A 42676-nucleotide genomic window follows, 5' to 3' on the forward strand; every position below is an offset into this window, starting at 1 on the left:
AAGACGTGAAAAAAGAAAATTTGTTCTAAACTTTTAACTTAACTGAACACTAGCATAAATTTAACTAATCAAAAACCCTTACATAAGACTTACGCCTGTAAGAGAAAAAGGTGTGCAACAAGTAAGAGCCTGTCTTCTTAAGAATATAAAAACTAAATATTAAACGCCTATCGTACTCAATAGTTTTTGATAATCATTAACCAGTATTTGCGCTAATGTCGTTGTATCAACTTGTGTAGTAACAAGCGCAAGTAAATTATCGGGTAATTGTCCCAAACATTTGATTAATTTCTCTGAATCAATAACTCCCATTCCCTCAATAAGCGATGTTTTAGCAAAATCTGTGGTTTGTTGAAAAAGTGATTCCTGAGAAAATTCTGTATAAAGGCTCGAATCCTGTTTAAGCATATCTGAAATAATGCTGCGCATTTTTTTATATTCCAAACCTTTAAGTCCATCTGTAATTTGAGTCGGGTCAAGATCGCCCATAACTTTAAGCAGTTGAACATGTGATTTATTTCCTTGAGGAACACCTGTTGTAGCTTCTGCAATTTGAGCCAGTTCTGTTTTGGAGAGTGATTGGAAAATTTTAAGCATATTTGATTTATCAATTTTTTTGCTTGATAAAAAGCGGTTTAATTCTTTAATTGAAAAATATTCCATAATATGATCAGGCGATATATACAACTTAGAAAGCATTTTTAACAGTTCTTCTTTTGAAAGATTGCTTACAAACTGAAGAAGTTTGTCTTTTGTGAAAAGTTTCAAACCACTGAGCAGCTGATCTTTATTAAGTAAAAATAAAAATTGAAGGAGTTCTGTTTGCGGAATTAATTTAAGAATTGCAAGCTTATTTTCAGGCAGTTGAAGTTTTAAGGTTTCTATAAGAGTTGAAGGGTCAGTTATATTACCGGCATTAGCAGTATTCGTCTTGTCTGTATTTTGGGTTGCAGTAGAGCCTTTAGCTGCTTGAGCATCGGAATATTGGTCTATGGCAGAGTAAGCTTTACTATTGCTGCTTTTTATCAAAGGCAAATAATAGTTTAAGCTCGGATATAATGTTAAATTTGTATCAAGTGTTATCATTATAAGATCAATCACCTTTAATTTTTTTATTTCAACTGCTGCACCCTGTCTTTTATTTATCGGAAAGATTTGGGAATATCTTAAGAAGTTATATGCTTTTATTAAGTTTTATTTACATTTGTCCATGTTAAATTATATTTATGAGTATTAATGAACAAAAAAATTGTTTTCTTATACAGTTGTCTGAAGAAGTCAGACAATTAAATGAACTGCTCCTTTCAGTAAGCTGGAAAGAGACGAATCTGGATGACTGTTCTTTTGAAAACGACATTGAAATAAACTGTCCAAAACTTTCCGATAGACAGAATGAATTAATAAAAAACATTATCAAATGTATTCCTGAATGGAAAAGATTAATAGGCTGCAAACAACATAAGATTCACGATTATTGTCTTGATTTCCACACGATAGCAGTATTAAAAAATGTGCAGAAACACGAGGATTTTGATAAATTACAAAAGTACGACAAACTTATTCTAATTTATTCAGCTCTATTACATGATATTGAAAAAAACGAAAATGAAGTAGATCCTGAACATCCCATAAAAGGCGCCAAAAAATCAAGTTCAATTTTGTACAATATCGGCTTTGATGAAAATTTCATAAATAATGTCTATCTGTTAATTAAATATCATCAAATTTTAGGGCTTATGGTGTCAGAAAAGATAAATTTATCAAATGATGAAATTATTGGAATGTTTAAAACTCCATTGATTGTTGATTTACAAATAATTCTTTCTATAGCTGACATTAAATCAGTGAAAAAAGACGGGTCTTTCTACGAAGACGGACTCAACGAAAAATTAAAAAAATTAAAGGAGAAAATTCAAAATTTAATAAAAAACTAAACTTTTTGGTACATGAAAATATTATATCAGTTATAGTAAGCTATAGTTGAAACAAATAACTTGAATTGCATAATATGTTGAGATTCTCTAGCTGGCTAACTCGAATCGCTAAATCGCCAAAATCGTCATTGCGAGCATAGCGAAGCAATCTATAATAAATAAAACAGATTGCCGCGTCGAGTCTAAAGCCTCTCCTCGCAATGATGCATATATTTAAATAACAATTCGAGTTAATTAATAATTTAATTTAAAAATAAAAAAGAAGGCTGATAAACAAATGAAAAATTTTAGAAAAATCTTTTCAATATTGATGATTGTTTTTCTATGTGTATTTTTAGTTAATACAGATGCTTCTTTTGCTAAAAAAAAGAAAAAAGGACCTGTTGAACTAGATATTCAGGTTAGGGACGGGTTTCATATAATCGGTCTGCTTGATAAACCAAAGAAAACAACTGTAAAAAACAAAGTGCCACTTGTGATCTTTCTTCACTCAATCGGTGAAGATTCTACAGAATGGGGAACATTTCCTTCAGAAGTCAAAGACAAACTAAAAGTTGCAACTCTTAATGTTGACCTGAGAGGTCATGGAAAAAGTATTTTAAATAAAAATTCCCGAAAAATACACTGGCAAAATTTTCAGGATAAGACCTTCGGAAAATTTCCTTATGACGTAGTAGATATTTTAAAATATATAAAAGACCAGCATCCGGAAATTGATTCTTCGCGAGTAGCGATTGTGGGTGCCAGTTTGGGAGCAAATACAGCTTTAATGGCAGGAAGCTATGGTGTAAACATTAAAACAATTATTATGCTTTCGCCAATGCTTCAATATAAAGGGTTTGATTTGAGACTTCCGATAGTAAAATACGGAAATCATCCGTTGCTTTTTATGGTAAGCAAAAAGGACAGATATCCTTACCAGTCATGTATTGAATTAATAAAATTTGCGCAGGGGAAAAAATTATTAAAATCGTATCCTTTTGGAGGAAGCGGTGTTAACCTCGTAAAATTCCAACCTGATGCCAAGCCTCTTATAACAAATTGGATAAATGAAAGTTTTTTTCCTCAACCTAAGAAAGTTAAATAAACATTATGAGCAGAATAGTAGAAATCTTTACCGGTGCGTATGCAAGTGGAAAATCAGAAATCTCAATAAACAGGGCTTTGATGCTTAAAAGCGAAGATTCTCCGGTAACACTTGTTGACTTAGATACAGTAGAACCTGCATATACTTTAAGACCCCTAAAAAAAGAACTCGAAGCGAATGGAATACAAATAATAACTCAAGAAAGTTATTTCGGGTTGGGAGAAACAGGCAATGTAATTACCGCTCAACAGCAAAACTGCCTTAAGCTTAATAATGATAATATTGTTATTGATGTAGGCTATGGAGCAGGCGGTTTAGATATTCTTAATTTAGTTACGGGAATTGAAGAAGAAGAAAATCTTAATATTTATATAGTAATAAACGCTTCAAAACCAGAAACTTCTACAGTAGACCAAATAGTTGAATATATAAAATGGAGTATGGGTAGAGAAGAACGAAAGTGGAAAGTTTTTAGCGGAATAATCAGCAATACTCACTTCAGTGATGATACCGCACCTGAAGATATTTTGAAAGGTTTTGAAATAACCAGAAAAGCTTCCGAAATTCTGAATCTACCGATAAGAGCGATAACTGTTTCCGAAAAACTCTATCCCGAATTCGAATCTTTAATCTACAAGGGTATTCCTATCTGGACTTTAAAGAGATTTATGCCAAAAGCTTTGTGGTAATTAACTCCCTTTACGGAAATTTCTTTTGTTTATTCTAACCTCGGGTTTATGTTTTCTGAACGAATCAGTTGCTTCATGCCTTCTAGACATCCTTTTTGGTAACTTTTGTGCCTCTTCTATTATTTCATTTTTATTAAAAATATTTGCTAATTTGCCTGATTTGACCAATGCATATACACCTGCTGCAATTACTGCAATTACTCCGACAGTTTTTAAAAATTTATGGCTCTTTTTTTTAGGCGCTTCGTTTTCTGTAGGCTGAGCTGCTTGCTGAACTACCGGTTGAGCAGTTGATGGGGCAGTGGCTGTTTTATTTTCAGGCGCTAAATTAAGATTTTGATTTAATTCTGTACTTGTTACTCCAAATCTGACTTGATTTCTAGGGACAGCTCCAATTCCATATAACATATTGCTTCCTCCTTATTTTTCCATTTCTATCTTCTTTAATACAGGTGAATATTTTAAATTGCTATTTATATTAAAGAAAATTGTAGTTTTTTTTAATAAACAGTAAAAACCCTTTATTTATAATAAATTTTGGTATTAATATTTCTTAATATAGTCAGCTACAAAATTTCCGGAATATTTTCTAATTCATTTGCTTGTGTTTCCTGCAAAGAAACAGCTTTTCTCGAAAAATATCCCCACGCATAATAAACAGGGATACCGCTCAAGACTATTATTAGACCCGGCCAGGTATATGCAGGTTTAAATATTAAAAGGTTAAATGCAACAAAAGTTGCCATTAAACAGTATGCAATAGGTAAATAGGGATAAAACGGCACTTTGTAAGCAGTTTGAACTTCAGGATATTTTCTCCTGAAAACAAAAAGCCCTGAAACCGTAAGTACATAAAAAAGAAGTGCCGAGAAAATTATATAATCAAGAAGTTCTGAGTATGACCCGCTAAGCACTAGAATAGACGCCCAAACACCTTGAACAACAAGAGCATTTAGAGGTACATCTGTTTTTTCATCAATAACAGAAAGTTTTTTAAAGAAAACACCGTCCTTTGCCATTGCATATAAAACTCTTGCTCCGGCAAGAACATTACCGTTTATACAACCAAAAGCCGACACTAAAATTATTAAAGAAATTACTACTTTTCCCGCACCTCCAAAAATTGCTGCCATCATCGTTGCAGCAACAATACCTTCACCGGGTATTTTTATTTGATTCAGGTATAAAACAGATAAATATGCAATATTCGTTAATAAATAAAGTAAAATAACCAGTCCTGTTCCGTATATAAAAGCTAAAGGAAGATTTTTTTCAGGTTTTTTAATTTCTGATGCGATAAAAGTAAGATTATTCCAAGCATCAGCCGAAAACAGCGCCCCGACAAGAGCTATTGAAATAAGTGAGAATATGTTTATTCCTGTATGCGGTAAGCTCCAAAAGTGAGCAAAATTTACATGAAGGATTTCCGGTCTTAGCCCAATACATAATCCACATATAATAATGCCTACAAGCGAAATAATTTTTGCAACAGTAAATACATTTTGGATGATTACTCCGTATTTTACCCCTCTGGTGTTTATCATTGTGATAAATATAATTATAAAAATTGCCAAACACTGTTGTGTACTTAATTTTATTAATTCTGAATTAATAATAAGATTTGAAGAAGCAAAGAAAGGAATTATAATGGCTAAAAACTTTGCAAAAGCAACAGAAACTGCTGCAATAACTCCTGTTTGTATAACAAGGAAAAAAGTCCATCCATATAAAAATCCTACAAGTTTTCCCCATATTTTTCTTAAATAAATATATTGTCCGCCTGTTTCGGGTATTGCAACAGACAATTCACTATAACTAAGAGCAGCAAATATAGTCATAATACCTGCAAGCAGCCATACCAACAATAATAACATCGTGGAGTTAACTTGTTTTGCTATATCACTTGAGACTATAAAAATCCCTGATCCAATCATTGTTCCTGATACAATAGTTATTGCATCAAACAAACTAAGCGTTCTTTTTAATCCTGTTGTCATTTACAAAATTTCCTTTTTTATTTTAAATATCAATTTAAATAATTATAGTAAAAAATTTTGTAAATATATAGTTAAAAAAAAATTCCCGACCTATTAGATCGAGAACTTTAAGAAGAATAAAACTGTACCCGCCTCCCCATAGCTTAGTAGCCGGCATAGTTAGTTTGTATTCTCCTCCCGTCCCATAATTTGACCTTTACCCTACCTTTTGTATCCACTTCCCGATCTGGTAGCCACCTCAGTCCTTTTGATATTATTAGTATGCCATTTATTAAAATAATTCTCATTGATCCTTATGTCAATCTAAATTAATCCGGAGGTTAATTTGTTTAATTAATTTAATGACAATTTTTAAGATATTTTTAATGATTGATATCTTGAAAACTATTGCTTAAATTGTTTTTTTATAGTTTATATAAAAAACATTAAATTCAGGAGAAGAAAATGAAAAGTTTAGTAGTTGACGATGATTTCACATGTGCCTTTATGTATAAATTACAATTATCCAAATATGGACAATGCGATACTTTTTCTAACGGGCTTGACGCGATAAAAGCGTATGAAGCCTCTTTAAATTCAAGCAATCCTTATGACTTAATGCTTATTGACATAATGATGCCTGATATGAACGGATATGAAGTTCTTAAAATCATACGCGAAATAGAAGAAGAAAAACTAATCAGCTTTCCCTTTAATGCGAAAATAATTCTTACAACAGGGCTTGACGATACAGAAAACAGGCAGAATGAAAAAGAGCTTGATCACATCTCAGAAACTTACCTTGTAAAATCAAACGATCCAAATGCATTAATGAACAAATTAATTTTACTCGGTTTTGAGTATCTTGAATCGAATTAAGTAACATAGCTAATTTTGCTGTATTTTACTTCTCGAATTATGCAGAAAAAAATTACCTTAACAGAAGAACTTACTATAAAAATTCAATATAAAAATAAGATACCTGACTCTTTATATTAAAATAAATTTTGTAATAAATTATAATAAAGTATATAAAGGTAGTATTAATGAAAAAGTATTTAATAAGTTTATTTATAATAACACTTATTCTTGGAGTTAAAATTAATGTAACAGCAAAGGACTTTGATATGAACTTAAAAGAAGAAAGCTTTGATGTTACGGTAAACAGCAAATCAGGTCCATGGAATCCTATAATAAATAAATCAAAAAATTATATCTACAAATTAAGGGCAAAAAAAAATGGACTGGTTTCCCCGACAATTTTAAAAGTAAACGCAGGTAATAATTTAACAATTCAGTATGTTATGGGGTATGTATATGCTGATTTCAAGGGTCATCCCGAGAGAAAAGCTGATGCTGACGGATATTCAAAAAAAACTCCTACGTTTGCGGGGTTTCTTCCTTCGTTATATATTAATGACCACATCAATCATATGGCGCTTATCGGAACATTTGCAGACTCAAAAGGAGTTATAGTAGGCTCTCCATTTTTTATCGGGAATGGACCGATTTCTTTTATTGCACCGGAAGGAGCAGTGCAATTACAACTAGGAGTTAACGATAATTTATTTAAAGATAATTCAGGTTTATTTATAGTTAAAGTCAATATTAGTGATTAACTGAATTCCGGAAAATAATTCGGGAAATATAGATTTTTAGTGCCTTTTTGACAAAAAAGGAGAAAAAGTTATAATAAAATTATGGTGGCTAAAAAAATATTGATAATTTCACAATCTGAAGTAATCGGAGTTGTTGGCGGAGCAATCAAAAGCTTTTGCAGATTAGTAAATTCTCTGTCACAACTGGGATATGAAGTAACTGCGGTTTGTTATAATCCAAAACAAGGCACGCCATACATAAAGCTTGATGAAAAAGTAAACTTTATAAATTTATATTATCTTGACATTGAAGGTTATCAACCCAAAAATCACAAAATTGGTTTTGTTGAAAAACTATTTAGCAATATTTTTTCAAGACAGGTCATAAATTTCGATGCATCTGATTATTCAAAAAAAATAGAACATCTGATAAATCAAAACAGACCTGACATTATGATTTGTTTCTTTCCGCATGTTTTATTTCAGTCAACATTTATGAAAAATTTTGATATCCCTAAAGTTTTGCTTTACAGGTCAAGACCTGATGTTTATTATAAAACTTTTACTACATCAAAAAAAATTATACCTTTTATTAAATTAGCTTCAAAAAAGGCGGATTACGCTCAAGTACTATTTGACAGCCACAAAAAAATAGCCAAAAAGTATGTAAATTGCAATATTAATACAATTCCAAATTATGTCAAACTTCAAGAGAGTCAGGCTGATTTATCGATAAGCAAAAATACCATAATATATCTCTCCCGTATAGATAATTGCAAAGGACAGGATTTTTTAATCAAGTCTTTTGCTAAAATAGCGTCTAAGCATAAAGATTGGCAAATTCACATATATGGAGAATTTCAACCGCCTAAAATTGAACATCATTTGAATAATTTAATAAAAGAACATAATCTGGAAAATCAAATAAAATTATTTGGGAAAATAGACAATCCTGCTGAAAAATTTTTGCAGGCTGATTTTTGCGTTTTTCCGAGTTATTTTGAAGGTTTCCCAAACGGGTTGGCAGAAGCTATGAGTGCAGGTTTGCCCTGTATCGGATTAAAAGCATGTTCCGGAGTCAATGATTTAATCAAACATAACGAAAACGGCTTTCTTTGCGCAAAAAACGAAAATGAGTTTGCCAAAAAAATCTCTTTGCTCATTGAAAACCAAAAACTGAGAATTAAACTCGGCAACAAAGCCAGAGAATTAATAAAAGAATATTCTTTTGAAAACTATATAAATAAATGGCAAAGTTTTATCGAAAAAGTACTTGACGAAAACCAGAGATAAAAAGCCTTAAAAAACTAATTTGCTAAATTTCTGACGCAAATATAGATATAGCTAAAAAAAATGAACTGTCACAGTGACAGTTCATTTTTTTATTAATTATTATTTATACGCAGGTGATTTTTTTACTTAATTTATCGGCAACTTCTTCATAGCCGTTACGTCCCATAAGCGCATAGGTATAATTTTTTGCCTGTTCTACCCCCGGCTGGTTGAAAGTATCTATGTTATAAAGAGCGCCTGCAATAGCTGTCTGAACTTCCAGCATATATAAAAGCTGCCCGAGGTAATACTCGTTGATTACAGGAAGAGTAATTGTAACATTCGGACGGTTATAATCCGTTACAGCTACTCTTGTCGAATCAGCTTCCGCATTCATTAAGTCGTTTACTGTTCTGCCGCAAAGATATCCAAGCTCGGAATCTTCATAAACTTTAGGAATTTCAAGTGTTGTATCAAACTGAGCGACTCTTATAAAACTGATTAATTTATCATTAGGTCCTTCGTTATAAAGCTGAACCTGTGAATGCTGATCTGTTGCGCCAAGTGCTTTAAGTGGTGTAGGACCTGTGTGAACAATTTTTCCGTCAAGATCAGACTCTTTTCCTAGAGATTCTGCCCAGAGTTGTACGTACCAATCGGAAACGTATTTTAATCGACTTGAATACGGCATCATAACGGAAAGATTTTTGCCTTTTTTATCCATTAAGTAATGAATTAAAGCATTTTGCGCTGCAATATTATTTTCTATATTGGTATTTTTAAGTTCGGCATCCATTTCTCTTACGCCTCTTAAAAGCTCTGAGATGTTTATTCCAACGAGTGCAAAAGGTAAAAGTCCGACAGCAGCAAACACTGAGAATCTTCCGCCTACATCATCAGGCACTACAAAAGTTTTAAAGTTTTCTTCGGTAGCAATTTTTCTAAGGATACCCTTGCTTTGATCTGTTGTAGCAACTAAATTATCTTTGTAAGAAGCTCCCAATTCTTTTTCAAGTCTGGATTTTACAATCATAAAAGCTGACATGGTTTCTGCTGTGTTGCCTGATTTTGTGATTACATTTACCAGAGTTTTTTTAAGGTCCAACATCGCCAAAAGACCGTTTATTTGGTCAGGGTCAATGTTGTCTAAAAAGAATATTCTCGGCATATTATTTCTTGCTTCTTTATCAAGCAAATTCCAATAAGGTTTTAAGATGGCTTCTGTTATACAAATTCCGCCAAGAGAAGAGCCGCCTATACCTAGCACCAATAAATTTTCAAATTTGCCTTTTACTGATTGTGCATATTCATTAATTTCGCTGATTATTTCTTGATTATAGCCAAGATTCATCCATTTTAGCCAATTTCCCGGTGTATCTTTTTTAGCATATATATCAGAAACGATTTCAGAGATTTTTTCTCTGTAATTTTCAAACTCTTTTTGGACATTAAGACCGTGCTCTGAGCCTACAACTACTAAATCAGCATTTTTCCAACTATAATTAATCATAAAAACTACTCCTTTTTAATAACTCCTGTTAAATAAAATTTAACTACAAAAATTAGGCAGTTAAAAGAGTTTTAACATATTAAGAAATATTAAATTAAATTTTCAGCTTTTTACGACAATTATTGTCATGAAAAGCTGAAAAAATAGCTAAATCGCAATGATTTCCAGAATTTTAAGAACATTCACCTGATTTGCAACAGGGTTTATCTCTGTTGGTAGGGCAAGAGCGTTTCATTTCTTTCAATTCTTTCAGTTCCTTCTGGAATGGAGAAATCGAATTAAGCTTGTTAATAATTGCCGGAAGGTTTTCAAGAATGTAATCAACCTCAGCTTCAGTTGTATACCTGCTCAGACTAAACCTGATGCTGCCATGCACTGCTGTAAAAGGAACTCCCATTGCTCTTAAAACGTGGCTAGGCTCCAAATTTCCGCTGGTACATGCACTGCCTGAACTCGCACATATTCCGAGGTCACTTAAATGCAGGAGTATTAACTCGCCTTCTATGTATTCAAAGCTTATATTTGTGGTATTCGGAACTCTATTAATTCTTGATCCGTTGACCCTTGCGTTAAAAATTCGCTCCAGTATACCTTTTTCAAGCTTATCTCTGAGCTGTTTAACTCTTGTAGCTTCGTCTTCAAGATAATTTAACGCTTCTTCGGAAGCAATGCCCATCGCTATAATACCTGGGACATTTTCCGTACCGGCTCGTTTTCCTCTTTCCTGATGTCCGCCAAGCATAAACGGTGTAACCGGTGTACCTTTACGAATATACAAAGCTCCGATGCCTTTAGGTGCGTGGATTTTATGCCCTGAGATTCCGAGCATGTCAATTTTGGTATTTTTAACATTAATAGGTATTTTGCCTGCTGCTTGAACACCATCAACGAAAAATAAGGTTTCAGGATTTTTTTCTTTTGTAATTTCTGCCATTTTTTCTACCGGAAAAATAACTCCTGTTTCGTTATTAGCCCACATTATTGCTACAATTGCGGTGTCACTTCTGAGGCTGTTCTTAAATTCTTCAAGATCTATCTCTCCTTCTGAATTTACATTCAGATAAGTTGTTTCATAGCCTTTTTTTTCAAGATGTTTAGCCACATTAAGCACACATGGATGCTCTACTTTTGTTGTTATAATATGTTTTTTGTGAAAATCCGTAAGTCCTCTTAGCGCAGTGTTACTGCTTTCAGTACCGCAGCTGGTAAAAATTATTTCATCAGGGCTTGCACCAATCAAATCAGCGACCTGCTGTCTGGCTTCTTTGATATAACTGCCGACCTGTCCTCCAAATTCGTGCATGCTGGAAGGATTGCCGTATTTTTCGGTCAAAAAAGGCAGTATTGCTTCAACAGCTTCATCACAAACCCTTGTTGTTGCGTTATTATCAAAATATATTATTTTTTCGTTCATCTTTTATGCCTCAATCACATTGACTTCTTCACCCAAATGTTCTCTTAGAACATTTTCCACAAAGTTTTTAAGGGTTAGATTACTGCTCGGACAGTTTTTACAAGCGCCTTGAAGATTCACATAAATATTATTTCCGTCAATATCAATGAGTTCGATATCTCCGCCGTCTTTTCTCAATTCCTCTGCAATATAGTTTTCTAAAATATTATTAACTTTTACAATCATTTGAGTTTTAGTAAGAGGCTTCTTCGGAGAGAGTTCACCGAGTTTTTGCAACTCATCGTTAAGTATATTTTGAATATCGTCTGTACATTTTCCGCATGCGCCGCCTGCTTTTGTATAATTCGTTATTTCTTTTACTGTTTTAAGTTTGTTATGCTGAACCACTTCTCTTATCAAGTCTTCTGTCACACCAAAACATTGACAAACGACTCTGCTTTTTTTCTCTGTGGATTCTCCTCTGTAAGAAGAAAGAGCAGCTTCAAGAGCTTCTTTTCCCATTACACTGCAATGCATTTTTTGGGCAGGCAGCCCGCCTAGAGCATCAGCAATATTCTGATTTGTTATTTTTTCTACTTCGTCAATGTGCTTGCCAATAATTATTTCTGTAAGGGCGCTGGCACTTGCAACAGCTGAACCGCAACCAAAAGTCTGGAACTTTGCATCTGTAACTATTCCGTTTTCATCAATTTTAAGATATATTTTAAGCGCATCTCCGCAGCTAAGACTTCCGGCTTCCCCGATAGCGTCTGCGTCTTCTATAGCGCCGACATTTTTAGGGTTTTTATAATGTTCTTTTACTTTATCTGTATAATCCCACATTTTATATATTCCTATAATATTATTATCAACAATATTATATTACTTACAAAATTTTTCGTCAGAAAAATAATGAAATATTAATGTTTTTTACTTTATCAAAGACATTTTTTCATTATAGAAATCAACAAATCTGTCTTCTAAAATAGCCTGTCTTGCTTGTTTCATAAGAGCTACAAGATAATAAACATTATGAATTGTCATCAATATACTTGCTGTTGTTTCTTTAACTCTAAAAAGATGCCTTATGTAAGCTTTTGTATGATTCTGGCATGTGTAACAGCCGCATCCTTGGACAAGAGGAGAAAAATCTTCTTCAAATTCTTTGTTTTTAATAATGCCTCTGCCTCCAGGAGTGAAAAAACTTCCATGCCGGGCAATTCTTGTAGGCATTACACAATCAAACATGTCAACGCCTCTTAAAACACCGTCAAGCAAATCTTCAGGAGTACCTACACCCATTAAATATCTGGGTTTATTTTCAGGAAGAAAAGGTGTAGTAATCTCTACAATGTGATTTATAAGCTCAGTCGGCTCTCCAACGCTCACTCCGCCTATTGCGTAGCCATGAGCTTCAACATTCGCGATAAATTTTGCACTTTCTTCTCTTAAATCATCAAAAGTCGAACCCTGTACTATAGGGAATAAAGCCTGATCTTCTCTTTTGTGAGCATCAATGCATCTGTAAAGCCATCTATGCGTCCTGTCCATAGCTTCTTTGGCTTCTTTATAGTCACACGGGTAAGGTGCGCACTCATCAAAAGCCATAATAATATCAGCACCCAAGGCATTTTGGACTTCCATAGAAACTTCCGGACTCATAAAATAAGATGAGCCGTCTTTCGGGTCTTTAAAAGTTACGCCTTCATCTGTAAGATTTCTTAAATTCGACAGGCTGAAAACCTGAAATCCGCCTGAATCTGTCAGAATAGGTTTTTCCCAGTTCATCCATTTATGCAGCCCTCCTGCTTTTTCAATTAATTTATGACCCGGCCTTAAGAATAAGTGATATGAATTTGAAAGTATAATCTGCGCGCCTGTGTCGTAGAGATGGTCGAAAGTCATCATTTTTACGGCAGAGTTTGTTCCTACCGGCATAAAAACAGGGGTTTCTATAATACCATGGGGCGTTTTAAACACGCCGGCTCGTGCATTTGAATCAGGAGATTTTTTTAACAGGTTAAAATCAAAATAAGTCATTTTTATTCGAGAATCCATCCTCTTATATTACGACTCCATTTGCTAACCAGTTCAGAATCTTTAAAATGTATTTTGATTTCTCTTTCAGCGCTTTCTTTACTATCAGAGCCGTGAATAACATTTCTTTCCAGTATTTGAGCAAAGTCTGCTCTTATGGTTCCAACATCCGCCTTGCTTGGATCGGTTGCTCCCATCATTCTTCTTGAAACTTCAACGGCATTTTTCCCTTTTACAGCCATTACAACTATAGGTCCGCTGGTGATAAACCTTACAAGCTTTTCATAAAAAGGCTTGCCCACGTGTTCTGCGTAATGTTTTTCAGCCGTTTCTCTATCCAACTGTACAAATTTTAGCCCGATAATTTTAAAACCTTTTTTTTCAAATCTTTGAAGAATTTCTCCGATTAGCCCTCTTTGCACGGCATCAGGTTTTATTGCAATAAACGTTCTTTCCATCTTTCCTCCTGTACTCAACCAAAATTAGTTTCATGTATTAAAAACACTTTTTTATATCCGAAACTTACGATTTACTATACACCTTTCTAATTATAATTAAATTTCAATCAGTTTATTATAACCATTGACGGCAAAATTATCACATAGCCGTTTTTGCTCATTCAACTCAATTTCAAATTGAGAAACTTTAATTAAAGTAATTCTACTAGAAAATAAATTATTTATGAAATATTCCTAAAAATTAGCTCTATTGCTAAATATAAAAATCCAAAACCAATGGGAGACAGGGAGATTAGAGAAATGCCGGACAAAATAAGAATTTTAATGGTGGAAGACCATAAATTACTAAGAGTGGGTTTGAAAGCAATTTTTGAAGAATATCCAATGCTAGAAGTTATAGCAGAAGCAGAAGACGGACAATCAGCAGTTAAACTTGCCCGGGAATTAAAGCCTGATCTTATTCTCATGGATATAGGTTTGCCTATTATGAGCGGGATTGAAGCAACAAGAAGAATTAAAGAATCAAATCCGGAGATAAAAATCGTGATTTTAACTTCACATGCTCTCGAAAGTGAAGTATTAGAATCTTTAGCAGCAGGTGCAAACGCTTATGCAATGAAAGATATTAAAACAGAATATCTTATATCTGTTATTCAGACAGTAAGTGAAGGTGCTTTTTGGCTGGATCCAGGCATAGCAAAAGTTGTGATGCAAAAAAAGCCTTTAATCCTTAATGCACCAAGACCTCAATCTCGAGCGAGTTTCAAGGCAGACCATGCTAATCTTACAGAAAGGGAATATGAGGTTTTAAAACTTGTTGTTGACGGAAAATCTAATAACGATATCGCTGATGAATTAAAAATAAGCGAACATACCGCAAAAGCACATGTTTGTAATATTATACAAAAGCTTGTTGTTGATGATAGAACTCAAGCAGCAGTTAAAGCACTTAAAGAAGGTCTCGTTTAAAATTTTATAAGCTCAAATATGTTTTAATGTAAATCGCCGGATAACTTGAAAAAATATATTCAGATTTTTGATAACAAAATAATTAGTGCTATGATTAATAATTGACACAAATTTAAACGATTTCTAACTCTTTTTACAGGAAACCTACTTAATCAATATGAAAAATTTTAATTTTCAAGATCATGGCGAAACATTAAGCAATAGCTGGATGAACTCTATAAGACAGATATACCTGAAAAACGATATAACTCTTCCGGAATTTTCTTCGGGCAATACTAAAGCGATTAAGAAATTAAAAATTGCCGAACAAACAATAAGTGCTGAAGTTAAAGGAACAGATACCGGATTACATAACGTCAGAATAACTTTTAAAGAAATTGACAAAAACACAAAAGAGCAGCTTAAAGCAAATATAGCTTTGCATCCGTCGATAGCGGCCGATATTAATCTGGGGTACTTTTCCGAACAATTTATAGAGTTAATTAAACGCATTGAAAATGAAGATCTATGTATTTTTTCGCAAAATTTAGATGATATAAAAACATCATGCACTTGCGGAAAAAATCTTTTTTGCCAGCATATTTCTTCTGTTTATAAGGCTGTTGAAAAAGAAATCAATAAAAATCCCTTTGTAATTTTAAATTTAAAAGGTTTTTCTACACTTGAATTAATTGAAGCAACAGGCTTTCAAAATGATTACATTAAAAAACTCGGTCGGAATATGCACAACAAATTCAGATTAACTTCAGAATTTAAATTTAACACTGAAAAAGAACCCCCTGCACTTAAAAACTTTAACGATTTTTCTTTCCCTAAAGTAGATATTCAAAATTTATTCTTTATGCTTCCAAGTGATCCTTTGTTTTTTGAAAGGAAAGATTTTAAGACAAAATTACTAAATATTTATGAAACTGTTGAAACCGATTTAGAGAGCATTTTAATTACAGAAAAATTACCGCCTGTGCGAGATACGGAATTTTACCTGTATTATTCAGATGATAATGTGCTTAAAGCTTTTGTTTCACCGGAAAACAGCTTTATGTATTACTTAAAATCAAAAGGCTCCCGTGTGCGTTATTCATCAAAATCTTTAACAGTACCTGTTTTTAACGAAATAGAACAAAAAATTTCATTACAGGAAAAATATGGAGTAAGCGTTCTTGCAGATATTGTTTTTGACTATTTTCTGTTTCTCTCTCTTGGCGACAATACTCAAGAGATGACGCCTTCTTCTCAATTTTTAAAGACTACGGCTTCTCTGGCGATTGAGATGGTAAAATCCCTCTCGTTTATTCCTGAAGTTACAATGGAGAACAGCACTAATTTCCGTTTAAGATATGTGCCTATGTCTAATAAAATCAATCTTGACGAAATTATTAAGTATCATAAATTTATCATGCCGGTAAATTTTATATTCAAGGACAAAGGAAATCAAATTATTGATCAGGACGCCTCTTATGATTTTCTTTCTATGTTTTTAACCCACATAATACATAAAGTGTCATTTTTAAGAGCTTCCAAGTTAAAAAATGACGGAATTACAGGTCTTTTTACCAAAGTCGATTCTTTTAGCGCAATTACGTCTGAAGGAAAAAATATTGCATTAAGCATTTCAAACTGGCTGGAAGTTGTTTCCGGAAAAAATAAAACTATCAGACCTGTTATAAGAATTGAAAAGCTTAATAACATCAACGATTTTGGAGTTTATATTGATATTATTAATCTTGAAAACAACGAAATAACAACTCTTTCAAGACTTTTTGAAAACGAAAAAGAGATTTTTTCGACTTCTATAGAAAAAGTCAGGTCTGAGATAATGGGACAAATTTTAATAGCGGCACATTATATGCCTTTATTAAAAGACATTCTTGACTCAAAAGGTTTAGAATCGCCTGTTATTGATTTGAAAGAAATTTTAGAAATAATATCCAAAACTTCTGTTTTTTTAAATGAGCTTGAAATCAAAATTGTAATTCCAAAAGAGTTAAAAAAATTGATTTCTCCTCGTATTTCATTAAAAGCAGGATTTAGAAAAACCAAAAATTTTGACATAAATTCTTTATTTGACGAAAAAAGCGGGTCATCAATTTCTTTTAAAGAAATTCTGAATTTTTCCTACGAAATTGCAATAGGAGATGAAAAAATTTCCAGAGAAGAATTTTTGGAACTGGTAAAAACTGCCGATGGAATTGTTAAATACAAAGAAAATTATATTTTATTAAAGCCTGAAGAAATTAATTCCATTATTGAGAGGCTGCAAAAACCTGTGCCGGAATTCTCAAATTCAATGGAATTAATGCATTCAGCTTTTTCAGGCTTATATGATGACATAGATTTTGATATTGATGATGCTTTTAAAAGGGCTCTTGATGATTTTCTGAAAATTGAGGAAATTACTATTCCTGAGGGATTAAACGGAACACTTCGTCCTTATCAGGAAAGAGGTTTTAAATGGTTATATTCAAATACAATGAGGAATTTTGGCTCATGTATGGCTGATGATATGGGACTTGGCAAAACAATACAGGTTATAAGTCTTCTTTTGAAACTAAAAGAAGAAAATAAACTTGCCAAACCCGCTCTTATTATTTGCCCTACAACACTTGTGGGCAACTGGTACAAAGAATGTGTGAGATTTGCACCTGATTTAAAGGTTTTTATCTATCACGGAATTGACAGAAATATGGAATTTGCCGGAGCTGATCTTGTTGTTACTACTTACGGACTTCTTAGAAACGATATAGAGAAATTCAAAGAAAAAGAATGGGATTTTGTCATTATTGATGAAGCCCAGAATATAAAAAACCCTGATGCCGCCCAGACTGTTGCCGTCAAATCAATCAAAACAAAAACATATATTGCGATGACAGGAACACCTGTAGAAAATCGTTTGAGCGAGCTGTGGAGCATCTTTGATTTTACAAATAAAGGCTATCTGGGCAATTTAAGAAGCTTTCAGCAAAACTATGCCTTTCCTATAGAAAAATTAAGAGATGAAGAAAGAATAGAAAAGCTTAAGCTTGCGACATCTCCTTTTACACTGAGAAGATTAAAAAGTGACAAAACAATCATAAATGACCTCCCTGAAAAGATTGTTTTTGATGAATATTGTTATCTTACAAAAGAGCAGGCGGCACTTTATGAAAAAGTGCTGGAAAATTCTTTTAAAGAACTGAAAGGAAAAACAGGAATTCACAGAAGAGGACATATTTTTAAGCTTATTACTTCGCTAAAACAAATATGCAATCATCCTACCCAGTATACAAAAACAGACAAACCGACAAAAATTTTATCGGGGAAGACAGAAAAAGCTTTCTCTATAATTGAGCAAATACAGGAGCAGAAAGAAAAAGCAATAATATTTACTCAATATAAAGAAATGGGTGATTTGTTGCTAAGTATGCTGAAAGACGAATTTAACATTGATGCGCCGTTTTTTCATGGAAGCGTTACCCGCAAGGCAAGAGATGAGATGGTTGAAGCGTTTCAAACCAGTGATGATACAAAGCTTATGATTATTTCATTAAAAGCAGGTGGAACAGGGCTTAATTTGACTGCTGCAACAAACGTGATTCATTATGATCTATGGTGGAATCCCGCTGTTGAAGACCAAGCGACAGACAGAGCTTATAGAATAGGGCAAACAAATAATGTAATCGTTCACAGATTGATTACGCTGGAAACTTTTGAAGAAAAAATTGATGAAATGATTAAATCAAAAAAAGAACTGGCTGATTTGACTATTTCGTCCAGTGAAAAATTAATAACGGAACTTTCTAACCAAGAATTAAAAGAAATATTTAGTTTAACAAGAAGTTTATAAAGCCGTCACGAAAAACAAACTTGATTAATTTGAATACACCAGAGTTTTTTCAGCTAAATTTATTTCTTTATAAAGTTCTTCTATTGTTTCAAATTTTTTAAATACCGATAAATATCTTAGATAAGCTATTTCGTTGACAGGTTTAAGATATTCCAGAATTTTTTCTCCGATATAAGCGCCGGTTATTTCTTTTTTTCCAAGAATTGAAATTCCAAATTCTATCCGTGCTGCTATTTCTTGAATGATTTCCTGTTCTATTTCATATTTTACACAGGCATTAGAGATACTTTTAATAATTTTTTCTCTCGAATATTCTTCTTTTGATTTATTTTTTTTGATAACCATTATCGGAGAGATTTCAACTCTTTCATAAGTGGTAAATCTTTGCTGACAGTTTTCGCATTCTCTGCGTCGTCTTATGCAGGCTTTTTCTGATGACATGCGTGATTCAAGAACTTTGGTGTCTTCGTGATTACAAAAAGGACAAATCATACTCAATCCCCTAATCGTGTTAATAAATCTTTTTTATACCTTTACTAACTCTTGGTCAGCATTCCTGTTTTTGGAAAAAGTTAAGTATATCAGTCCTTTCACGTTTTAATAAATCCAAAAACAAATTTAAATTTCACAAGTTTACTATAAAAGCTTTTAAAACATTATATAGTATAATGTTTTGCCCTTTAACAGGTTAAAATAATAATATTATTAAATAATAGCATAATTTATTCCTCTATCGACTAATTATTAAAAGTTTTTACGATTAATTTATTTCTGTTTCAGTACTTTATAAAACCCTGCAACACCTGCTGCAAGCATAACAATACTGATAAATTGAGCTATATGCATGCCAAAAACAGAATAGATATTGTCTATTCTCAATCCTTCAATTACAAATCTTCCCAAGGAATATAAAATAAGATAAGAGAAGGTTATTGAACCTGTTTTTTCTTTAAAAAATTTTCTGACAACAGTTATTAATATTATGAAAACAACTATGTTCCAGAGCGATTCGTATAAAAAAGTCGGATGAAAATATTCAAAATTCATATATTCCTGCGGTCTGTTTGCAAGCGGAATATATAATTTCCATGGCAAATCAGTAGGACTTCCAAATGCCTCCGAGTTAAAAAAGTTTCCCCACCTCCCAATAGCCTGGGCAAATATCATTCCATAAGCAAAAAGATCTGTATATTTAAGCAAAAACAGCTTATGGCGTTTTGTGTAAAAATAAATTATAAGTATGCCTCCAACAATTACGCCATGTATTGAAAGACCGCCTCTCCATGTCATAAAACTTTCCGGAAGATGATGAGAGTAATAATTCCAGTCAAAAATCACATAATACAGCCTCGCAAAGACAATTCCGCCTATAAGCAACAGGGTCGACAGATCAATTATATGTTCCTGCGTTTTATCTTCGGGATAATCTTTTTTGGCTATTCTTAATGTTATAAAAAGCCCGACAAGAAATGCAACGGCAATTATTATGCCATACCAGTAAATTGTCAGCGAACCCATATGAAATGCAACTGCTCCGGGTGATTTTAGCATTTTAATTAACCTTTTAATGATTATCGCAAAATTAACAGAAGAGTAATATTTTAACGAAAAAACAAAAATTAAAAAATAACCACTTTGTCGTTTTGTTTTATCGTTTTGTAAATGAATGTTAAGCGTTTTGTAAAGATTTTTCTGACTGTTAATATTTAATTATTAATTATTTTTTATATATTAACAGCTTATTAAATATTTTAAATATATATGGATTTATTTTATCACAAAAAGCAAAAATGCTTACACAGAGTGCATTTAACGGCAAAATTCATTGTTTTCAAGCTTACCATGAGCTATAGAGCAATTCTATAAATTTAATTGTTTTTATTATAATAACGAAACAAATAAATATTATATTTTCAAGGAAGGCTAATCAATACGCATTTTGGGAAGGAGCAAGGATTATGTCACTTGTATCATCTGTTATGGCTGACATGCAGTACAGCATGATGGCCAGCGATTGCGAAGACAAGGCGGCAAATATAGCTGCTAAGTTAAAAAGTGTAACAGAACAGGGATCTGAACTAGGCAAGATGCTTAGTAATATTGAAAATCAAATAGATATGGCAAAGTATTCTTTTAGAGAACTCGAGTCCTACGCATGGACAGCCTCTAATTCTCAAAACCCACAAGCACAACAGGTTATGGGAATGGTTAACCAAAGAAAATCTTATTGCCAACAAGTATTTAGCAGTTTACAACAAAGAAAAGTCCAGTTAGAAGCAGAAAAGAAAAGATTTGCAGCACAAGAAAAAGAACTTACGGCACAACAAACTCAAAATGATGTAATGAAAAAGTTTGCAGATGCAGCAAGTCAAAAGTTCAAAGGATTTATCGATGGCGCTATCAAGAGATTCTTCGGCGGCGGCGGCGGTCAATAATAACCGAATTGAACAACTTGCTCCTAATGAGAAAAGCCTTCATACAGAAGAAGGGCGGTGGCGACCGCCCTTCTTTTTTGTTGAACAAATCCTATAATTATTCACACCAATCCAACATTTATTTTTCAAAAATATTTGCTGTCAGCAATTTAAGTCTTTGGGCGGCAAAGCTTTTCTCATTGCATATATAAAGAAAAGTCCCGAGAAAATTATGCCTATTGTGGATATAATAAACAGTATTTGCATTATTAATCTCCTGTCTTTTTAATAAGTCTGTAAATTTGTTTATTTAAATCATTGATAATCATTATTGCATTTATCAAAAAAATTAAACCAAATATTAAGAGTATATATTTATTAATGTTATTTAGATTAGTAAATAACGTAGCAACCCCTCCTGATAAACCTATAGAAACTGCCCAAAACATCTTAACAGTTTCAGTTAAAAATTTGATTTCTTCCTTTATTGATTCATTATTCATAGCTTAAATTATACCTGATTTATTTAAAATTATAAAAAAATTATTAAAATAAACTCATTTAAAAATTATATAGATTAAAGTAAAGTTATAATTATATTAAAATAGAGAAAAAAGTTGTAAGGAGGATTGTAAAGGTGATTGATTTTAATAAATTAACTCAGCAAACTCAAAATCTTGTAATGGCAGCACAAAACATAATGGCACGCTTTAATAACGGACAGCTTCTTCCTGAGCATTTGCTTCTTGCGATGCTTGAAGACGAAAAAGGTTTCTCTGTAACTATTTTTAATAAATTAAAAGCTAATATCCCTTTAATTAAAGAACAAACAGAAAAAGTTCTTGCCCTTAAACCAAAGCTGGCTTACCCCCCATCACCGGGGCAAATATATATAAGTATGGAACTTAAAAGTCTTTTTGATATGGCAGAAGAAGAAGCAGCCAGACTAAAAGACAGTTATATAGACATCGGGCATGTTTTACTGTCAATGAGCAGCAACAGGTCTGCCGATTGCGGAAAGATTTTAAATGATAACGGCATTACCAAAGAAGCCTTGTACAAGGTGCTTAAGGAAATACGAGGAACAGCGTCTGTTAACAGCCCTGATGCGGAAAATAAATATCAGGCTCTTGAGAAGTACAGCATTGATTTGACGGAACTTGCCAGAAAAGGTAAGCTTGACCCTGTTATAGGCAGAGATGAAGAAATAAGAAGAACCATACAGGTTTTAAACAGAAGAACAAAAAACAATCCTGTGTTAATAGGCGAACCTGGTGTCGGTAAAACTGCTATTGCCGAGGGATTAGCTCTCAGAATCATAAAAGAAGACGTGCCTGAAGGTTTAAAAGGAACAAAGTTGATTTCTCTGGATATGGGTTCACTTGTTGCAGGTGCAAAATTTCGCGGAGAATTTGAGGAAAGGCTTAAAGCTGTCTTAAAAGAAGTTCAAAGCAGCGAAGGCGAAATCATTATGTTTATTGATGAGCTTCATACTGTCATTGGTGCAGGTGCAAGCGAAGGGTCAATGGATGCAGGCAACATATTAAAACCGCTTCTGGCAAGAGGTCAGTTGAGATGCATAGGCGCAACCACAATAAATGAATACAGAAAATATATCGAAAAAGATGCCGCCTTTGAAAGAAGATTTCAGCCGGTGTTGATTGATGAGCCGTCTATCGAAGATACTATAAGTATTCTTAGAGGTTTAAAAGAACGCTATGAGGTTCATCATGGAGTCAGAATAAAAGATTCCGCACTTATTGCTGCGGCAAAACTTTCCGACAGGTACATAACCGACAGATTTTTGCCTGATAAAGCTATTGATCTTATAGATGAAGCAGCTTCAAAGCTCAGAATTGAAATTGACAGTATGCCGGCAGAAATTGACACGCTTGAAAGACAAAAAACCCAGCTTGAAATTGAAAGAGAAGCGATCAAGAAAGAAACTGACCAAATTTCAAAAGAAAAAATTGCCCAGCTTAATGTCCAGATTGAAGTTTTTCAAAAAGAGATTAATTCTTTAAGAAAGCAATGGGAAGCTGAAAAAAATTCTATTTCTTCCTTCAGCAAAATAAAAGAAGAGATAGAAACAACAAAACAGCAAATAGAAAACGCTGAAAGAGAAGCAGATCTGGCAAAAGCAGCGGAATTAAAATACGGAAAGCTTATTGAACTTGAAAAACAATTGAAGACAGAGGATGACATCCTTACAAAACGTGAATCTAAAAATGTGATGCTTAAAGAAGAAATTGATGAGGAAGATATAGCTGAAGTTGTTGCAAAATGGACGGGAATTCCCGTTCAAAAGCTGCTGGAAAGCGAACTTAGAAAACTTCTTCAGATGGAAGCCGAACTTCATAAAAAAGTTATCGGACAGGATGAAGCAATTATTGCAGTCTCCGAAGCAGTACGAAGGGCAAGAGCCGGACTTAAAGACCCTAACAGACCAATCGGTTCGTTTATTTTTCTCGGGCCGACAGGTGTCGGTAAAACAGAACTCGGCAAAGCGCTCGCAGGCTTTTTATTTAATGATGAAAATGCTCTTGTCAGGATTGATATGACCGAATATATGGAAAAACACTCTGTTGCAAGACTTATCGGAGCGCCTCCGGGATATGTCGGTTACGAAGAAGGCGGTCAACTCACAGAGCAGGTTCGCAGAAAGCCTTACAGCGTTGTGCTTTTTGACGAAATAGAAAAAGCTCATGGAGATATATTCAATATAATGCTCCAAATTCTTGATGATGGTCGGCTTACTGACTCAAAAGGCAGGACTGTAGACTTTAAAAATACGGTTATAATTATGACAAGCAATATTGGAAGCAACATTATTCTTGAAGGAACTTTAAGTCAGATAGTTTCTCACGGAAACGGATTCGGTTCTGTAAAAGAGCGGGTCATGGAGATAATGAAACAGCAATTTAAACCCGAATTTCTTAACAGAATTGATGAAATAGTTTTCTTTAGCGGTTTATCCCTTCAACAGCTTGGAGAAATAGTTGATATTCAGGCTGATAATCTCAAAAAACTTCTTAAAGAAAGGGATATTACTATTGAACTTACAGAAGATGCCAAAGAAATTCTTGCAACAAGAGGTTATAATCCTGCATACGGAGCAAGACCACTTAAACGTGTTATTCGTCAGGATATAGAAAATCCTCTTTCCAAAAAAATACTCGGAGGCGAGATTATTGAAGGCGATAATATACTTGTGGACGTAAAAAATGACGATATTACTTTTATAAAAAAATAAATTTAAAGTTCTTTTTTGTTTTTAGCAGATTTCTTATCTGCGGTCACAGCGGCTTTTTCTAGATTTTTAATGTATTTATAAAGATTATCAACTTCTTTATTATTCATAAACCTGAATTTGCCTTTTTTCAAAGCCCCCAGATTTATGCAGGCGTGCTGAATTCGCTTAAGCATAACAACGGGATGCCCGACAATTTCCAGCATTCTCCTGATTTGTCTGTTGTATCCCTGATACAAAACCAGATCCATTGTTGTTTGAGCATTTTCGTATTCCAAAATAATTCCTTCAGCGTAAGCTATTTTGCCTTTTTCAATTTCAATCCCTTTTTCGAATTCCTGCAAATCATTTATGGTAACTTTGCCTTCAGCCACGACTCTGTAAATCTTAGGCACTTTTGCTTTGGGATGAGTTAGCTTTTGGATTAATTCCCCGTCATTTGTAAGTATCAAAAGACCTGTAGAATCTTTATCAAGCCTGCCTGCCGTTCGCAAAGTCCTCAAATTTTCAGGTAAATTCTCATAAATTGTTTTTCTTCCTTTTTCGTCTTCTCTTGTCGTTATATAACCGGGAGGCTTATTGAAGACTACATATATCTTTCTTTCTTCCACCACAGGCTTTTTATCGACTTCCACCTTGTCTTTTTTAGTCACAGAAACACCCGGCTCAATTACAACTTTGCCATTGACCTTAACACGACCTTTTTTTATAAGTTCATCTGCTGCTCTTCTTGAGGCTATACCGCAAGAAGCCAAAAATTTATTAAGCCTGACTTGTTCCAACATTTTTCATTAATTCCAAATTCAACTGTTTGCTACCATCTTCCATAATAATTTCGCACTTAAACTCTCTAGCCATTCTTTCAGCTTCTTTAATATCATCAATGCTCCATATTGACCAGCCGCCTCTAACTTGCTCGCCTACTCTAATTTCCACTCTGTCTGTAAAAACGTGCATAGTTCTGACAGGAAGACCTGTCATTCTTGCGATTTGACGATTAACCGCCTCATCCGGACTAATATTTAGAACTTTAAAGGCGATCAGCAAGCACGAAAGAGCGTCTTCAAGTTCATTTTGTGCTTTTTCCCTGTTGCCTTTCAGCAAAGCTTTAAGACTTTCCGCAACTTCTTCATTCAAATGACTCACAGCCTCCGTTTCAGAAGTTGTTTTATATTTTCTGTTTTGCCAGATTAATTCTGTCGCTTCTTTTAATTCCATAATTTTACCGATTTATATTTGTTATAAATATTATACTTTGCTTACGTTTGCAATATCAATTTTTTTATTCAACACCATTCATCCATTTTTTTATGGGTTTTGCTATAAATAAAAGGACTATTGCGGAGATTCCCGTTATTATTGCAGGAATTATAAAGAATTCAGTACTTTTTAAAGAATCATAAATACCTGCGAAACATCCTGCTGTAAGATTAGCAAAAAAACTTGACAAAAACCAAGTCCCCATAAGCAATGAAGCAAATTTAAGCGGAGCAAGCTTTGTAACCATTGATAATCCTACAGGAGAAATACATAATTCCCCTAATGTATGGAAAAAATAGACCCCAATCAGCCAGAGGAAGGATACTTTTCCTGTTCCTGCAAACGCAGCCGCAATGACCATAAGCACAAATCCGACTGAAACAAGCAAAAGTCCAAGCGAAAACTTGACGGGAAGAGAAGGGTTTTTGTTTATATCTGCTAACTCAATCCAGAGTTTTGAAAATAATGGAGCAAGAAGGATTATTATAAGCGGATTTATGGATTGAAAATAGCTTACAGGAAATTCCCAATTCAAAAAAGGAATTAGCCTATCTGCAGATCGGTCTGCAAAAAGAGTCATTGAACTTCCAGCCTGCTCAAAAGATGCCCAGAAAAAGATAGTAAAAAACATCATTATAAAAATTACAGCTATTCTTTGTTTTTCTTCTCCGGTTAGCGGAGCTTCGCAATAAATTTGGGCATCAAATTCAGTTTTTTGTTTTGTTGCACAAATGGGAGGATTTCCGACATGTTTTATGAATTTATTTTGCCCCCACATAAAAAGAAGCAGTCCGATAAGCATTCCCACGCCTGCCGAGGCAAAACCATAATGAAAACCGACTTTTTCGCCAAGAGTTCCGCATATTAAAGGCGACAAAAATGCCCCCAGATTAATCCCCATATAAAATATCGTAAATCCGCCATCACGGCGCGGATCATTTTTTTCGTACAGTTGCCCGACAATCGTAGAGATATTTGGCTTAAAAAAACCGTTACCTATTATTAATAAGCCCAATGCCGAATAAAAAAAGGGTAATTCCTTTACTGCCATTGCAAAATGACCAAGCATCATTAAAATTGAGCCTATAATTATGCAATTTTTTTGCCCCAGATACTTGTCAGAAACATATCCGCCTATTAAAGGGGTCAAATAAACTAGCCCTGTATAAATTCCATAGATATTTCCCGCTTTTTCAGTACTAAAAAGCAGATATTTTACCATATAAAGAACTAACAACGCGCGCATCCCGTAATAACTGAACCTTTCCCACATTTCTATGGTGAAAAGAAAGTATAAACCTTTAGGATGTGCATGTTTTATCATTTATTGCCCATAAATCAAATTCAGCCCGTTGAATATGGCTTTTACGTTGGCTTTTGCGGTACTCGGATCTTTTCCCCTGCAAATAATTGTTTTTCCTTCAGGGGACTCTAAATGAATAGTCGTCATTGCATCAGCCTGAACGCCTTTTATTTCTTCACCGAAAGCCGACTGCTCATAATGTTTGAGTTTAAGAGGAAATCCGATATCCTCAAGCGCTTTTAAGCAGCATTCAAGAGGTCCGTCTCCATGTTCTGTGACATCATGTTCTTTGCCATTGTGCGAAAATTTAAGATTAAATTTCTCTTTATCAGCATCATCAACTTTTTTGAAGCCAATAAGTTTAAATAATCCGTCAAACTCGAATATTTCTTTAAGATAAATATTAATAATTGCGTCAACAGGAAGTTCTCCGATTTTTTCCGATTCTTTTTTTGCAATATCAACGAGCCTGATAGCTTCATCTATTGTAATCGGATAACCTTCGCGTTTTATAATTTCATAAAGTGCTGTTTTGCCTGATTGACTGGTAAATCCGAATTTTTCATCGTCATCACGTCCGATAAGCGATGGATGAATCGGTCGATAAGCTCCTTTTTTCATTCCCTGTGTTTTTGATGCACCATCCTGATGAATACCGCTTCTGTGTGCCAATGCATCTTCACCGATTAAAGGCATTTTTTCATGTATTGGAATTCCTGACATTTCAGAAACAGTAAGAGCTGTTTCATAAATTTCAGAAAGGTTTAGAGGAACTTCTACACCGCAATTATGCAAACAGATAGCAACTTCATAGATATTAGTATTTCCCGCTCTTTCGCCAAGCCCGTTTAAGCAACATTCAAGTTGTGTAGCTCCTGCAAAGTAACTTTCTACAGTCGCAGCAGTAGCCATTCCAAGGTCATTATGATTGTGTACTGAGATTATAGCTTTATCCGAAAGTGCTTTTCCAACTTCTGAAACCATATTCACAAATTCCATAGGTCGAATTCTTTCAACTGTGTTTGGGAGATTAAGAACATTTGCTCCTGCTTCAACTATTTCGTGCAATGAGTCTATTACAAAACCCAAATTTTCCTTGCAATCACCAAAATGCTCGACAGAAAACTGGATATCGCCTTTTTCGCCTATTAATGACTTGGCATATTTAACGGCTTCTATTCCTATTTGTCTAACAGCCTGCGGTTCTTTTCTGAGGACATATTTCATATTGAAAGGACTCATTGCAAGAACTATATGGATTCTAGGCTTGTTCGCAAATTTTATGGCCTCATAAACTTTTATAATATCTTTTTCTACAGCTCTTGCAAGCCCAACTATAACCATATTATCAGGAGCTATAGATGCTAAATGCCGGCAAGCTTCAAAGTCCATGTCATTTGAGCCGGAAAATCCAACTTCTACTGCCTGAACTCCAAGTTTTATAAGTTCTTTAAAGATTATTTCTTTTTGTTTTGTGTTCCATGGTTTTTTTAAAGCCTGATTGCCGTCTCTAAGCGTTGTGTCGAAGAAGAAAGGCTTACGTGCATCTGTCATATTATTCATCTCTCCAAAATACTTTTTTCATTTAGTTTGCAATAATAATTATCCTTTAAAACTTAACTTAGAGTAAAGTCTTTTAAGCAATTAATTTACACTCGATTAAAAAATATTTCAGAACAGCCTGAGTAACTGTAAAATTATTTATTTTTATTTATCCGCAACTGCAACCCGAACAGGAAGATTTTGAACATGAAGACCCGCATCCGGAAGAGCTTCCTTTGCTGCCGCAGCCTTTTAGCTGAATATTTCCCCATATTCTTGCAACATTAGAAGACTTACAATAGACACATAGAGTCTCCGACACTTCAGTCATTGATTTTTCTACAGTAAAGTTTTTATTGCAGTCTTTGCAGGTATAATCATAACTTGCCATTTTTTTAATTTATCCTCACAACTTATCTGTCACGAGTGCAAATATATCATTGAAAATTATTATCACCATAAGTCCTATTAAAAACACAAAACCGTATTTTGCAAAAGTTTCCTGTGTTTTTTCTTCGACAGGTTTGCCTCTTAACTTTTCAATAAGCAAGAAGAACAAATGCCCGCCGTCAAGTGCAGGTATCGGGAGCAGGTTTACTATTGCCAAATCTATGCTTATCAGGGCAGTAAGCAATAAACCATCCCATATTCCTCTCTTTTCAATGATGTCGCTACCAACTTTGGTTATGGCTACAATGCCATGAATCTGGCTAAGCGGAATTTGTCCCGTGATTATAAGCCCTAAACCTTTAACCATATAAATAGAATTTTGTGATAAATAATCCCATGATTTAGTAACAGCACTTACAGGTCCTTTTACGGGGATGGTAATTTCCTGAACTCGCAGTTTAATTCCTATCATACCGTCTTTATTAGGATAAGCAGGCTTAAGTTCCAAATTTTTGCCGTTTCTGTCAACAACAATTTTAACAGGATGTGCTGTATCAGCAGTAGCTAAAGCAATCTGGTCAAGTGTATATTTTCCGTTTGAAATAAAAATATTTTTTCCATCAAGTTCGTTTCTCAATTTTTTTTCTGAAGCAGTTAAAAGTTTTCCTTCAGGATTGTATTTTGACACACCTGCCATACTATCATTTGGCATAGTAATAGGCTCTTCAGGATTTGCTTTCGTCAAAACAACTTCTGTTCCGGTCTTAATAACTGCATTGTTGTTTGCCAGTTGGGGATTCAGTTTTTTAATTTTGTTTAACTGGCTTTCAGCATTGCTATCTGAAACATAATTATCGAATTTTTTACTTCGCTGAGCAATTTGAATAAATTTATTAAGCGAATCAATTTTTACTCCGTTAGCTGAAATTATTTTATCTTTTGCCTTTATATCTATCTGATGAGATGCTAAAGTCTTGTCAGGCTGCAATCCATCGACAAAAACGTCATATTTGCCAGAAGGAAGTGTACCGGAAAATCCTGCTACAAATAAAACTATTAAATATGCCATTATTGCATTTGCAGTGACACCTGCGGAAATAACAAGAAATCTTTCCCATACTTTGCGGTTTGCGATTCTTTCGAGACTATCTTTCGGAATTTCGCTGTCCGGCTCGTCATCAGGAAAAGAAACATACCCGCCGAGCAAAAATGAGTGTACACAAATTTTTGTATCTCCCCATTTGGTTTCATAAAGAGTTGGTCCAAAAGGCAATCCAAATCCGAATTTTTCAACTTTTATACCCAATTTTCTTGCCACAAGAAAGTGTCCTAACTCGTGAACAAGTATCAAAACACTCAACAGCGCCAACATAGTAATTATATGCATAAAATTTATAAACTCCGCAGTCTGGTTAAATTCACAATTTATTTTACCATATTTAAATAATAAGTTTATATAAAATCCCAAAAAGCCATTGTACAAAGACAAATCCCGCGATTATCTGAACTATTGACATACACCAAACTTTTCTTAAAAATGATGCGGGTTTCGCCTCTAAATCCTGTTTATGCTTATGTAAAACTTCTTCTCCTACTTTAATTCCGTTCAATATATATGAATCCGGAGCTTTTACAGTAGTAAAATACTTTTGTATCCACATTCCCCATCTTCTCCAGTTGGAAAAAACGAATATAAAACCACTAAACAGGAAAAAAAACTGCAACATAGGCTCAATTTTATTTAAGTATCCGACGAATACCAAAATTATTAATTGAAGCCCTATAAATAATGCCATAAGATTTGTTCCGCAGCGAACATGCTCTCTTGGCTGCAGCTTTACAGTTTCTAAAGTTAAAGGCAGACCTTTTTCAATAGCATTGATTGTTTGATGCTCGGCAGCATGAATCTTTGCAAGAGGTGTAATTCTCAAAAACAAGATAAATATTACTATTTGCATCAGAAAAACCACAGGAAAAACGGCAGAATTTGTAGCATCAATGTCAAAATACTTATAAGCAAAGCCGAAAACATGTTCAATAATTATAAGAATAACTCCCATAGAAACTCCCGTAAGAAAAAGCCCGAAATTTCCTGCTCCTGCTTGATGTTTACCGTCAGTAATGTAAACACCGAGAGGTGTAGCAAGACCACCAAGAGAAGTTGGTTTTATAAGCCTTGTAAGATAACTGATAACAGCAGTTCTTGTTATTGAACTCCCCGTATAATAGTTGTCTTTATCTACAATAGGAATTACTCTTGTATGCATATCTTTTATTTTATTGAGCAATTCCTTGATATTTGTATCTTTTTGCTCTGTCCAAACTTGTTCTGTCATAATATCAAGCACTTTTACTTTGCATTGATAGCTATATTCATTTACGCTTAATTCAGGGACTATACGCGCAAGATCATACTCGGAAACAATACCAATAATCTTTCCCTGCAAATCAATAACCGGTAAAGTATCGGTGCCTGACAGTTTGAACAAATCAGGCAACCTCGTTACAGAACAGAATTCAGAAATAGCAGGCATTTCTACAGAAATAGTCTTTATGCTTGGATAACTACTCTGAGGTTTGTTTTCATTATTATTAAAAAACTTCATACTCTCCCTCAAAATGATTGACATCAATATTAAATTTGCTTTATGAATTAAATATTACAGGATTAATTTATGCACTTAATCCCTCTCAGGTGGAATAATGTTTGATTTGCTAATAAAACTTAAATCCTTGCTGGACTGGATTTATTATAAAAGATGCTATTTTTGCGGAAAATTATCGTATTCAGAGGTAATGTGCGAAGAATGCTATAAAAAAATTAAAATTAATCCGCCAAGACAATATAAATCATTTAATAATATCGAAATATTTTCTGTATCACCATACAAAAACGAAATGCAAAAGCTGATTAGAGGCATAAAATACCATAATAAGAAAGACTTTGCTCCTTATGCCGCACAAATTCTTTTTGATTTCTGGCAAAATACAACTTATGCGCAAACAAGTTTCGAGATAATTCCGATGCCTTCGCACATAAAAAGGTTAAAACAAAGAAAATACAACCATATCGAGATAATTGCCGCTGAGTTTTCAAAATTAACAGGCTATTCTGTAAACACAGAGCTTATTTCTCGTGTAAAGGATACAGTTCCTCAATACAAATTAAACAGAACTCAAAGATTAGAGAATTTAAAAGACGCTTTTTGCGTTAATAAAGAAAAATACACAGGCGCAAATCTGCTTTTGCTCGATGATATTTGCACAACAGGTGTAACTTTGCAGGAAATGATAAAGGTTTTGAACAAAGCAGGTGTAAACAAAATTTGCGCTCTGGTGCTTTCAAATCCCGAGTAAATTAACTGTCAATGCTCGTAGCAAAACGATGTAAAATTCTACCATCGAAGTTTTTTTATACTAAAATATTCTTATGTCATTCTGAGTCTATGCCTCAGAATGACATAAGAATATAAATTCAAGAAAGCTATTCATGAAATACCAAACCCCTCTAACAAACCAAATTATAGAAATAGGCAATGCTTCGCAGGCAGATCAGATAATTTTAGCCGTGGAATCAAGCTGTGACGAAACAGCCGCTGCGGTAATCCGCAACGGCAGGGAAATACTCTCTAATGTCGTAGCTTCACAGATCGATACACATAAAAAATACGGTGGAGTTGTGCCGGAAGTCGCCGCAAGGATGCACCTTGAAAGCATAGTTCCCGTAATCGAAGAAGCAACAGAAAAAGCTGGAATTGATATAAAAAAAGACATAACAGCTTTTGCGGCAACAGTGGGACCAGGGCTTGTCGGCGCTTTACTGGTGGGGTTGAACGCGGCAAAAACCATGAGTGTGGTTCATGATAAACCTTTTATAGGAGTTAATCATCTTAATGGACACGTCTGTGCAAATTATCTGGAAAGCGAATTTTCTCCTCCTTTTATTTGCCTTCTTGTTAGCGGAGGACACACACAATTAATAAAAGTATCATCATACGAAGAGCAGGAACTTCTCGGAGAAACCCTTGATGATGCGGTGGGAGAAGCTTATGATAAAGTTGCAAGACTTTTGGGGCTGCCTTATCCGGGTGGACCTTATCTGGACAAACTTGCACATGAGGGCGATAAAAAAAGATTTAAATTCACCGAAGCAAAAGTTTCTGAATATGATTTCAGTTTTAGCGGCTTAAAATCAGCTGTTTTAAGAGTTTGCAATCAATTTTCTCCGAAAGATTTGCCTAAAGCAGATGTTGCGGCAAGTTTTCAAGAAACTGTTTCGGAAATTTTACTAAAAAAGACTCTCAAAGCCGCTAATAATAACGGAATTAAAAAAATTGCGCTTGCAGGCGGAGTTGCGGCAAATTCTGAAATCAGACGAAAATTCTTTGACCTGCAAAACTACCAATCAAGCCAAAAATTAGAAGTTCATGCACCTGAATTTAAATACTGCACAGACAATGCAGCTATGGTAGCAAGCGCGGCTTATTTTCAATCAAATACAATGCAAAACCTTGATGTTGAAGTATTTTCAAGAGTTAAATAATAATCAAAATAATTTTGAAAAATTATTTTGCATTTGAGTATAACTTGATTTTGTTAAATTTAACGAAAGGCTTATCAAATATAGTATAAGGGGAATTCCTATAATCACTGCAAAAAAAATAATAACTGATTTTTTTATATTACTTGCCTTTTTAACAAGTTTTTTGCCATAAATATTTGATAACCTGTAATCATTAAGCAATTGATTCAGGATGTCATTTTTTTCCTGATATGACAAGCTTTCAACAAAATCAATGTTTTCATCATATAATTGAAAGACAAACTTTTTTGACTTTTCTGTTTCGTTATTAATACTGTCAGAATTTTTCAACACGCTTGCTCACCAATAAATTTGATATAATTTTATTCTAAATTAAACATATTTGTAATAATATACTTACGGTTATAAAATTTAAATTTCTAAAAAGGCGAGATTATGTCTGTAGTAAATAAAGAAAAGCTTAAAAACATTATACAAAATTTAAGTAAAGTAAGCGTACTCGTAATAGGGGATTTTGCTCTTGATGAAATGATTTATGGCAACAGCCACAGAATTTCAAGAGAAGCACCTGTTTTGATTTTAAAACACAGCCACACAAAAACATTGCTTGGTGCTGCTTCCAACGCAGCTCACAATATTTCAACATTAAATTCGGGAAAAGTCTCTGCACTCGGCGTAAAAGGAAACGATTATTACGGGTCAATTCTTGATCAAACACTTCAAGAGGCTAATATTGATATATCACCGATTATTGTTGATGAATCAAGAGTAACAACAACAAAAACAAGGATTTCAGGATCATCTGCCCAGTCTGTAACACAGCAAATAATAAGAATAGACCGAGAATCCTGTGAACCGCTAAGCAAAGAAATTGAAGACAAAGTCATCGAAAAAATTCGTCAACTTACACCGCATTTTGACGGAATACTGCTTTCTGACTATGGAATTGGAATGATAACTCGAAAAATAATTGATACAGCAATAGAAACAGCAAAAAAATATAACAAATTTATAGCAGTAGACGCGCAGGAAGATCTCAGCCGATTCAAAAACGCGACAATAATTACCCCAAACCAGCCTGACGCTGAAAAAACAATAGGCTACAAAATAACAAATCAGGAAACTCTTTTAAGAGCAGGGTCTGACCTTCTTGAAAAAACTTCTTCGGATATGGTTCTTTTAACCAGAGGCGGAGAAGGCATGGTTCTTTTTGAGTCAAACGGAAACATAACAGGCATTCCTGCCTTCAACAAGACAGAAGTTTTTGACGTTACAGGCGCAGGTGATACTGTTGTAGCAAGCGTAATACTTGCTCTTTGTGCAGGGGCAAAAGGAGCCGAAGCATCTGTAATAGGAAATCTTGCGGCAAGCATTGTAGTAAGGCATTTTGGTGCTGCTACAACAACCATAAAAGAACTTACTGAAACGATAGAAAACATTAATCTGGAGCATATTCAGGAATTACATTCAAAAGTTTAATTTATAAAGGGGGTAAGGTATTGATAACTAAAAAAACAGATTTATTAAATAAAATAATTTGTGGCGATTGCTTAGAAATAATGAAAACAATACCTGATGGCAGTATTGATTTGGTTATTACTAGTCCCCCATACAATTTAAAAAACTCTACAGGCAATGGAATGAAATGTGGAAATGGTGGTAAATGGGCAAATGCGGCTCTTATAAACGGTTATAGCGAACATGGCGACTGCATGCCTCATGAAGAATATGTTGAATGGCAAAGAGCTTGTTTAGCAGAAATGTATAGAATAATTCCTGACAATGGAGCTATTTTTTACAATCATAAATGGCGGGTACAGGCAGGTTTATTGCAAGATAGACAGGACATAGTTTCGGGTTTTCCAGTTCGTCAAATAATAATCTGGAGAAGAAAAGGCGGAATTAATTTTAATCCCGGCTATTTTTTACCCACTTATGAAGTTATCTATATGATTGCAAAACCTGATTTTAGGCTTTCTTCAAAAGCAAATGCTTATGGAGATGTTTGGGAATTTAATCAGGAACTTAAAAATCCTCATCCGGCACCATTCCCTGTACAATTAATAGATAGGATAATATCATCCACTAACGTAAAAACAATTTTAGACCCGTTTATGGGTTCTGGCACAACGGCAATAGCCGCTTTAAATTTAAACAGGCAATATGTAGGCATAGAAATCAGCAAAGATTATATAGAACTGGCAAATCAACGGATAAAAGATAATACTATTCAATTGAAAATTTTATAGAAAGACTAGTTTAATGTGCAAAGAAATATTCACAAAAGAAATATTAATAGAAAAATTAAAAGCAATTAGAAATATGGGTTGGATTGAATGTGGCAGACATGGAAATTGTGGTGGAGTTGGAAATACACTTGAAGATTTATTAGGCATAGAAGAAAATAATTTGCCTATACCCAACGCAGCAGAATGGGAATTAAAATGTCAAAGAAGTAATACAAACTCACTTGTTACACTCTTTCACACAGAGCCTTCGCCTATGGCACTAAAATTTGTTCCTTGTATTTTATTGCCAAAATATGGATGGGAACACAAAGAAGCAGGGAAAAAATACCCAAAAGAAGAAATGAGTTTCAGACAAACAATCTCTTGTAATGCGAGAAGTGATAGAGGATTTAAAGTCGTTGTTGATAGAGTAGACCAAAAGATTTTAATATCATTTGATGCAAATGCGATTACAGAAAAACATACTGAATGGCTTAAGTCCGTAAAGAAAAGGGTAGGATTAAAAGAATTATCACCTCAACCTTATTGGGGCTTTCAGGACTTATATCACAAAGCAGGAACAAAGTTACATAATTGCTTTTTCGTGGGAGCTAATGTAAAAAAAATAGAAGGCAAAGAGTTTTTTAAATATGAAAAAATTATGAAACTTTCTGGTTTTTCATTAGAAGGTTTTATTAATTCAATAGAAAAAGGTGACATTTTAGTGGATTTTGACGCAAGAACAGGACACAATCATGGTACTAAATTCAGATTTAGAAATAATAAATTAGCTGATTTATATGAATATGTTGAAGAAATATAAAAAATAATTAGCGTGTAGAGGAGAATAAATAAATGCTAAAAGACGGAAAACTTTTTGGAAAAATAAACATCATAGACTTGCTTGTAATAGTATTTGTAGTTTTGGGATTACTGGGGATTTATCTGGTAAAATCAGGCAAATTCCTGACATCTTCAAAAGTAAATTTGGGAACTAAAGATGTTCAGTTTGATGTAATGATGCGAGGAATAAAACTTTCAAAAGACAGCAATATCTTAAAAGAAGGCGAACAAAGTTTTATCACGATCAGGAACGTTCCTTATACAAAGCTGACCATCCTGAAAGTAATAAAAACAAACTGGCAAACTCCGATGCCAAACCCTAAAGATCTTTCTCAATCTATTGCGGCAACTGATCCTACAACCCCTTATACGTTTAATTTCCTTGTAACACTGAGAGATAGTTCTATAATTACTCCGGACGGCCCTGTTATAGGAGGAAACAAAATAAAAATCGGACTTCCTATTGAGCTTGAAGGCTACAATTATAAATTCGGCGGAATCGTTTCAGACGTAAAAGTAATAGATTAATTATTATGTGTAAGACAGAAAACTTTTCAAAATATTACAAAACTTCTTTTGTCGGGAAATTACTGAAAGGACTTGATATCACAGATGAATCAACGCTCTTCAAATCAGCAAAAGAAAGTTTTATCCAGCAAAAATTAAATCAATTTTTTGGCTTTAGTCAGAATGTTTTTTCAAATTTGTCAGAAAACAGCTTATTTGTTAAAAATCTGGACACAATAATATTCTTTTTTATAACACTCTTAATGTTTTCAATAATTGTCGCCCCAACAGGAATAATCGGACTGCTTGCCTTGTTATGCTTTGCTTTCTCCTTTCTTAAATTATGCCTGGGCAAAGGAGAAAGTTTTTCCATAAACAACCTTGATACAGCGATATTTTTATTTCTTGCTATAGCCGGACTAAGCGTCGCTTTTTCTTACATGCCTATAGCGGCTGCAAAAGGCTACATCAAAATGCTTGTTTACTTTGGAGCATACCTGACTTTTTACAATTTTATTAAAAACCACCCGAAAAGAACGGTTTATCTGTTGGGGATTCTTGCTGCCATTGCTTCTTTAGAAGCTTTTTACTGCATTTATCAGCAAATTCATGGAGTAAATGCGCTTGCAGGATGGCAGGATGTAAGCAAAGCTAATCCTGAACAATTAATGAACAGGGTTTATGGGACTTTAAAACCATATAACCCAAATTTACTTGCAGGATACCTTATTGCTTCATTTTCTTCAGCAGCAGGCATGTTTTTCTACTTTTTAAATAAACGTACAATAAAATTAGCAGTTTTATCGGGAATTGGAACTTTTGCTATAATGCTTGCAATAGTTTTTACAGGTTCAAGAGGTGCTTATATATCTATAACAGGCATGTTAGCACTAATTATCGCAATTTCAGGGCATATTATATGGCATGACTACAGTGATAATAAATGGCTGAAAAACTTATGGCTGGGAATAATAACAGCGGGAGTTGCATTAGTAGTCCTCGCAATAGTTGCCTCTCCTTCATTACAACACAGAATAGCTTCAATTTTCGCAGCTCGAGCTGATTCCAGCAATTCCTTCAGAATGAATGTATGGATTGCAACATTTAAAATGTTTCTTGATAATTGGTTTATCGGCATCGGTTCAGGAAATACCGTTTTCAGATTAACTTATGGTTTTTATATGGTAACAGGATTTGATGCGCTTGGAGCTTATTGTGTTCCTCTTGAAATAGCGGCAGAAAGCGGAATTTTTGCACTACTGGCATTTATGTGGCTGATATTTATGATTGTCGCAAAAGGAATTAAAATAATTATTTCTAATACAACTGTTGAACAAAAAATAATTATTTCCTCCTGCCTGATTGGGATTATCGGAATAATGCTGCATGGACTGGTTGACACAATCTTTTTCAGACCGCAGGTTAATATAATTTTCTGGATGATTATAGCCGTTTTTGCAGCAAATATAAACTTGAATAAAATTGCGAAATAACTTGAAGTTTGAATATAAATTTTAAAGACAATTTTAAAAACATGTTATAATTTATGTAAAGAATTTTTGATTTGTTTATCAATTTATTTTATTTAGCTGTTTTAAATAATTAGTCAGATTATAAGAAGGTGCCAAAAATATGACAACAACCATTCTTGAAAAACCCGAAGCAGTTTTAACAGAAGTAAACAAAGAAGAATTATGTAAGAAACTTTGCTTAAATATTTTTGAAGGGCTTTTGGAAGGATACGAAGATTTAAAACAAAAAAATCCGGAACAGGCAATGCAGTTCGAATCAAAGATAAACGAATTAAAAAACGAGATGGGTCGACAAACAATTAATACATAAATATTTAAAATGAAATCAAAAAAAACAAAAATTATTTTAATAAATTTTGGCGGATTGGGAGATCAAATATTATTTTTCCCCACCATTAAAACAATAAAACTTGCTTATCCTGATTCGCATATAACTTTTGTTACGGAACCCAGAAGTGCTGCGGCTGAAAAGCTTACTGATTTAATTGATGAAACAATAATTTGCGATATCAAAGGTAAAAATACCTACAAAAATATCCTTGAATTTTTGCTGAAAGTTTGGGTAAGAAAGTTTGATATAGTTGTTTCTTCCGGCAGTTCTCAGCAGGTTGCTTTATTATTGTTTTTAACAGGAATTAAAAAGAAAATTGGCTATGATAGCGGGGCTTTGAGCAAAGTTTTATTAACAAAAACAGTTCCTTTAAATCAAAAACAATATGCAGGCGGAATGTATCATGATCTTGCAAAATCTCTTAATCCCAAAGCCATAGCCGAATTTCCCGAAATAAATGTTCCCGAAAAAATCATTAATGAAAAAAGAGATTTTATAAAAAATACTGACGCAAAAGTTATAATAATTCATCCGGGTGTGAGTAAATTAAGTATTCAAAAAAATATTTTAAAATTCTGGGATGTAAAAAACTGGACTGAATTAATAAAAAGATTACTCGATACAGGAAAATACAGGGTAATTCTTACGGGCGGGAAAGATGACGAAGAAGTTTCCATTGCGCTAAAAAAAGAACTCGGCGAAATTTTATCAGAAAACTTTTTGGATTTAACCAATAAAACAGCGAATATAATTGAACTGGCGGCAATAATTAAACTTGCTGATGCACTTGTGTGTGTTGATTCTGCCCCTATGCATATAGGAGTAGGGGTAAAAACCCCGACTGTTGCACTATTTGGTCCGACTGATGAATACAAGTTATTCCCTATGAACGACCCTAAATATATTGCAATAACTGCGGAAAATAATGAATGCAGACCATGCCTGTGGGACAAAAGAAAAGTTTCCTGCAAAAACACAATATGTCTTGATATTTCCGTAGAAAAAGTTTTTCAAGCTGTTGAAAAAACTTTATAAAATAAAGAATTAGCGTTTTCATAAGACAAATTGATTAAATTGATTGTTACAAATTACTAAGAAATTAAAAATTTTTAGCATTTTTATTTATTCACCTGATTTTTAAATGAATAAAGGAATAAATAATGGTGAACATGCAAGTTTTAAATAAATTAAATATAAATACTGTCAATAATAAACAAATTCCTGCTACTAAAAACTTGAGAATGATATCTTTTGCAGGAAAACCTGATTTTTTTGAAAAAGGCAACTCTCTTAAAGACCCTGATATTAATAAATTAAATCAATTATCAAAACAATATAAACAAAGTGGCGATATTAAAGATAAGCATAAATTATTTGAACAGGAAGAAAAAATTTTATGGCAGGAAGTAGAAGAACCAGCTAAATATCTGAATCGAGCTTTAAGTATTGGGGCTATAGATTCGGATCTTTTGCCTAAAGATCCTCAAGAACGTATAGCAAAACTTCGCGAATGCTCTTTAGGAGGACTTTATTCCCACTACAAAGCGTTAAAAATATTGAATATTCCGATGGGAGACTTGTCTTCTCACTTTTCATTAATTGAAAAAATGATTAAAGAGACACCTGATACTTCTCCTTCTGCTAATGGAATAAAACTGAATTCTATTGAATTATTTAGCTATATTTATAAGAATTTGGACATTTGTACCCAAAAAAGAATGAAGACCTTATTAGTTGATTTAATTAAAAAAGACAACAATAGTACCTGCAAGACTTATGCTTTAGACACACTGGTAAAACTTCTTCCACCTAATGATTATGCCTTTCATGAAATTCAAAGCATAATTGAAAACCCCAATACGGAGACTGCTAAAAAAACTATTCTGATAAATATGGGAAAAATTCGCTCTCCCAAATTAGAAATAATAATCCCGCAACTTTTAAAAGATGAAAAGGCAGATCATTCTCTAAAAGTAGCAGCAACATGGTGTGCCGGACGTGTAAAAACAGAAGAAAATTTTGGACTTTTATCAAACATAATTAATTCCACATCAATTACGGATAAAGATATTGAATTAAAGGAAATGGCTCTTCATTCTTTTGCACTTTACTTAAAAAAACACCCTGTTCCGGTAAAAATTACACTTGAGAAAATCAGTAAATCTGATTCTTCGCTTAATGACTTGGCTCACATAATGCTGCTAAAAACGCAGGGTAAATTTAATTTAGAAGATCGATTTTTGAATGAAAATATTTCTGATTTATCAGAACGCAAAGAATATAAAATATTAAGGTCTAAATATATTGAAGAACTTAAAAACTTAAATACGAAGCAAAAAAATTGCATTGACAAAGATTTGGTTCCATATTTTAAAGCTCTTAAAAAATTAACCGAAATGGGAGCCAAATGTTTTATTCTAAACGACACTATAACGACCATGAAAAAAGATTTAGTTGGGCAAAGAATAGGAGATGGTCGTTTTGAGGATTCTTGTACAGCTTTAAGCGGAACCGACAAAAAAATAATAATAACCAATGCTCGACTTGATGAACCCTATGATATGTTTGCACATGAATTAAAACATAGCATCCATGATTTTATAATAGATAAAACGGATTATGACCATTTAGAAAAGCTATACAAAAAGGCTAAAAAAGAAGATAAATGCTTAGACAGTTACGGTGCCTGGAATAGCCACGAATACTTTGCTCAGGGATATGAAGCTTATACTTCAATTTACAAACCGCATATTAACTTGATGGATAGCGATAATTTTGATTCTTGTTATTTCCATACAAAATCAGTTTTAAAAAGAAAAGATCCTGAACTTTTTAAATTTATAGAACATTGCATAAAAAAATACGGTGAAGTCAACAAAAATTAATTTGTCAAGACTGGAAAAAGAATTAAAAATATGAAAGAATAAAATTATGAAAATCCCTGAGTAGCCGATTAGTTTTGATCCTACATTTATTATAAATAGGGAGCCTTTCTCCGTTTTTTATAGTGACGTATACCTAATTTACTTTAGGAAACGAATAATCTATAAGGGTGGGCACCCATCCTGGCTGATCACCGGGAATCAAAACAGCGGTTGTTCAGGGCATTTTTATGCCTTTTTATGTTAGTATTTAACCTATGAATAATACATTTACTCTACAAATTAAAAACATTGACGATACAGATAAATTCGCACAAAATATGGCTGAAATCATTTCAGAAGCGGGCGGATTAATTTGTTTATATGGCGATATCGGCGCAGGAAAAACAACTTTTGTAAAACATCTTGCAAAATACCTTGGTATAAAAGAAAAAGTCACCAGCCCGAGCTTTGTTATACTTAACGAATATCATTCAGGGAAAATAAGCCTTTATCACTTTGACCTGTACCGATTGGAAAGAGAAGGGCTAGAATCTATACTGGAGGAGCTTCATGAGTACACAGAAAACGATAAAGCACTTGCAATAATTGAATGGGCAGAATTTTCATCAGGAGATCTGCCTGAAAAACGCATAGAAATAGAAATAAAGTATATTGATGAAGAGAAAAGAGCCTTTCTAATTAAAGCTTTCGGAGATATGAATATAAAAATACTTGAACAAATAAAAGAATTTTACAAACAAAAGACAGTGTAAAACCATACACTGTCTTTATATATAACTAAAAGATTTTAATCTTTGTTATTATTGCACTTTTTCTTCAAGGACGCGTACTTTTTCTGATAATAATTGGGACCTTAAGAAATTTTATTGATTCTCCGATAAAAAAAGAAGAGAAAAATTAAT

General features: G+C 33.6%; 40 protein-coding genes and 1 other RNA gene. 22 read left to right on the forward strand and 19 right to left on the reverse strand.

Annotation, left to right across the window (positions count from 1 at the left end):
• Window positions 1–159 precede the first annotated feature (159 nt).
• Window positions 160–1086 carry a hypothetical protein gene (locus tag WCG23_06895; GenBank protein ID MEI8389598.1) on the reverse strand — a complete coding sequence of 309 codons (927 nt, stop codon included), beginning with the start codon at window positions 1084–1086 and terminating at the stop codon, window positions 160–162.
• Window positions 1087–1226: 140 nt separating this feature from the next.
• Between WCG23_06895 and WCG23_06900 the strand changes: the two genes are divergently transcribed.
• The 3 genes from WCG23_06900 to WCG23_06910 all read left to right on the forward strand — a co-directional run bounded on the left by WCG23_06900 (window position 1227) and on the right by WCG23_06910 (window position 3710).
• Window positions 1227–1934 carry a hypothetical protein gene (locus tag WCG23_06900; protein ID MEI8389599.1) on the forward strand — a complete coding sequence of 236 codons (708 nt, stop codon included), beginning with the start codon at window positions 1227–1229 and terminating at the stop codon, window positions 1932–1934.
• A gap of 277 nt (window positions 1935–2211) precedes the next feature.
• A complete protein-coding gene (locus WCG23_06905) occupies window positions 2212–3021 on the forward strand; it encodes an alpha/beta fold hydrolase (GenBank protein MEI8389600.1) in 810 nt (269 codons plus the stop codon).
• 5 nt (window positions 3022–3026) lie between these two features.
• A complete protein-coding gene (locus WCG23_06910) occupies window positions 3027–3710 on the forward strand; it encodes a hypothetical protein (GenBank protein MEI8389601.1) in 684 nt (227 codons plus the stop codon).
• Here the strand turns inward: WCG23_06910 and WCG23_06915 are convergent, their stop codons facing one another.
• Both WCG23_06915 and WCG23_06920 read right to left on the reverse strand, forming a co-directional pair.
• Window positions 3711–4118, reverse strand: a complete 408-nt coding sequence (locus tag WCG23_06915; protein ID MEI8389602.1) for a hypothetical protein — start codon at window positions 4116–4118, stop codon at window positions 3711–3713.
• Window positions 4119–4276: 158 nt separating this feature from the next.
• Window positions 4277–5707, reverse strand: a complete 1431-nt coding sequence (locus WCG23_06920; protein MEI8389603.1) for an amino acid permease — start codon at window positions 5705–5707, stop codon at window positions 4277–4279.
• Between the two features lie 444 nt (window positions 5708–6151).
• On the opposite strand from WCG23_06920, the gene WCG23_06925 reads away from it, so the two are divergent.
• The 3 genes from WCG23_06925 (at window position 6152) to WCG23_06935 (ending at window position 8577) form a co-directional block, all read left to right on the forward strand.
• Window positions 6152–6565 carry a response regulator gene (locus tag WCG23_06925; protein MEI8389604.1) on the forward strand — a complete coding sequence of 138 codons (414 nt, stop codon included), beginning with the start codon at window positions 6152–6154 and terminating at the stop codon, window positions 6563–6565.
• 167 nt (window positions 6566–6732) lie between these two features.
• Window positions 6733–7305 carry a hypothetical protein gene (locus WCG23_06930; protein MEI8389605.1) on the forward strand — a complete coding sequence of 191 codons (573 nt, stop codon included), beginning with the start codon at window positions 6733–6735 and terminating at the stop codon, window positions 7303–7305.
• Between the two features lie 81 nt (window positions 7306–7386).
• Window positions 7387–8577, forward strand: a complete 1191-nt coding sequence (locus WCG23_06935; protein ID MEI8389606.1) for a glycosyltransferase — start codon at window positions 7387–7389, stop codon at window positions 8575–8577.
• Window positions 8578–8680: 103 nt separating this feature from the next.
• Here the strand turns inward: WCG23_06935 and WCG23_06940 are convergent, their stop codons facing one another.
• The 5 genes from WCG23_06940 to ndk all read right to left on the reverse strand — a co-directional run bounded on the left by WCG23_06940 (window position 8681) and on the right by ndk (window position 13954).
• Window positions 8681–10066, reverse strand: a complete 1386-nt coding sequence (locus WCG23_06940; GenBank protein ID MEI8389607.1) for a glucose-6-phosphate isomerase — start codon at window positions 10064–10066, stop codon at window positions 8681–8683.
• A gap of 172 nt (window positions 10067–10238) precedes the next feature.
• A complete protein-coding gene (gene nifS / locus WCG23_06945) occupies window positions 10239–11480 on the reverse strand; it encodes a cysteine desulfurase NifS (GenBank protein MEI8389608.1) in 1242 nt (413 codons plus the stop codon).
• A gap of 3 nt (window positions 11481–11483) precedes the next feature.
• Window positions 11484–12302: a Fe-S cluster assembly protein NifU gene (gene nifU / locus WCG23_06950; GenBank protein MEI8389609.1), complete on the reverse strand. Its 819-nt coding sequence runs from the start codon at window positions 12300–12302 to the stop codon at window positions 11484–11486.
• An 87-nt stretch (window positions 12303–12389) separates the two neighbouring features.
• Entirely contained in the window at window positions 12390–13499 is a 1110-nt protein-coding gene (gene tgt, locus WCG23_06955) for a tRNA guanosine(34) transglycosylase Tgt (protein ID MEI8389610.1), read from the reverse strand.
• A 2-nt stretch (window positions 13500–13501) separates the two neighbouring features.
• Window positions 13502–13954, reverse strand: a complete 453-nt coding sequence (ndk, locus tag WCG23_06960; protein MEI8389611.1) for a nucleoside-diphosphate kinase — start codon at window positions 13952–13954, stop codon at window positions 13502–13504.
• Between the two features lie 300 nt (window positions 13955–14254).
• On the opposite strand from ndk, the gene WCG23_06965 reads away from it, so the two are divergent.
• Together WCG23_06965 and WCG23_06970 are read left to right on the forward strand one after the other, a co-directional pair.
• On the forward strand, window positions 14255–14923 hold the full coding sequence (locus WCG23_06965) for a response regulator transcription factor (GenBank protein ID MEI8389612.1): 669 nt from the start codon (window positions 14255–14257) through the stop codon (window positions 14921–14923).
• 157 nt (window positions 14924–15080) lie between these two features.
• Complete coding sequence (locus tag WCG23_06970) at window positions 15081–18746, forward strand: DEAD/DEAH box helicase (protein ID MEI8389613.1); 3666 nt, start codon at window positions 15081–15083, stop codon at window positions 18744–18746.
• A 24-nt stretch (window positions 18747–18770) separates the two neighbouring features.
• Here the strand turns inward: WCG23_06970 and nrdR are convergent, their stop codons facing one another.
• Complete coding sequence (nrdR, locus tag WCG23_06975; GenBank protein MEI8389614.1) at window positions 18771–19238, reverse strand: transcriptional regulator NrdR; 468 nt, start codon at window positions 19236–19238, stop codon at window positions 18771–18773.
• A gap of 273 nt (window positions 19239–19511) precedes the next feature.
• Complete coding sequence (gene lgt, locus WCG23_06980; GenBank protein MEI8389615.1) at window positions 19512–20297, reverse strand: prolipoprotein diacylglyceryl transferase; 786 nt, start codon at window positions 20295–20297, stop codon at window positions 19512–19514.
• A 407-nt stretch (window positions 20298–20704) separates the two neighbouring features.
• Between lgt and WCG23_06985 the strand changes: the two genes are divergently transcribed.
• Complete coding sequence (locus WCG23_06985) at window positions 20705–21181, forward strand: hypothetical protein (protein ID MEI8389616.1); 477 nt, start codon at window positions 20705–20707, stop codon at window positions 21179–21181.
• 248 nt (window positions 21182–21429) lie between these two features.
• Here WCG23_06985 and WCG23_06990 read toward each other — a convergent pair whose 3' ends face one another.
• On the reverse strand, window positions 21430–21663 hold the full coding sequence (locus tag WCG23_06990) for a hypothetical protein (protein ID MEI8389617.1): 234 nt from the start codon (window positions 21661–21663) through the stop codon (window positions 21430–21432).
• Between the two features lie 134 nt (window positions 21664–21797).
• Here WCG23_06990 and clpB point away from each other — a divergent pair, with 134 nt between their 5' ends.
• A complete protein-coding gene (clpB, locus tag WCG23_06995) occupies window positions 21798–24413 on the forward strand; it encodes an ATP-dependent chaperone ClpB (protein ID MEI8389618.1) in 2616 nt (871 codons plus the stop codon).
• Window positions 24414–24415: 2 nt separating this feature from the next.
• Here the strand turns inward: clpB and WCG23_07000 are convergent, their stop codons facing one another.
• From WCG23_07000 to WCG23_07030, 7 genes are all read right to left on the reverse strand, one after another.
• Window positions 24416–25195: a pseudouridine synthase gene (locus tag WCG23_07000; GenBank protein MEI8389619.1), complete on the reverse strand. Its 780-nt coding sequence runs from the start codon at window positions 25193–25195 to the stop codon at window positions 24416–24418.
• Window positions 25173–25628 (reverse strand): hypothetical protein, encoded by a 456-nt coding sequence (locus WCG23_07005; GenBank protein ID MEI8389620.1) that lies wholly within the window; start codon window positions 25626–25628, stop codon window positions 25173–25175. Before WCG23_07005 ends, WCG23_07000 begins: the two co-directional genes overlap by 23 nt.
• Window positions 25629–25692: 64 nt before the next feature.
• Entirely contained in the window at window positions 25693–26994 is a 1302-nt protein-coding gene (locus WCG23_07010; protein ID MEI8389621.1) for a peptide MFS transporter, read from the reverse strand.
• Entirely contained in the window at window positions 26995–28527 is a 1533-nt protein-coding gene (leuA2, locus tag WCG23_07015) for a 2-isopropylmalate synthase LeuA2 (GenBank protein ID MEI8389622.1), read from the reverse strand.
• Between the two features lie 157 nt (window positions 28528–28684).
• A complete protein-coding gene (locus tag WCG23_07020) occupies window positions 28685–28906 on the reverse strand; it encodes an FmdB family zinc ribbon protein (GenBank protein ID MEI8389623.1) in 222 nt (73 codons plus the stop codon).
• Window positions 28907–28921: 15 nt separating this feature from the next.
• On the reverse strand, window positions 28922–30292 hold the full coding sequence (rseP, locus tag WCG23_07025; GenBank protein ID MEI8389624.1) for an RIP metalloprotease RseP: 1371 nt from the start codon (window positions 30290–30292) through the stop codon (window positions 28922–28924).
• A 52-nt stretch (window positions 30293–30344) separates the two neighbouring features.
• The gene (locus tag WCG23_07030) at window positions 30345–31511 is read right to left on the reverse strand and encodes a DUF1385 domain-containing protein (GenBank protein ID MEI8389625.1); all 1167 of its coding nucleotides are present in this window, start codon (window positions 31509–31511) and stop codon (window positions 30345–30347) included.
• 97 nt (window positions 31512–31608) lie between these two features.
• Between WCG23_07030 and WCG23_07035 the strand changes: the two genes are divergently transcribed.
• Entirely contained in the window at window positions 31609–32262 is a 654-nt protein-coding gene (locus WCG23_07035; GenBank protein MEI8389626.1) for a phosphoribosyltransferase family protein, read from the forward strand.
• A 133-nt stretch (window positions 32263–32395) separates the two neighbouring features.
• Window positions 32396–33448 carry a tRNA (adenosine(37)-N6)-threonylcarbamoyltransferase complex transferase subunit TsaD gene (gene tsaD / locus WCG23_07040; protein MEI8389627.1) on the forward strand — a complete coding sequence of 351 codons (1053 nt, stop codon included), beginning with the start codon at window positions 32396–32398 and terminating at the stop codon, window positions 33446–33448.
• A 3-nt stretch (window positions 33449–33451) separates the two neighbouring features.
• Here tsaD and WCG23_07045 read toward each other — a convergent pair whose 3' ends face one another.
• Window positions 33452–33781 (reverse strand): hypothetical protein, encoded by a 330-nt coding sequence (locus WCG23_07045; protein MEI8389628.1) that lies wholly within the window; start codon window positions 33779–33781, stop codon window positions 33452–33454.
• Between the two features lie 102 nt (window positions 33782–33883).
• Between WCG23_07045 and WCG23_07050 the strand changes: the two genes are divergently transcribed.
• From WCG23_07050 to tsaE, 10 genes are all read left to right on the forward strand, one after another.
• Window positions 33884–34927, forward strand: coding sequence for a PfkB family carbohydrate kinase (locus tag WCG23_07050; GenBank protein MEI8389629.1), 1044 nt, complete (start codon window positions 33884–33886; stop codon window positions 34925–34927).
• An 80-nt stretch (window positions 34928–35007) separates the two neighbouring features.
• Window positions 35008–35697 (forward strand): site-specific DNA-methyltransferase, encoded by a 690-nt coding sequence (locus WCG23_07055; GenBank protein ID MEI8389630.1) that lies wholly within the window; start codon window positions 35008–35010, stop codon window positions 35695–35697.
• 13 nt (window positions 35698–35710) lie between these two features.
• On the forward strand, window positions 35711–36499 hold the full coding sequence (locus tag WCG23_07060) for an MvaI/BcnI family restriction endonuclease (protein ID MEI8389631.1): 789 nt from the start codon (window positions 35711–35713) through the stop codon (window positions 36497–36499).
• A gap of 32 nt (window positions 36500–36531) precedes the next feature.
• Window positions 36532–37047 carry a DUF4330 domain-containing protein gene (locus WCG23_07065; protein MEI8389632.1) on the forward strand — a complete coding sequence of 172 codons (516 nt, stop codon included), beginning with the start codon at window positions 36532–36534 and terminating at the stop codon, window positions 37045–37047.
• A gap of 5 nt (window positions 37048–37052) precedes the next feature.
• Window positions 37053–38519, forward strand: a complete 1467-nt coding sequence (locus tag WCG23_07070; GenBank protein ID MEI8389633.1) for an O-antigen ligase family protein — start codon at window positions 37053–37055, stop codon at window positions 38517–38519.
• Window positions 38520–38658: 139 nt separating this feature from the next.
• Window positions 38659–38868: a hypothetical protein gene (locus WCG23_07075; GenBank protein MEI8389634.1), complete on the forward strand. Its 210-nt coding sequence runs from the start codon at window positions 38659–38661 to the stop codon at window positions 38866–38868.
• A 9-nt stretch (window positions 38869–38877) separates the two neighbouring features.
• Entirely contained in the window at window positions 38878–39924 is a 1047-nt protein-coding gene (locus WCG23_07080) for a glycosyltransferase family 9 protein (protein ID MEI8389635.1), read from the forward strand.
• A gap of 125 nt (window positions 39925–40049) precedes the next feature.
• On the forward strand, window positions 40050–41774 hold the full coding sequence (locus WCG23_07085) for a hypothetical protein (GenBank protein ID MEI8389636.1): 1725 nt from the start codon (window positions 40050–40052) through the stop codon (window positions 41772–41774).
• Window positions 41775–41824: 50 nt separating this feature from the next.
• Window positions 41825–41999, forward strand: a non-coding RNA gene (ssrS, locus tag WCG23_07090) — 6S RNA.
• 29 nt (window positions 42000–42028) lie between these two features.
• Window positions 42029–42526: a tRNA (adenosine(37)-N6)-threonylcarbamoyltransferase complex ATPase subunit type 1 TsaE gene (gene tsaE / locus WCG23_07095; protein MEI8389637.1), complete on the forward strand. Its 498-nt coding sequence runs from the start codon at window positions 42029–42031 to the stop codon at window positions 42524–42526.
• The last annotated feature ends 150 nt before the right edge of the window (window positions 42527–42676 follow it).

Source organism: bacterium, assembly GCA_037147175.1.
Lineage (GTDB): Bacteria > Cyanobacteriota > Vampirovibrionia > Gastranaerophilales > UBA9971 > UBA9971.

What these genes read in the sequence shown, in the direction of transcription:
- WCG23_06895 (MEI8389598.1), bottom strand. Translation starts at nt 1,086, where the DNA reads ATGATAACACTTGATACAAATTTAACATTATATCCGAGCTTAAACTAT.
- WCG23_06900 (MEI8389599.1), top strand. Translation starts at nt 1,227, where the DNA reads ATGAGTATTAATGAACAAAAAAATTGTTTTCTTATACAGTTGTCTGAA.
- WCG23_06905 (MEI8389600.1), top strand. Translation starts at nt 2,212, where the DNA reads ATGAAAAATTTTAGAAAAATCTTTTCAATATTGATGATTGTTTTTCTA.
- WCG23_06910 (MEI8389601.1), top strand. Translation starts at nt 3,027, where the DNA reads ATGAGCAGAATAGTAGAAATCTTTACCGGTGCGTATGCAAGTGGAAAA.
- WCG23_06915 (MEI8389602.1), bottom strand. Translation starts at nt 4,118, where the DNA reads ATGTTATATGGAATTGGAGCTGTCCCTAGAAATCAAGTCAGATTTGGA.
- WCG23_06920 (MEI8389603.1), bottom strand. Translation starts at nt 5,707, where the DNA reads ATGACAACAGGATTAAAAAGAACGCTTAGTTTGTTTGATGCAATAACT.
- WCG23_06925 (MEI8389604.1), top strand. Translation starts at nt 6,152, where the DNA reads ATGAAAAGTTTAGTAGTTGACGATGATTTCACATGTGCCTTTATGTAT.
- WCG23_06930 (MEI8389605.1), top strand. Translation starts at nt 6,733, where the DNA reads ATGAAAAAGTATTTAATAAGTTTATTTATAATAACACTTATTCTTGGA.
- WCG23_06935 (MEI8389606.1), top strand. Translation starts at nt 7,387, where the DNA reads ATGGTGGCTAAAAAAATATTGATAATTTCACAATCTGAAGTAATCGGA.
- WCG23_06940 (MEI8389607.1), bottom strand. Translation starts at nt 10,066, where the DNA reads ATGATTAATTATAGTTGGAAAAATGCTGATTTAGTAGTTGTAGGCTCA.
- nifS (MEI8389608.1), bottom strand. Translation starts at nt 11,480, where the DNA reads ATGAACGAAAAAATAATATATTTTGATAATAACGCAACAACAAGGGTT.
- nifU (MEI8389609.1), bottom strand. Translation starts at nt 12,302, where the DNA reads ATGTGGGATTATACAGATAAAGTAAAAGAACATTATAAAAACCCTAAA.
- tgt (MEI8389610.1), bottom strand. Translation starts at nt 13,499, where the DNA reads ATGACTTATTTTGATTTTAACCTGTTAAAAAAATCTCCTGATTCAAAT.
- ndk (MEI8389611.1), bottom strand. Translation starts at nt 13,954, where the DNA reads ATGGAAAGAACGTTTATTGCAATAAAACCTGATGCCGTGCAAAGAGGG.
- WCG23_06965 (MEI8389612.1), top strand. Translation starts at nt 14,255, where the DNA reads ATGCCGGACAAAATAAGAATTTTAATGGTGGAAGACCATAAATTACTA.
- WCG23_06970 (MEI8389613.1), top strand. Translation starts at nt 15,081, where the DNA reads ATGAAAAATTTTAATTTTCAAGATCATGGCGAAACATTAAGCAATAGC.
- nrdR (MEI8389614.1), bottom strand. Translation starts at nt 19,238, where the DNA reads ATGATTTGTCCTTTTTGTAATCACGAAGACACCAAAGTTCTTGAATCA.
- lgt (MEI8389615.1), bottom strand. Translation starts at nt 20,297, where the DNA reads ATGCTAAAATCACCCGGAGCAGTTGCATTTCATATGGGTTCGCTGACA.
- WCG23_06985 (MEI8389616.1), top strand. Translation starts at nt 20,705, where the DNA reads ATGTCACTTGTATCATCTGTTATGGCTGACATGCAGTACAGCATGATG.
- WCG23_06990 (MEI8389617.1), bottom strand. Translation starts at nt 21,663, where the DNA reads ATGAATAATGAATCAATAAAGGAAGAAATCAAATTTTTAACTGAAACT.
- WCG23_07000 (MEI8389619.1), bottom strand. Translation starts at nt 25,195, where the DNA reads ATGTTGGAACAAGTCAGGCTTAATAAATTTTTGGCTTCTTGCGGTATA.
- WCG23_07005 (MEI8389620.1), bottom strand. Translation starts at nt 25,628, where the DNA reads ATGGAATTAAAAGAAGCGACAGAATTAATCTGGCAAAACAGAAAATAT.
- WCG23_07010 (MEI8389621.1), bottom strand. Translation starts at nt 26,994, where the DNA reads ATGATAAAACATGCACATCCTAAAGGTTTATACTTTCTTTTCACCATA.
- leuA2 (MEI8389622.1), bottom strand. Translation starts at nt 28,527, where the DNA reads ATGACAGATGCACGTAAGCCTTTCTTCTTCGACACAACGCTTAGAGAC.
- WCG23_07020 (MEI8389623.1), bottom strand. Translation starts at nt 28,906, where the DNA reads ATGGCAAGTTATGATTATACCTGCAAAGACTGCAATAAAAACTTTACT.
- rseP (MEI8389624.1), bottom strand. Translation starts at nt 30,292, where the DNA reads ATGCATATAATTACTATGTTGGCGCTGTTGAGTGTTTTGATACTTGTT.
- WCG23_07030 (MEI8389625.1), bottom strand. Translation starts at nt 31,511, where the DNA reads ATGAAGTTTTTTAATAATAATGAAAACAAACCTCAGAGTAGTTATCCA.
- WCG23_07035 (MEI8389626.1), top strand. Translation starts at nt 31,609, where the DNA reads ATGTTTGATTTGCTAATAAAACTTAAATCCTTGCTGGACTGGATTTAT.
- tsaD (MEI8389627.1), top strand. Translation starts at nt 32,396, where the DNA reads ATGAAATACCAAACCCCTCTAACAAACCAAATTATAGAAATAGGCAAT.
- WCG23_07050 (MEI8389629.1), top strand. Translation starts at nt 33,884, where the DNA reads ATGTCTGTAGTAAATAAAGAAAAGCTTAAAAACATTATACAAAATTTA.
- WCG23_07055 (MEI8389630.1), top strand. Translation starts at nt 35,008, where the DNA reads ATGAAAACAATACCTGATGGCAGTATTGATTTGGTTATTACTAGTCCC.
- WCG23_07060 (MEI8389631.1), top strand. Translation starts at nt 35,711, where the DNA reads ATGTGCAAAGAAATATTCACAAAAGAAATATTAATAGAAAAATTAAAA.
- WCG23_07065 (MEI8389632.1), top strand. Translation starts at nt 36,532, where the DNA reads ATGCTAAAAGACGGAAAACTTTTTGGAAAAATAAACATCATAGACTTG.
- WCG23_07070 (MEI8389633.1), top strand. Translation starts at nt 37,053, where the DNA reads ATGTGTAAGACAGAAAACTTTTCAAAATATTACAAAACTTCTTTTGTC.
- WCG23_07075 (MEI8389634.1), top strand. Translation starts at nt 38,659, where the DNA reads ATGACAACAACCATTCTTGAAAAACCCGAAGCAGTTTTAACAGAAGTA.
- WCG23_07080 (MEI8389635.1), top strand. Translation starts at nt 38,878, where the DNA reads ATGAAATCAAAAAAAACAAAAATTATTTTAATAAATTTTGGCGGATTG.
- WCG23_07085 (MEI8389636.1), top strand. Translation starts at nt 40,050, where the DNA reads ATGGTGAACATGCAAGTTTTAAATAAATTAAATATAAATACTGTCAAT.
- tsaE (MEI8389637.1), top strand. Translation starts at nt 42,029, where the DNA reads ATGAATAATACATTTACTCTACAAATTAAAAACATTGACGATACAGAT.